Below are 56,086 nucleotides of genomic sequence, written 5' to 3' on the forward strand. Positions count from 1 at the left end.
CCCCACAGCCCCGCCCCGCCCGGCGGCGCCCCCACGGCCGGCGGCCCCGCCGCCGCCCAGGCAGCCCGCCTCCTTCCGCGACACCGCCGCCTTCCACCTCGCCAACAGCGAGAAACTCTGGAACGCCGACCGCGGCCGCACGGCCGGCAGCACCCCCGCAGCCCCGCCGACTCCCCGTCCCGCACAGGCAGTCGGCCCGGGGGCCGGACCGTACCCGGGTACCGCCGCCCCCCGCGCCCCCCGGCCGCGCCGCTCCCGACGGCACCGCCTCGCCACCGCCGCCTGCCTCGTCCTCGGCATCGGCCTCCTCGGCGGCGCGGCGGCCGGAAGCTGGCTCACCGGCGGCCCCGACGCACCCCCCACCGCCGCGGACAGCTTCGCCAAGGGCCGCGACGTCTGGCACCGGACGCCCGTCGACACCCTCTTCCCGCGCACCGTCGACGGCCTGGGCGTCGGCCCCGGCGGCTCCGACCGGCGCTGGACCCGGATCGCCGTCGCCCCCGACAGCACCTGCGCCAAGGCCCTCGACCCGGGCCTGGCCACGGCGCTCGCCCCGGCGGGCTGCACCCGCCTGCTGCGCGCCACGTACGTCGACGCCACCCGCTCCAGCGTCATCACCGTCGGCGCGGTGACCACCAAGACCGACGCGAAGGGCATGCTGGCGCTCAACTCCCGCTTCAGCACCAGGAACCTCAGCGCCCGCACCACGATGATGCCGCTGCCGTACGCCCCCAAGGGCACCCCGGCCGCCGGCTTCGGCCCCGCCCAGCGGGCCAGCTGGACCCTCCGGATCCTCACCGACATCCCGGTCGTCGTCTACGCGGTCTCCGGCTTCGCCGACGGCCGCGCCGTCACCGGACCGCAGCCCGCCGAGGCCGCGGTCCGCCCCGGCACCACCACCGCCCCTGCCGAGTCCGGCCTCGGCCACGACGCGAAGGCCCTCGCCGACCGCACCGAGACCGTCTTCCGCAAGGCGGCGGGGATCCCCGGCCAGAACACGGAGGAGCCGTGAGCCGTACGACCCTGCTCCGCGGCGCCGCCACCGCCCTCGCCGCCACCGCCTTGGCCGTCCTGCCGTCCCTCCCCGCACGGGCCGACACCATCCGCGCGCAGGAGTGGGCCCTGCAGGCGATGCACGCCCAGCAGGCCTGGCAGACGACCAAGGGCGCGGGGATCACCGTCGCCGTCCTGGACACCGGCGTGGACGCCACCCAGCCCGACCTCAAGGGCCAGGTGCTCCCGGAGAAGGACCTGGTCGGCTTCGGCGCCGGGCCCGGCGACCAGGCCTGGGCCGACCACGGCACCGGCATGGCCAGCGTCATCGCCGGTCACGGCCATGGTGCCGGCCGCCAGGACGGGGTCCTCGGCATCGCCCCCGAGGCCAGGATCCTCCCCGTCCGCGTGATCCTCGAGGACGGCGATCCCCAGCGCGAACGGGCCCGCACCGAGAAGGCCGGCGCCCTCGCCGACGGCATCCGCTGGGCCGCCGACCACGGCGCCGACGTCATCAACATGTCCCTCGGCGACGACAGCGAGACCGCCCACCCCGAGCCCCGCGAGGACGCCGCCATCCAGTACGCCCTCGGCAAGGGCATCCCCGTGGTCGCCTCCGCGGGCAACGGCGGCGAAAAGGGCGACCATGTCTCCTACCCCGCCGCCTATCCGGGCGTCATCGCGGTCACCGCCATCAACCAGCAGCACGAGCGGGGCGAGTTCTCCACCCGCCACTGGTACGCCACGGTCTGCGCACCCGGCGACGAGATCATCATGTCCAACCCGGACCGCTCCTACTACAACGGCAAGGGCACCAGCCCCGCCGCCGCCCTGGTCTCCGGCACCATCGCCCTGATCCGCGCCGAACACCCCCGCCTGAGCCCCGCCCAGATCAAGCAGCTCCTCGCCGCCACCGCCCAGGACACTCCCCAGGGCGGCCGCAACGACGACTTCGGCGCCGGCCTGGCGGACGCCGCGGCCGCCCTCGAACGCGCCGCCACCCTCGAGCCCGCCCCGCAGAAGCCGGCCCCCGCCGCCTACTCCCGCCGCTACTTCGGCCCGGGCCCCACCCCCGAACCGGACGCCGCGGAGCCCACCGACTGGCTCCCGTGGACGGCGGCCGCCGCCGGCGTCCTCCTGCTGGCCGCCGGCGCCGTCATCCGGCGAAGCCGCCCGTAGGCCCGGTGTCGCGGGGCAACAGCCCCGCGCAGCGGCAACAAAAACCCCAGCCGATACGCTCACCAGCGTGCAGAAAAACATCCCCGACCCAGGCTTCTCGAACGACGACGGCTCCGCAGATCCGGCCCTTGCCGCAGCGCTGGCGGCCTACGACAGCGACCGCACCACAGAGCCCCGGCTGTTGTCGGCCCTGGCCGGCGCACGCGTCCTGGTGCCGGTGGTAGCCGTGCTCGGCGAGGTCGAGACCGGCCCGGACGGGCTCCGGCGCGAGAAGACCAGCGATATGGCCGTCCCCACCCTCACGGCACCCGACGGCCGCCGCGCCCTCCCCGCCTTCACCTCCATGGACACCCTCCAGCGCTGGCGCGCCGATGCCCGCCCGGTGGCCGTGCCGATGCGGCAGGCCCTGCTGGCCGCCGCCCACGAGAAGGCCGACACCGTCGTGGTCGACCTCGCGGGACCGGTCACCTACCAGCTCACCGGCGCCGCCCTGCGGGCCCTGGCCGAGGGCCGCGACACCGCCGACCCGCTGGCCGACCCCGCCGTCACCGACGCCCTGCGCACCCTCCTGGCCGCCGAGCCGGCCGTCCTGGTCGCCCATCTCGTACCGTCCGACGAGACCGACGCGACCCTCGCCGTCGGCCTGGCCCCGGACGCCGCCCCCGCCGAGGCGGTCCAGCGCCTGGCCCGGTCGCTGGCCACCGACGAGGTCCTGCGCGAGCGCCTGGTCCACGGCCTTGACCTGGCACTTCTTCCCCCGGGGGCGGAGCGCGCGAAGGCCCCGCTCTACCGCCGCTGACCGCCCGCGGCACCGCACCGCGCACCCTCTCCAGCAGGCGCACCGGCCCCTCCGGCCTCACTATGAGAAGAGCTCAAGATCGCAGAGCTCAGATCCACGGGAGGAGAGCCCATGGAGACCACGGAGACCCGCACCGTCATAGCCGAATTCCTCGGCACGCTGCTCCTGGTGTTCTTCGCCGTCGGCGCGGCCGTGCTGGCGGGCGAATACATCGGCACCTTCGGCATCTCGCTGGCCTTTGCCTTCACCATGCTGGCGCTGGCCTACGCGTTCGGCCCGATCTCGGGTTGCCACATCAACCCCGCCGTGACGCTCGGCCTGCTGCTGGCCCGCCGGATCACCGTCCGTACGGCGGTCGAGTACTGGATCGCCCAGGTGCTCGGTGCCATCGTCGGCGCCGCCCTGCTCTTCCTGGTCGCCAAACAGGTGCCGGGGCTCAGGACGCACGACGCCTTCGGCACCAACGGCTGGGGCGACCGCTCGGCGGTGCACCTCAACCTGGGCGGCGCGTTCGTCGCCGAGATCGTGATGACGTTCCTGTTCGTCTTCGTGGTGCTCTCGGTCACGCACCGGGTGGCCGTGCTCGGATTCGGCGGTCTGGCGATCGGCTTGGCGCTGGGCACCGTCCACCTCATCGGCATCCCCCTGGACGGCACCTCGGTGAACCCGGCGCGCAGCATCGGCCCGGCCCTGTTCGCGGGCGGCGGCGCCATCACCCAGCTGTGGCTGTTCATCGTCGCCCCGCTGATCGGCGGCGCGCTGGCCGCTGTGGTGCACCAGGTCACCCACCCGCCGCACGAACCGCGGCTGATCGCGGACGAGGCGGAGCCCGGCGAGCCCAAGCCCGGCGAACGGGTCTGAGCCCACGGGAAACGGGTCCGGCCCCACCGGAACGGACGGCGAGCCGGAACGGACAACGAGCCCCGGCCGCAGCGGCCGGGGCTCGTCGGTGCGCGGTGAGTGCAGGCGCTAGCCGTACACCGGCCCGGTGAACTTCTCCCCGGGCCCCTGCCCCGGCTCGTCCGGCACGACCGAGGCCTCCCGGAAGGCCAGCTGCAGCGACTTGAGCCCGTCCCGCAGCGGCGCCGCGTGGTAGGAGCCGATCTCGGTGGCGCTGGCCGTGACCAGCCCCGCCAGCGCGTGGATGAGCTTGCGCGCCTCGTCCAGGTCCTTGTGGGCCTCGCCGCCCTCGGCGAGGCCGAGGTTGACCGCCGCCGAGCTCATCAGATGCACCGCGACCGTGGTGATCACCTCGACCGCCGGCACCTCTGCGATGTCACGGGTCATGTCCTCGAAGTCGGGACCCGGTGCGCCGGGCGCGCCGGCCGCGTCCGCGGGGTCGGGCTGCTGCGGGGTCTGGTCGCTCATGTCCTGGTGCTTCACTTCCTGCTGAGGGGTCCGCTCAAGACTAGGGCCCGCGTCCGCGGACGCCGCGCCCGGGAGTGCCCGTATGCGCGCGGGCCCGTACCGGCCGCACCGGAGGCGGGCACAGGAGTGGGGACTGCCCCTTGACTCGTGTATTCTGGGTTGACGACCGGCCGGACACCCAGGTGACCGGCCCACAAGTGGAGGCTCCGATCTCCCACCCGAACCGACCTCAGGTCGGCGGGTCAATGGTCCGGCTGCGCCCCGCGGAGATTTCGCGGCGGTGCTCCTGGTTCAGTTCCGGAGCCCCGCCTGTGTCCCGTCCGGGGCGTTTTGCATGTACCGGCGCGGTTGGTCACACCGAAACAGACGTTACGCGGCAGTCCGCCAGGCCGTCGCGTGGTGCTACCGAGGAGGATCCATCAGCGCCGAGCCCCGCATCAACGACCGGATTCGCGTCCCTGAGGTGCGACTCGTCGGTCCCAGTGGCGAGCAGGTCGGCATTGTGCCGCTTGCTAAGGCCCTGGAGCTTGCGCAGGAGTACGACCTCGACCTGGTCGAGGTGGCGGCGAACGCCCGTCCGCCGGTCTGCAAGCTCATGGACTACGGAAAGTTCAAGTACGAGTCGGCCATGAAGGCCCGTGAGGCGCGCAAGAACCAGGCGCACACGGTCATCAAGGAGATGAAGCTCCGGCCGAAGATCGACCCGCACGACTACGACACCAAGAAGGGTCACGTCGTCCGGTTCCTCAAGCAGGGTGACAAGGTCAAGATCACGATCATGTTCCGTGGTCGCGAGCAGTCCCGCCCCGAGCTGGGCTTCCGACTGCTGCAGCGGCTCGCGGAGGACGTCCAGGAGCTCGGCTTCATCGAGTCGAACCCCAAGCAGGACGGCCGGAACATGATCATGGTCCTCGGTCCGCACAAGAAGAAGACCGAGGCGATGGCCGAAGCCCGCGAGGCGCAGGCCGCCCGCAAGGCGGAGCGCCAGGGTGGAGTTCCCGCGGAGCAGTCCGTGGAGGAGCCCGCCGGGGAACCCGCCGAGGCGTGATTCGCGGGCGTGCGCCCCGGATGCATGCCGGGGCACCCGCCCCGGACACAACCGATTACATCTGACGCTCCCGCGGGCCGGTCCGTGCCGGTGGGGGCGCCACTGACGAGGAGAGTACGGCGCATGCCGAAGAACAAGACGCACAGCGGTGCCAGCAAGCGGTTCAAGGTCACTGGCTCCGGCAAGGTGCTGCGCGAGCGCGCAGGCAAGCGCCACCTGCTCGAGCACAAGTCGTCCCGCGTGACGCGTCGCCTCACCGGCAACGCCGAGATGGCCCCGGGCGACGCCGCGAAGATCAAGAAGCTTCTCGGCAAGTGAGTCCGGGCGCTCCGCCGACGGCCGGAGCGCGCAGGACCAGGACCGGGACCCAATCGAACCGGGCCGCGTGACGACAACCGCGGCCCCGCTACAAGGAGTTAACAAGTGGCACGCGTCAAGCGGGCAGTCAACGCCCACAAGAAGCGCCGGGCGATCCTCGAGCAGGCCAGCGGTTACCGCGGCCAGCGCTCGCGCCTGTACCGCAAGGCGAAGGAGCAGGTCACCCACTCTTTCGTCTACAACTACAACGACCGCAAGAAGCGCAAGGGCGACTTCCGTCAGCTGTGGATCCAGCGCATCAACGCCGCTGCCCGCGCCAACGGCATGACCTACAACCGCTTCATCCAGGGTCTCAAGGCCGCCAACATCGAGGTGGACCGCAAGATCCTGGCCGACCTCGCGGTCACGGACGCCAACGCGTTCGCCGCGCTCGTCGAGGCCGCCCAGAAGGCGCTGCCGAGCGACGTCAACGCCCCGAAGGCTGCCTGAACCCCAGCCTGACGACGTGATACGGACCCGCAGGCCCCGGCCTGCGGGTCCGTAGCTTTTCCGGACCGCGGTCCACCACGCACCGAAACAACAGAAGCGAGCCGCCGCCCATGGGCACCCCCGAGCTGATCTCCCCGCGTTCCCCGCGTGTCTCCGCCGCCCGGCGGCTGGCCCGCCGCGCCTTCCGCGGCAAGGAGCGCCGGTTCATCGCCGAGGGGCCGCAGGCCGTACGGGAAGCCATCGCGCACCGCACGGACGGGACGCCCACGCTCATCGAGCTGTTCGCCACCGTCGAGGCCGCCGAGCGGCACGCCGAGATCGTCGAGGCGGCCCGCGCGGCCGGCGTCCGGGTGCACTTCGCCGACGACCGGACCGTCGCCGAGATCTCCCAGACCGTCACCCCGCAGGGCCTGCTCGGCGTCTGCCGGTTCCTCGACTCGCCGTTCGAGGACATCCTCGCCGCCCGCCCGCAGCTGGTCGCGGTGCTCGCCCACGTCCGTGACCCCGGCAACGCCGGTACGGTGCTGCGCTGCGCGGACGCCGCGGGCGCCGACGCCGTGGTGCTGACCGACGCCTCCGTGGACCTGTACAACCCCAAGTCCGTCCGGGCCTCGGTCGGTTCGCTCTTCCATCTCCCGGTCGCGGTCGGGGTGCCCATCGAGCGGGTGGTGGACGGGCTCAAGGGTGCCGGGGTGCGGATCCTGGCCGCCGACGGCGCGGGCGACCGGGACCTGGACGGGGAGCTGGACGCCGGTTCCATGGGCGGCCCCACCGCGTGGGTCTTCGGCAACGAGGCCTGGGGCCTTCCGGAGGAGACCCGGGCTCTGGCGGACGCCGTCGTACGGGTCCCCATCCACGGCAGGGCCGAGAGCCTCAACCTCGCCACGGCCGCCGCGGTCTGCCTCTACGCCTCCGCCCGCGCCCAGCGCGCGGCGGGCGGATGCCGCGCCGCATCACCCGCCTGAGGGGTCTGGGGCGGATCTCCTGGCACAGCGGACCCGAGCTAGTAGTGTGGCGTGCTCGGGGGCCCGGAAGGGGGTAACGGGGATGAGTGTGAGGACTTCCGGCATCACCGTCACAGCTGACAGCGCACCGTCGCCCGCCGCCGACGGCCGGCCAGTGGGCGCCGGCCTCGATCCCGACGACCTGCCCGACGGCCTCGTGGTCGCCGACGCAACCGGCCGGGTGACCGCCTTCAACGCCGCGGCCGCCCGGATCACCGGCATCGCCCCCCGGGACGCCCTCGGCCGCCCCCTGGAAGACGCCCTGCCGCTGCAGGACCTCGAGGGCCGAGCCTGGTGGCAGCTCACCGCCCCGTACGGCGGGCTCGCCATCCGCCGCGGCCAGCCCGAGCGCAATCTGCTGCTCGGCGGCCGTGAGGTGCTGGTCTCCGCCCGTTACGTCCGCAGCCGCCCCACCGGCCCCGTGGAGCGGCTGGTGATCGCACTGCGCGGCACCGAGGCCCGGCGGCGTACGGAGCTCAGCCATGCCGAGCTGATCGCCACCGTCGCCCATGAACTGCGCTCGCCGCTGACCTCCGTCAAGGGCTTCACCGCCACCCTCCTCCAGAAGTGGGAACGCTTCACCGACGACCAGAAGCGGCTGATGCTGGAGACGGTGGACGCCGACGCCAACCGTGTCACCCGGCTGATCGCCGAGCTGCTGGACATCTCCCGGATCGACTCGGGGCGGCTGGAGGTGCGCCGCCAGCGGGTCGACATGATCGCCGCGGTGCGCCGGCACGTACAGGCGCAGACCACCGCCGGCCAGCGGCCCGACCGCTTTCTGATCCGGATGCTGGAGCCGCTGCCCGATCTGTGGGCGGACCCGGACAAGGTGGACCAGGTGCTGGGCAACCTGCTGGAAAATGCGGTGCGGCACGGCGAGGGAACGGTCACCATTGAGGTCGGTCCGGCAACGGACATGACCGGCACAGAGGCGACCAGCGCAGAGGGGACGACCGTCACCGTGAGCGACGAGGGCCCCGGCATCCCCGAGGAGTCGATGAGCCGCGTCTTCACCCGCTTCTGGCGGGGCAGCAAGCGCGGCGGCACGGGCCTGGGCCTCTATATCGTCAAGGGCATCGTCGAGGCGCACGGCGGGGCGATCACGGTCGGCCGGGCGCCGGCCGGCGGTGCGCAGTTCCGATTTAGCCTGCCCGTCGCGGCTCCGGCATTTATGGCCTGAGAGACCTCGCGGCGGGCGCCCCGAAGGGGCTCGGACCTGCCGCGTCGGCCGTCCCCCTTAGACTTGACCTTTGGCACCTTTGGCGCACCAGCATCGCGGGCGAGCCGAGGCGACGCGAGCCAAGCCAAGCCAGTCCACCGGAAGCACGGGAAGAGATGTCCGCACCCAATAAGTCGTACGACCCTGTCGAGGTCGAAGCCCTGAAACCGGAAGAGATCGCCGCCCGGCTGGACGAGGCGCTGGCCGCCGTCGCCGCCGCGGACTCTCTGGAGGCGCTGCGCGAGGTGAAGATCGCCCACACCGGCGACCGCTCGCCGCTCGCCCTCGCCAACCGCGAGATCGGCGCGCTGCCCCCGCACGCCAAGGCGGACGCCGGCAAGCGCGTGGGCCAGGCCCGCGGCCGGGTCAACCAGGCGCTCAAGGCCCGCCAGGAGGAGCTGGAGGCCGAGCGCGACGCCCGTGTCCTCGTCGAGGAGGCGGTGGATGTCACGCTGCCCTACGACCGCACCCCGGCCGGCGCCCGGCACCCGCTGACCACCTTCATGGAGCGGGTCGCCGACGTGTTCGTCGCGATGGGCTACGAGGTCGCCGAGGGCCCCGAGGTCGAGGCGGAGTGGTTCAACTTCGACGCCCTGAACTTCCTGCCGGACCACCCGGCGCGCCAGATGCAGGACACCTTCTTCGTCCAGGGCAACGGCAAGAAGGGCGATGAGTCCGGCGTCGTGCTGCGCACGCACACCTCGCCGGTGCAGGCCCGTACGCTCGTCGACCGCGAGCCGCCGGTCTACGTCGTCTGCCCGGGGCGGGTCTACCGCACCGACGAGCTGGACGCGACGCACTCCCCGGTCTTCCACCAGATCGAGCTGCTCGCCGTCGACGAGGGCCTGACCATGGCCGACCTCAAGGGCACCCTCGACCACATGGTCCGGGCGCTGTTCGGCCCGGACATGAAGACCCGGCTGCGGCCGAACTACTTCCCGTTCACCGAGCCGTCCGCCGAGATGGACATGGTCTGCTACGTCTGCCGTGGCGAGTCCGTGGGCAACCCCGACCGGCCCTGCCGCACCTGCTCCAGCGAAGGCTGGATCGAGCTCGGCGGCTGCGGCATGGTCAACCCCAAGGTGCTCATCGCCTGTGGCGTCGACCCCGAGAAGTACAGCGGGTTCGCGTTCGGGTTCGGCATCGACCGGATGCTGATGTTCCGGCACAACGTGGAAGACATGCGTGACATGTTCGAAGGCGACGTCCGGTTCACCCGGCCGTTCGGGATGGAGATCTGATGCGGGTCCCGCTTTCTTGGCTGCGGGAGTACGTCGACCTGCCGGCGACGGAGACCGGCCGTGACGTACAGGCCAAGCTGATTGCCGTCGGCCTCGAGGTCGAGACCGTCGAGCGCCTCGGCGAGGGCCTCAAGGGCCCGCTGGTCGTCGGCCAGGTGCTGACCATCGAGGAGCTGGAGGGCTTCAAGAAGCCGATCCGCTTCTGCACCGTCGACGTCGGCCCTGCGACATCAGCCGCTGACGCGGCGGGCAACGACACGGGCCGCCAGATCCAGGAAATCGTCTGCGGCGCGCGGAACTTCGCGGTCGGCGACAAGGTCGTGGTGGTCCTCCCCGGCGCCGTGCTGCCCGGTGACTTCAAGATCGCCGCGCGCAAGACGTACGGCCGCACGTCACACGGCATGATCTGCTCCGGCGACGAGCTGGGCATGGGCGACGACGGCTCGGGCGGCATCATCGTGCTGCCGCCGGAGACCGCGGTGGGCACCGACGCGATCCAGCTGCTGGAACTCGTCGACGAGGTGCTGGACATCGCCGTCACCCCGGACCGCGGATACTGCCTGTCGCTGCGCGGGGTGGCCCGCGAGGCCGCCACCGCCTACGGGCTGCCGCTGCGCGACCCGGCGCTGCTGGACGTGCCGCCGCCGAACGCCGGCGGCTACCCGGTGAAGGTCCAGGACCCCATCGGCTGCGACCGCTTCACCGCCCGTACGGTGACCGGCCTCAACCCCGAGGCGCGTTCCCCGATCTGGCTGCAGCGACGCCTCCAGAAGGCCGGTATGCGCCCGATCTCGCTGCCCGTCGACATCACCAACTACGTGATGCTCGAGATCGGCCAGCCGCTGCACGCCTACGACCGCGCCACGGTGGACGGTCCGATCGGCGTCCGCCGTGCCACGGCCGGCGAGAAGCTGACCACCCTGGACGGCGCCAAGCGGGTGCTGGACGCCGAGGACCTGGTCATCACCGACAACCGCGGCCCCATCGGCCTCGCGGGTGTCATGGGCGGCGCCAACACCGAGATCGCGGGTGCGGTCGCGGACCCGGAGACCGGTCAGCTGCGCGGCACCACCGACATCGTGGTGGAGGCCGCCCACTTCGACGCGATCGCCATCGCCCGTACCGCCCGCCGGCACAAGCTGTCCTCCGAGGCGGCCAAGCGCTTCGAGCGCGGCGTCGACCCGGAGGCCGCGTCCGCCGCGGCGCAGCGCACCGTCGATCTGCTGGTGGGCCTCGGCGGCGGCACCGCCGAGGACGGCGTCACCGAGATCGTCTCGCCCCGCGGACCGCGCACGATCAGCATCCCCGCCGACCACCCGGACAAGGTCGCCGGTCTCACCTACGGCCGGGAGACCGTCGTCCGCCGCCTCCAGCAGGTCGGCTGCGATGTCTACGGGCAGGACGAGCTGGTCGTCACCGTGCCGTCCTGGCGGCCGGACCTCAGCGACCCGAACGACCTGGCCGAAGAGGTCATCCGGCTGGAGGGCTACGAGAACCTGCCCTCCACGCTGCCGCTGCCGCCGGCCGGCCGTGGCCTGACGGAGCGTCAGCGGCTGCATCGCCGGGTCGGCCGCGCGCTGGCCGGTGCGGGCTATGTCGAGACGCTGAACTACCCCTTCACCGGCTCGCACGTCCTCGACCAGCTCGGCATCGAGCCGGACGACCCGCGCCGCGCGGCGGTCACCCTCCTCAACCCGCTCTCGGACGAGGAGCCCGACCTCCGTACGACGCTGATCCCGGGTCTGCTCAACGCCCTGCGGCGCAACCACGGCCGCGGCACGCACGATCTGGCACTCTTCGAGACCGGACCGGTCTTCCGGGCCACCGGCGACGAGAAGCCGGCCAGCCGTCTGGTCGTCGACCGCCGGCCCAGCGACGACGACATCGCCGCGCTGGACGCCTCCCTGCCGCAGCAGCCGCGGCGCGCCGCCGTGGTGCTCGCCGGGGGCCGTGAGCAGGCCGGCTGGTGGGGCGCGGGACGCCCCGCCATCTGGGCGGACGCCATCGAGGCGGGCCGTATCGTCGCCCGCGAGGCGGGGGTCGAGCTGATCGTCCGTCAGGACCAGCACGCCCCGTTCCACCCGGGCCGCTGCGCGGCGCTGCTCGCCCTGGCCGACGGCGAGGAGATCCTCGTCGGCAACGCCGGTGAGCTGCACCCGCGGGTCATCAAGACCCTGGCCCTGCCGGAGCGCACCTGCGCGATGGAGATCGACCTGGACCGCATCGAGCGGGCCGCCGCCGGACCGCGGCGCGCCCCGAAGGTCTCGGCCTTCCCGGTGGCGACCCAGGACGTGGCGCTGATCGTGGACGACAGCGTCCCGTCGGCGGATGTCGAGTCCGCGCTGCGCGACGGCGCCGGCGAACTCCTCGAATCGCTGCGGCTGTTCGATGTCTTCACCGGTGAGCAGCTGGGCGCGGGCAAGAAGTCCCTCGCCTACGCGCTGCGCTTCCGCGCCGAGGACCGCACGCTGACCGCCGAGGAGGCCTCCGCGGCCCGCGATGCGGCGGTCGCGGCGGCCGTGGAGCGCACGGGAGCGGCGCTGCGCGGCTAGCGAGTGACGGATGAGGGCGCGGACGGCGGTGAGCCGTCCGCGCCCTCACCCCTTTTCGCCGCCGGACGGGGGAGGTCCGGCGGCGTCCATTGTCCTGGGCAGTCACGGAATGGCCGATTCCCCGGTCAACCGGGATGCCGGTCCTTGACCGTGGGGCCGCGCTGAATTTCGATGCATGCGGCAGATGTCATTCCGCTGTTCCGGGGGGTCACAGTGTTCGGGGGAAAGTCCATGCGAAAGCTCGGGGGAAGGCCCGGGGTGAGCAAGACCGTGCGGGTGGTCGTCGCGGGGGCATCGGCGGCGCTCGCCCTCGGCATCACGGCGTCGGCACAGGCCGTACCGGCTGCCGACGCACCGGCCGGACCCGGTGGTCCCGTCGCGTCCGGCTGGGAGTTCTTCGACGACTACTGGACAGATGACGGCTGCCGGGCCGAGGGATCTCACGGAGTGGACCACCATGAGTGGACCGCCTTCCGTTGCCGCCCCGGTACGGGCGACCGGCATCTGTGGGTGCTGCGGCCGTAATTCCGCAGAGCCCTCCGCTCATCACTCCATCGGGTGATATCGCACGCATCGTCACCGAATCGGGCGGGCGACGTCGTGAGAATCGGTGCGGTCGAGCTAGGGGGACCGCCGGCATGTTCCGAGCCTGGGTGAGCGGTGGCGCACATGGGGGCACGGCGCGTGCCCGGAGGGCTTTTCTCCTTGTGCTGCCCGGTGTGTGGGTCCTGGGTGTGGTGGTCTGGGAGCTGTGCCGCCCGACCGGCGGCCAGCTGCTCCAGCTGCTCGCCGCGGCGCCCGCCATCGCCTGCGCAGGCACCGGCCGCCGGCAGTGTGTGCTGCTCGGCGGGCTGTGCGCCCTGCTGGCGCTGCTGCCGTTCGGCGTGGTGGAGCCGGCGGCCGGGCTCGGTGCCCGGGCCACGACCTGCGGGGCGGTTTTCGCGGTGATCTGCGCCAGCTATCTGACGGCCGGCCGGCGCCGGCGCCTGCTGCGGGATCTGGTGCGCAGCAGGGAGGTCGCCGCCGCGGCGCAGCGGGTGCTGCTGCGCCCGCTGCCGTCCCGTATCGACGGAATGGCGCTGGCCGCGGGGCATCTCTCCGCGAGCGAGGGGGCCGTCGTCGGCGGGGATCTCTACGAGGTGGTGGGGACCCGGTACGGCGTACGGGCGGTGATCGGGGACGTCCGCGGGCACGGCCTGGAGGCGATCGGCACCGTCGCGGCGATGCTCGGCAGCTTTCGCGAGGCGGCCTATGACGAGCCCGAACTGGGCGGTGTGCTGCGGCGGCTGGAGCGGACGCACCAGCGGCATCTGCGCGAGCGGGTGCGCGACGGGCAGCCGGCGGGCCCGGTGGCGGAGGAGTTCGTGACGCTCCTGCTGATGGAGATCGCCGAGGACGGCACCGTCACGGCGCTGAACTGCGGGCACCCCTGGCCGTACGCCATCGCCTCCCGGCAGGTCACCCCGCTCGCACCGGCCGAGCCGATGCCGCCCCTGGGGCTCTTCCCGCTGCCCGGCGAGCTTCCCGCGGTGGGGTGCGGGCGGCTGGGGCCCGGCGAGGGGCTGTTTCTGCACACCGACGGCGCGGCCGATACCCGGGACGCCGCGGGGGAGTTCTTTCCCCTGGTGCGGGAGCTGGGCCGGTCCGCCGGGACGGCCGGCCGTTCGCCGGCCGGGGTGGTCGAGGGCGTACGGCAGGCCCTGCTGCGGCATTCCGGCGGGCGGCTGACCGATGACGTGGCACTGCTCATGCTGTGCAACGACCGGCCGCGGGTCCCCGCCCCGGCTCCTGCCCCCACACGCCCCGAGCGGCGGGCGGGCGGTGCCGCGAGGTGCGGGTGAACGCCGGTGCCGCCCACGGGACGGGGTATCCGGGACCGCCCTCGACCGGCCCGAAGCGCGGGCGACGCCGCCGCGACCGCGGCGCCGTTCAAGGGTGAACTCTCCCTTGAACGGCGCCACTTGGCGGCGCCGCCGCACTCGCTAGTACGAGTAGAACCCCGACCCGGACTTCCGCCCCAACCGCCCCGCGTCCACCATCCGCGCGAGCAGCGGCGGAGCGGCGTACAGCGGCTCCTTGTACTCCTCGTACATCGAGGCGGCGACCGAGGCCACGGTGTCCAGGCCGATCAGGTCGGACAGCTTGAGCGGGCCCATCGGGTGGGCGCAGCCCAGCTCCATGCCGTTGTCGATGTCCTCGCGGCTGGCGATGCCCGACTCGAACATCCGGATCGCGGAGAGCAGATACGGGATCAGCAGCGCGTTGACGACGAAGCCGGAGCGGTCCTGGGCGCGGATCGCGTGCTTGCCCAGCACGTTCTCCACCAGCGCCTCGGAGCGCTTGATGGTCTCGTCGGCGGTGGTCAGCGCGGGGATCAGCTCCACCAGCTTCTGCACCGGGGCCGGGTTGAAGAAGTGGATGCCGATGACCTGGTCGGGGCGGGAGGTGGCGACCGCCAGCTTCACCAGGGGGATCGAGGAGGTGTTGGACGCCAGGATCGCGTCCGGACGCGTGACCACCTGGTCGAGGACCTGGAAGATCTCGGTCTTGACCTGCTCGTTCTCCACCACGGCCTCGATGACGAGGTCGCGGTCGGCGAACTCCCCGAGATCGGTGGTGAAATTCAGCCGGCCGAGCGTCGCATCGCGTTCCGCCACGGTCATCTTGCCGCGTTCGGCGGCCTTGGTGAGCGAGTTGGTCAAGCGGGTGCGGCCCAGCTCCAGGGCCTCGCCGGTGGTCTCGGCGACCATCACGTCCAGTCCGGCGCGGGCGCAGACCTCGGCGATGCCGGCGCCCATCTGGCCGCAGCCGACTACTCCGACGCGTGCGATGTCGGTGAAAGTGTCCGTCACCTCGTGCCTTTCGCTGATCTTCAGGACCCTGCGGTACGCCGTAAGGGTCCGACGCCCGCCTCGGCCCCGACGTTACTCCGCGCCGTGCTGTGTTACGGGCGCCGGGGCGGGCATCCTGAGCCCTCAGGAAGGGATGAACCGGATAATTCTCTGCTTTTCACTTGCGGAGTCATGAGAGGGATCATGAGACGGATCACACGACGGGGATTCACGGCGGGCATGCTGGGCGTGGCGTCGTCGCTGCTCGCCGAGGGGGCCGGGACGGCGGACGCGAGCGCGGCGGACGGTGCGCGACGCTCCGGGGTGCGGGGCATGTGGCTGGCCACCGTCGCCAACCTCGACTGGCCCATGAAGCCGGGACAGCCGCCCGCCGAGCAGCAGCGCCAACTGCTGAACCTCTTCGACGCGGCCGTCGAACGCCGCCTGAACACGGTGTTCTTCCAGGTGCGGCCGACCGCCGACGCGCTGTGGCCCTCGCCGCACGAACCCTGGTCGCAGTATCTGACCGGCACCCAGGGCAAGGACCCCGGCTGGGACCCGCTCGGCTTCGCGGTCACCGAGGCACACCGGCGCGATCTCGAACTGCACGCCTGGTTCAACCCGTACCGGGTCGCCCACCACACCGACCCCGGCCGGCTGGTGCCCGGCCATCCCGCGCGCCGGCACCCGGACTGGGTGCTGCCGTACGCCGGCAAGCTCTACTACAACCCCGGCCTGCCCGAGGTCCGCGCCTTCGTCCAGGAGGCGATGCTGGATGCGGTGCGCCGCTATCCCGTCGACGGAGTGCACTTCGACGACTACTTCTATCCGTATCCGGCCGAGGGCCGGCGGTTCGAGGACGACGCGGCCTTCGAGCAGCACGGTGCGGGCTTCGCGGACCTGGCCAGCTGGCGGCGGGACAATGTCGACCGGCTGGTGCGGGAGATGAAGCAGAAGGTCGCCGCCGTGGGGCGGCCGGTGCGGTTCGGCGTCAGCCCGTCGGCCATCTGGCGCAACAAGGACACCGACTCGTCGGGCTCCGACACCCGCGGGCTGCAGGCCTACGACACGCTGTACGCCGATACCCGCCGCTGGGTGCGCGAGGGGTGGGTCGACTACATCGTCCCGCAGGTGTACTGGAACATCGGTTTCCCGGCCGCCGACTACGCCAAGCTCGTGCCGTGGTGGTCGCAGGCCGTCGCCGGCACCGGCGTGGACCTCTACATCGGCGAGGCCCTCTACCGCGCGGGCGACCCGGCGCAGGACGCCCCCTGGCAGGACCCGGCCGAACTCTCCCGCCATCTCGCCTTCGCCCGCGACCATCCGCAGGTCGGCGGGCATGTCTACTTCTCGGCGAGGGATGTGGTCAGGGACCGCGCGGGTGCGCTGGCCCGGGTCGTACAGGACCACTACGGCGGCGCGGTGCGGCCGTAGTGGTCACGGTTGCCCGGCCGGTGACGTCCTGCCGGCCCGTGGTCTCCTACCTGCCGGTGATGTCGGTGGACTTGCCGTGCCGTACGACGGAGTCGGGGCCGGGCGCCATGATCGTCTCGTGCCCTGCGGCGTCCCGGACGCGGTAGGGCGGTTCGCCGTTCGTGCCCAGTACCTCGACGACCTCGACGGTGTGGTCTTCGTGCCCGACCGTTCGGCCGTGCACCACCAGCCGGTCGCCCTTGCTTGCGTGCATCAGAGGTCCTCCCGCTTCGGGGGGCCGTGCGCCCGGCGGGGCCGACAGCGGACTGGCCGGGCGGTGGAACGGCCGACGGATTACCTGATCGCGGGCCGGCTGACGGCCCGGACGGCGGTACATGCCATCGCCGCAAGTTTACGTCCGGACCGGGTCCTCGCACCCGGCAGGCGCCGGCCGGCTTCGGTGCGTCAGCCGCGGGTCCGCTGGGTGACCGCGATACACACCAGGACGGCGACCGCCGCGATGGGCGCGGCCGGCGGCAGCTGCTCGCCGAGCAGCAGGACGGACCACACCAGGGTGAGCAGCGGCTGGGCGAGCTGCAGCTGGCTGGCCCGGGAGACGCCGATCGCGGCCATTCCGCGATACCAGACGACCATGCCCAGGAACGAGGGGCCGAGCCCCAGCCACAGCAGCCCGCCGACCGCGTGCCCGGTAAGCCGCAGCGGCTCGGCGGACAGCGCGAAGGCCGCGCCCGTGGCCGTGACCGGCAGGGCCAGCACCAGCGCCCAGCCGATCACCTGCCAGCCGGGCAGATGACGGGCCAGCCGGCCGCCCTCGGCGTACCCGGCCGCGCACACCAGCAGCGCCGCGAACAGGAACAGATCGCCGGTGTCGGGCGCCCCGCCGCTCTGCTGCACCGCGAAGCCGATGACGATGACGGCGCCGGCCAGCGAGGCGGTCCAGAAGGTGCGCGAGGGCCGCGCCCCGGTCCGTACGGCGGAGTAGGCGGCGGTGGTCAGCGGCAGCAGGCCGACCACGACGGCCGCGTGCGAGGTGGTGGAGGTCTGCAGGGCCAGGGTCGTCAGGAGCGGGAAGCCGAGGACGACACCGCCCGCGACGACCGCGATGCCCGCCCAGTGGCGCCGCTCGGGGACGCGGACCCGCAGGGCGAGCAGCGCGCCGCCGCCGAGCGCGGCCGCGAGCACGCTGCGCAGCATCACCACCGTCCACGGGCGCATGCCCTCGAGGGCCCAGGCCGTGGCGGGGAACGTCAGGGAGAAGGAGGCGACGCCCAGCGCGGCGAGCAGGACGCCGCGGGTCGATGTGGTGGCGCGGGGCGCGGCGGGCCGCTCTCGGGTGGTGGTGCCGGTGGTGACCGTAACGGCAGCGGTGTCGGTGTCGACCGCTATCCCACCCGCTGCAATAGCGCTATCGTTGTCTCTCATGCATGAGCGTAGCAGTGTCGCTGAGCTGGCCGCGAACCTCCGTAGGGAAATGGACCGCTACTCTCCAGGAGAGAAGCTGCCGTCGAGTCGGGCCCTGATCGAGCGGCACCGGGTGAGCCCGGTGACCGTCTCCCGGGCCCTTGCCGAACTCGTCGCCGAGGGGCTCGTCGTCACCCGGCCCGGCGCCGGCGCCTTCCGGGCGGTACCGCGCACCGAGGCGCCGCGCCCCGCCGACACCTCCTGGCAGGAGATCGCCCTGAGCGCCGAAGCGGCCGGCGACCAGGTGCCGCGCAGCGTCGACGCCACCGGCGTCCTGGCCACACTCGCCACACCCGCCCCCGGCGTCATCGAACTCCACGGCGGCTATCTGCACCCGGATCTCCAGCCCCAGCGCGCCCTCGCCGGGGCGCTCGCCCGAGCCGGACGGCGGCCGGGCGCCTGGGCGCGGCCGCCGGTCGAAGGCATCACGGAGCTGCGGACCTGGTTCGCGCGGGAGATCGGCGGTCCCGGCGGCGCGCTCGCCACCAGCGATGTGCTGGTCACCGCCGGCGGCCAGAGCGCGCTGACCACCGCCCTGCGCGCGGTCGCCGCCCCCGGCGCCCCGGTGCTCGTCGAATCCCCGACCTACCCGGGCATGCTCGCCGCCGCCCGCGCCTCGGGACTGCGGCCGGTGCCCGTACCGACGGACACCGACGGCGTCCGCACCGATCTGCTCGCCGACGCCTTCCGGGCCAGCGGCGCCCGGCTGTTCGTGTGCCAGCCGCTGTTCCAGAACCCGACCGGTGCGGTGCTCGCCGCCGAGCGGCGGCGCGAGGTGCTGCGGGTGGCCCGCGCGGCCGGGGCGTTCGTGGTCGAGGACGACTTCGCCCGGCGGCTGATGCACGACGGCGCGCCCGCCCTGCCGCCGACCCTGATGGCCGAGGACCGGGACGGCACCGTCGTCCATGTCTGCTCCCTGACCAAGGCCACCTCGCCCAGCCTGCGGGTGGGCGCCCTGGCCGCCCGCGGCCCGGTCCTCGACCGGCTGCGCGCCATCCAGGTCGTCGACAGCTTCTTCGTCCCCGGACCGCTCCAGGAGGCCGCCGTCGAACTGGTCAACTCGCCGGCCTGGTCCCGGCATCTCCGCCTGATCTCCGGCGAGCTGGCGGCCCGCCGGGACGTCCTGCTCGCCGCGCTGCACCGGTATCTGCCCGCGCTCGCCGGCGACGGCCTGTTCGTACCGCCCGGCGGCTACCATTTCTGGCTGCGCTTCCCGGACGGTACGGACGAGGCCGCGCTGACCGGCGCTGCGCTGCGCGCGGGCGTCGCCATCGCCGGCGGCCGCCCCTACTTCGCCGCCGAACCGCCCGCCCCGTATGCGCGGCTGAGCTTTGTGTCCGCGGCCGGGACCGGGGAGCTCGCGGAAGGGGTGCGCAGGCTGCGCAGGGCGTGTGACGAGCTGGGGGTCCGGGTGGACTGAGGCCCGCGGCGGCCGGTGCGCGGCCGGGCCCCCGGCCGGTCCGGCCCGTTTGATGCGGCAGGCGGTTCGACGCCGCCCCCGCTCTTCTGCGAACCTCCCCGCATGACCGATCATCTGCTCGACGGGCCCGAAGGCTACGAGATCTCCACCGACCCCGCGCGCCTGGACGGCGACCTGGTCCACCACTGGCTGTCCACCGACGCGTACTGGGCCGTGGGCCGCACCCGCGAGCGGCACGACCGCGCCGTCGCCGGTTCGCTCAACTTCGGCCTGTACGAGTCCGGTTCGGGCCGCCAGGCCGCGTACGCCCGTGTGGTGACCGACCACGCCACCTTCGCCTGGCTCTGCGATGTCTATGTCGCCCGCGACGACCGCGGCAAGGGCCTGGGCACCGCCCTGGTGGAGGCCATAGCCGGGCATCTGACGCCCTGCGGCCTGACCCGGATCACGCTCGCCACCCAGGACGCGCACGGGGTGTACGAGAAGATCGGCTTCCGGAGCCTGGTGGCGCCGGAGCAGTGGATGACGCTCGGCCTGATGGACCCCGGCCCCATCGACTTCTGAGCAACCCTGCCGCCCGGCGCCGGGGCCTCTTACCATCGGCGAATGCACGTTCGTCTCAAGCTCCTCGCCGCCGCCCGCAGCTCCGCGCTGCTCGCGACCCGGTTCGGCGACGACCGCCCGCTGGACGCCGCCGGATGGCACGAGGCCGAGCGCGCCGCCCCCGTGCTGTGCCGGCTCGCCGCCGCCGAACTGCGCTACTGCTCGCCGTCGGCGCGCTGCCGGGAGACCGGTGAGCTCCTCGGCCTCACCCCGCTCGCCCAGCCGGCGCTGCGGGACTGCGACATGGGGCGCTGGCACGGCCGCACCCTGGGCGAGGTCACGGCCGCCGAGCCGGGGGCGGTGGACGCCTGGCTCGCCGACCCCCGGTCCGCGCCCCACGGCGGGGAGTCGCTGCTGGCCTTCATCACCCGCATCGGCAACTGGCTCGACACCCGGCCCATCGAACAGGGCGCCGGACTGGTGGCCGTCGCCGAGCCCGGTGTCGTACGCGCCGCCCTCGCCTACGCGCTCCAGGCGCCCCCGCACACATACTGGCGGATAGACGTCCAGCCGCTCTCGGTGACGACGCTGACCGGGTCGGCCGGCAACTGGAGCCTGGCACTGGAGGCGTGAGCCGGGCGGTGCCGGGCGGCGGGAAGCCCGGCACCGCAGGATCCGCCCGGATTCCTCCCGAATCCACCCGGAAAGCCCATCGAAATCTGCCACCGACGTGCGCGCGGCCGTCCGGGACGATTCGCTCGGGGTATGCGCACACATGCCGTCCCCCGCCGCCGCTCCGTCCGCCGTTGCGCCGCCCTGACCGCCGCCGTGGCGGCCTCGCTCGCTCTGGGCAGCGGCGGCGTCGCCACCGCCTCGGACGATACGAAAGCGGTGCTGGTCCAGCCCGATCCGGTGCCGCCCGGCGGTGAGTTCTCCGTCCTCGACGGCGGCAACTGCACCGGCGGGGCCGGTGAGGCCACGTTCGACGGTACGGACATCCCCCGGCTGAAGCTGTCCACGCTGCGCGGTCAGGTCGGCGGCCGGGCCACCGTGCCGCGATCGACCAAGCCGGGTGAGTACACCGTCACCGTCACCTGTGACGGTGACAAGGGGGGCGACCGGGGCGGTGATTTCCAGCTGCAGGGCGACCACCCGCCCGGCCATGGCGAGCACGGCGCGGACGGCCCCGCCCGCCGCACCTTCACCGGAAGTCTGAGGGTCTCCGCCGAGGCCGAGGTCGGCACCGAGACCAACAGCGACGTCGGCCCCGAAGGGGACATGGCCAAGGACCTGGGCGTCCCCAAGGGCGGCGCCCGCACCGGCCTCGGCGGCGGTTCCGGTGTCGGCACCGGTGTCACGGTGCTGGGCGGCGCGCTGCTGGCGGGCGCGATCGGCTGGGGCGTCGCCGCGTACGTCCGGCGTCCCCGGGGCGGCCGGGGCTGAGGCGAGGGCGCCTACGGCTTCAGACCGAGCGCGGCCAGCCCCGTCCCGTCCATCAGGAACGGCACCGACTCATGGACGTGGGTGATCCGCCAGACACCGCCGGTCTTCCGCAGCCCGACGGTCGCCCGGAACCACAGCTCCACCTCGAGGCCGTCCCGTGTGCCGTCCTTCTTCGTGCCGTGCATCCGGTTGATGCTGTGCGCAAAGGCGACCCCGTCGCCCACCGCGACCTCGACCTGGGTCGGCGTCACCTCGACGGGGCCCTCCCACGTCGCGTACCAGGCCTCGACGGCCTCCTGGCCGAGCGCCTCGGGGCCCGTGGACCGGAGCGGGGGAGCGAGGCCGAAGGTCACGATCTCCGGCGCGCAGGGCGCGAGAAACCGCCGGGCGTCCCGCTCCGCGGTCGCCGCCGCACGGTCCGCCAGCAGCTCCCGGATCCGTGCCTCGTCGGCCTTCCGTCCGGTGTCGGTGGTCCGGTCGGTCATGAGATCTCTCCTGTCGCCAGGCGCCGGGGCGCCGCGAATCGGTGTCCGATGGGTAGACGCCGGCCGAAGCGGAAACTCATCGCCGGGCGCGGCGCCCCACCGGGGAGCCGAGGCCGGGGCGCTCCTACGACGCCAGCTGCGCCGTATCCCCCCTGGTCAGCCACGCATTCGCGGCCTCCACCCGGCCGCCGACGCGGAGCTTGGCGTAGGCGTGCTCCAGGTGTTTGTCGACCGTGCGGGGGCTGATCGCCAGGCGGCGGGCGATCTGCTGGTTGGTCAGGCCGTGGGCGAGCAGCGCGAGGACGGCGGACTCGCGGCGGGTGACCTGGCCGGGGGCGGGCGTGGGGGCCGGCGGGGCGAGGCGGTTGAGGACGCGGGTGAGGCGGGTGCGCAGCAGCGCGGCGGCGAAGACGTCGTTGTCGGTGAAGTCGGGGCCGCTGCGGTTGATGGCCAGGCAGATGCTGCGGGGGAGGGCGTCCACGTAGCCGCCGGGGAAGGACATGGCGAGCTGCCGCTCGGCGCCGACGGGCCGGTAGACGTCGGTGTAGGCGGCCAGCGAGTGGAATGCGCGGTTGGTCTGGAGGGTCGAGCGGCGCATGGGGTCGCCGGGGCCGAAGGTGGTGTGGGCGACCAGCGGGTCGGCCGGTGCGTCGCGGGCGAAGGCGTCCCAGGCATCCCCGGAGAGCAGGTCCGCGGGGTGGGTGAGCGGGCGGTGCGCCGGGTCGGGGCGGGGTGTCCACACGATGCTGTCGCCCGGTACGGCGCGGAGCAGTACGGGGAGCAGCGCCGGAACGAGGGTCTCCTCGTCGACGGCGTCGATCAGGAGGTCCACGACGGCGAAGATGCGTCGCAGGCCGACCTCCGCGGCCGCGCTCATGTCTCCAGCGTGGCCAGCGCGGTGGGACGCGTCAAGAAGCCGAGGGGCCCCTCAAGGGGTGGCCGCCCGGCAGGGATTGCCGCCCGGCCGGCCGGGGGAAGACCGGCCGGGGGCGTCGGCCGCGTCAACGGCCGACGGCATGGACGCGGTGGACCGGGTTCTGTGCCACGGGCTTCCGGTGGCGCAGTCCGGCGTCGGCGGCGATGGTCCGCATCGCCTCCTCTCCCGCGTGGTTTCGCAGTGCCCGCGGACCCACGCCCTCGCCCGTGCGGAAGGCGTCCACGAGCGCGTTCTCGGTGGCGTAGAGGGCCTGCAGCATGGTGAAGAAGCCCGCCGCGTAGTGGGGCGAATCCGGGTTCGCCAGCACCTCGGCGTGCTCGTCGGGCAGCTCGTAGGCGTCGGCCCCGGGTGCGTAGGCCACATATCCGCCGGCCACCTGGGCGGCCAGCCATTCCCGTACGTACCGCTCGACCAGCCCCGTGCGGACGGCGAGCTGCGCGGAGGTGAGCGGCCCGGCACCGGCCATCGCGGTGTACAGGCCGAGCCGGTCACCGAGGGAGGTGCACAGACCGGCCGCCGCGGCCCCGCCGTCGGTGATCACCTGCTCCAGGAACTCCGTCACCCGGTCCTCGCCCATGGCAGCACCAGGGGTGACGCCGGCGGACGTGGCCATGCCTTCACCTCCTCGTACGCCCCCACTCCACCAGGGCCGCGGGCCCCCGCGCCATACGGGATTCCCCGTATACGGCGGAGGCCCCTGGCTGACATTCACGACATACCAGGCCGACACTGGAAGGGAGGGGGCGGAGGAAAAGGAAGGGAGGAGGCGCGTCATGCGGAAGATGGTCGACTGCCGGGATCACCCGAGCGAGATGCACTGCACCCTCGTCATCGCGGGCGAGGAGGAGGAAGTGGTCCGCGCCGCCACCGAGCACGCGGTGTCCGTGCACGGCCACGCGGACAGCCCCGAGCTGCGGGAGCAGATCCGGGCGTCGCTCAAGGACGAGGCTCCGCAGCACGCCTGAGCCGCGGGCGAGCGGACAGGCTGCCCTCTTGGGGCACGGCGGCGGGGTGACCGCGGCGGTCCGGGCGGCCTCAGAGGCCGCTCAGCTTGCCGTACGGGCTCATGATCCGGTGCTGCACCGAGCCGAAGTCGACGAGCACCGCGACCCCTTCCTCGATGCCGGTGACCCGGCCGAGGCCGTAGACGTCGTGTGTCACCCGGTCTCCCATGGCGAACTGCTTCGGAGGGGGCGCGACCGGGGCCTTGAAGGGGCTGGTCGGCAGATGGCGTTTGGTAACCGGGCGCTTTGTCATTGCCGTCAGTATGCGCCCGCCGGAGGGCCTCGGGTATCCGCTTCGCTTCCCCGGTCGCGGATCAGGGTCCACGGCATTGCATAAACCTGCCGCTATCCGTATAGTCATGCCATCGAGGAGGAGGGTCCATGACGGTACGAGCAGCAGTGGCCGGAGCGAGCGGGTACGCGGGGGGTGAGGTCCTGCGTCTGCTTCTGGCGCACCCCGAGGTCGAGATCGGCGCGGTGACCGGGCACTCCAACGCGGGCCAGCGCCTGGGTTCCCTGCAGCCGCATCTGCTGCCGCTGGCCGACCGGGAGGTCCGGCCGACCTCCGCCGAGGTGCTGGCCGGGCACGACGTCGTCTTTCTCGCGCTGCCGCACGGCCAGTCCGCGGCGGTCGCCGAACAGCTCGGGCCGGATGTGCTCGTCGTCGACTGCGGCGCCGACTTCCGGCTGAAGGACGCCGCCGACTGGGAGGCCTTCTACGGTTCGCCCCACGCGGGCACCTGGCCGTACGGCCTGCCCGAGCTGCCCGGATGCCGCACCGCGCTGCAGGGCTCCCGGCGCATCGCGGTCCCGGGCTGCTACCCCACCGCCGTGTCGCTCGCCCTGTTCCCGGCCTACCAGGCCGCGCTGGCCGAGCCCGAGGCCGTCATCGTCGCGGCGTCCGGCACCTCCGGCGCGGGCAAGGCGCCCAAGCCGCATCTGCTGGGCTCCGAGGTGATGGGCTCGATGAGCCCGTACGGCGTCGGGGGCGGCCACCGGCACACCCCCGAGATGATCCAGAACCTGAGCGCGGCGGCGGGCGAGCGGGTCGCTGTCTCCTTCACCCCGACCCTCGCGCCGATGCCCCGCGGCATCCTCGCCACCTGCTCGGCGAAGGCCAGGCCGGGCGTGGACGCCGCCGCCGTCCGCGCCGCGTACGAGAAGGCGCTGGCCGACGAGCCGTTCGTCCGGCTGCTGCCGGAGGGCCAGTGGCCCTCGACCGCCGCCGTTTACGGCTCCAACGCCGCCCACCTCCAGGTGACGCTGGACGCCGCGGCCGGCCGGATCATCGCGATCTGCGCCATCGACAACCTGGCCAAGGGCACCGCGGGCGGCGCCGTCCAGTCCATGAACATCGCCCTCGGTCTCGACGAGACCACCGGACTTTCGACGATCGGAGTCGCGCCGTGAGCGAGCGGAGCGAGGGAACCATTGAGGGGTGCGTGCGACGCGAATGCGTTCGCGCCGAGCGGAGCGAGGCCACAGCATGAGTGTGACGGCAGCCAAGGGATTCACGGCGGCGGGCATCGCCGCCGGAATCAAAGAGAACGGCAACCCGGACCTCGCCCTCGTGGTGAACAACGGGCCGCGCCTGGCCGCCGCCGGCGTCTTCACCTCCAACCGCGTCAAGGCCGCGCCGGTCGTCTGGTCCGAGCAGGTCCTCAAGGGCGGCCGGGTCTCCGCCGTCATCCTCAACTCCGGTGGCGCCAACGCCTGTACGGGCCCGCTGGGCTTCCAGGACACCCATGCGACCGCGGAGAAGGTCGCCGAGGTGCTCGACGGCCACAGCGCCGGTGAGGTGGCGGTCGCGTCCACGGGACTGATCGGCCTCCGGCTCCCGATGGACAAGCTGCTGCCCGGAGTCGAGCGGGCCGCCGCCGAACTGACCGAGCACGGCGGCGAGAAGGCCGCCATCGCCATCAAGACCACCGACAGCGTGCACAAGACCGCCGTCGCCCAGGGCGACGGCTGGACGGTCGGCGGAATGGCCAAGGGCGCCGGCATGCTCGCCCCCGGCCTGGCCACCATGCTCGTCGTGCTCACCACCGACGCCGATCTGCCGTCCGGGGACCTGGACTCGGCGCTGCGGGCCGCGACCCGCACCACCTTCGACCGGGTCGACTCCGACGGCTGTATGTCCACCAACGACACCGTCCTGCTGCTCGCCTCCGGCGCGTCGGGCGTCGTCCCCGGGCAGGCCGCCTTCGCCGAGGCCGTCCGCACGGTCTGCGACGACCTCGCCCGTCAGCTCATCGGCGACGCCGAGGGCGCGAGCAAGGACATCCGCATCGAGGTGGTCAACGCCGCGAGCGAGGACGACGCCGTCGAGGTCGGCCGCTCCATCGCCCGGAACAACCTCCTCAAGTGCGCCATCCACGGCGAGGACCCCAACTGGGGCCGGGTGCTCTCCGCGATCGGCACCACCTCCGCCGCCTTCGAGCCGGACCAGCTCAACGTCGCCATCAACGACGTCTGGGTCTGCAAGAACGGCTCGGTGGGGGAGGACCGCGACCTGGTGGACATGCGCTACCGGGAGGTACGGATCACCGCCGACCTGGCCGCGGGCGGCGAGTCCGCGGTCATCTGGACCAACGACCTCACCGCCGACTACGTCCACGAGAACAGCGCCTACTCCTCATGACCACTCGCAAGCACACCGCGCTCCCCAAGGCCCGGACCCTCATCGAGGCGCTGCCCTGGCTGACCCGGCATCACGGCAAGACCGTCGTCATCAAGTTCGGCGGCAACGCCATGGTCGACGAGGAGCTCAAGCGCGCCTTCGCCCAGGACGTCGTCTTCCTGCGCCACGCCGGGCTGCGCCCTGTCGTCGTCCACGGCGGCGGCCCGCAGATCAGCGCCCAGCTGGACCGGCTCGGCCTGGAGTCGGAGTTCAAGGGCGGCCTGCGGGTCACCACGCCCGAGGCGATGAACGTCGTACGGATGGTGCTGGCCGGCCAGGTGCAGCGCGAGCTCGTCGGGCTGCTCAACGAGCACGGCCCGCTCGCCGTGGGCATGACCGGCGAGGACGCCCATCTGATGACCGCGACCAAGCACTACGCCGACATCGACGGCGAGCGGGTGGACATCGGCCGGGTCGGCGAGATCACCGCCATCGACCCCGGAGCGGTCCAGGCGCTGCTGGACGACGGCCGGATCCCGGTCATCTCCTCCATCGCCCGCAGCAGCGACGCAGAGGATGCTGCCTCCGGGGCCTCGGGGGTCTTCAACGTCAACGCCGACACCGCAGCGGCCGCCCTGGCCGCGGCACTCGGTGCCGAGACGCTGATGGTCCTCACCGACGTCGAGGGCCTCTACGAGGACTGGCCGAACAGCGACGAGGTGATCTCCCGCCTCACCGCCACCCAGCTGGAGAAGCTGCTGCCCGACCTGGCCAGCGGCATGGTCCCCAAGATGCGGGGCTGTCTGCACGCCGTACGCAACGGCGTCCACACCGCCCGGGTCATCGACGGCCGGGTCCAGCACTCCATCCTGCTGGAGATCTTCACCGACGAAGGAATCGGCACCATGGTCGTGCCGGACACGAACACCATCGAGGGGGCGACATGAACGGCGAGGCCGCAGACAGCCGGGGCCCGGCGGACAACGCGGGGCTGACCCGGCGCTGGCAGGGCGCGATGATGGACAACTTCGGCACTCCGCGCATCCCGCTGGTACGCGGCGAGGGCGCGGTGGTCTGGGACGCCGACGGCAGGGAATACCTCGACTTCCTCGGCGGCATCGCGGTCAACGCCCTGGGCCACGCCCACCCCGCCGTCGTCCGCGCGGTCTCCGACCAGGTCGCCACCCTCGGCCATGTCTCCAACTTCTTCGTCGCCGAGCCCACCGTGGCCCTGGCCGAGCGGCTGCTCGCACTCGCCGGCCGCCCCGGCCGGGTCTACTTCTCCAACTCCGGCGCCGAGGCCAACGAAGCCGCCTTCAAGATCGGCCGGCTGACGGGGCGTACGCATATGGTCTCCACGGCCGGCGGCTTCCACGGCCGCACCATGGGCGCCCTCGCGCTCACCGGCCAGCCCGCCAAGCAGGCCCCGTTCGCGCCCCTGCCCGGCGACGTCGACTACGTCCCGTACGGGGACGTGGAGGCCCTCCGCGCCGCCGTCACCACCGACACCGCCTTCGTCATCCTCGAACCCGTCCAGGGCGAGAACGGCGTCGTCGTGCCGCCGCCCGGCTACCTCCGGGCCGCCCGCGAGATCACCGCCGCCACCGGCACCCTGCTCGTCCTCGACGAGATCCAGACCGGTATCGGCCGCACCGGCCACTGGCTGGAGTCCCAGGCCCAGGGCGTCGAGGCCGACATCGTCACCCTCGCCAAGGGCCTCGGCGGCGGCCTGCCCATCGGCGCCACCCTCGCCTTCGGGCCCGCCGCGGATCTCCTCACCCCCGGCTCGCACGGCTCCACCTTCAGCGGCAACCCCGTCGTCTGCGCCGGCGCCCTCGCGGTCCTGGACACCATCGAGAAGGACGGCATCCTCGATCACGTCAAGCGCGTCGGCGAGCGGCTGCGGAACGGAATCGAGGCGCTGGGGCACCCATTGGTCGGCCAGGTCCGCGGTGCGGGCCTCCTCCTGGGTATCGTCTTGACCGAGTCCCTCGCACCGCGGGTGCAGCAGGCGGCTCAGGACGCGGGCCTCCTGGTGAACGCGGTCGCGCCGGACGTGATCCGGCTCGCCCCGCCGCTGATCGTCTCCGACGAGCAGGCGGACACGTTCCTCCACAAGCTCCCCGCCGTCCTCAACACGGCCCGCGAAGCGGCCGACGGGGAACAACGATCCGGAGACTGACGACAACGATGACCGAGCCGCAGGGGACCGAGTCGCACAACGGCGGCCCGGCCGTACCGCAGACCCGCACCGCCCGCCACCGCCGGATCGTGGACATCCTCAACCGGCAGCCGGTCCGCTCCCAGAGCCAGCTCGCCAAGCTGCTCGCCGACGACGGCCTGTCCGTCACCCAGGCGACGCTCTCCCGCGATCTGGACGAACTGGGCGCGGTCAAGATCCGCAACACCGGCGGCGAGCTGATCTACGCGGTCCCCAGCGAGGGCGGCGACCGCAAGCCCAGGGCCCCGCTGGGCGAGTCCGCCAAGGAGGAGCGGATGCGCCGCCTCTCCGGCGAACTCCTCATCTCCGCCGAGGCCTCCGCCAACCTCGTCGTGCTGCGCACCCCGCCCGGCGCCGCCCAGTTCCTGGCCTCGGCCATCGACCAGGCGGAGCTGCACGACATCCTCGGCACCATCGCCGGGGACGACACCCTGATGCTCATCAGCCGCGATCCGGCGGGCGGGCAGGCGCTTGCGGATCATCTGCTGAGGCTGGCGCAGAAGGGGCTCTGAGCGTGCGGCGGCGCATCTGCTTGCCGATCGCCGCCGCACGGGGCTGGCCGGATCAGAACTCGACGTCGTCCAAAGGTACGGATCGATACCCCTTGACCGCCTGGGGAATCTCCAGCCGCCGCGACTTGGCCGATGCCACCAGAGAATTGAGCATGCTGGTCAGAGCACCGGTGAGGGCCGCTGCCGTGGCTTCCTCCGAGGCGTCCTCCGCCAGGTAGGCGGCCGCGGTGGAGATGCGCTTCAGCACCGCCTCACTGGCCTGGCCGAAACCGTAGGTGATGAACTGCGGCCGCGGCTTCCATGCCGGGTCCCGAAGCTCCTGATAGTCGGCCAGCCAGGCGTCGTCCGGCTCGTCGGTGGGGATGCCATCGGTCAGCAGGAAGACGACCGGCCGCACCACCTGCGAGCCGGCGTCGCGCAGCATCAGGAGATCGGACTCGATCCGTCCGCGCAGCAGATGGAACATGGGCCCGAAGTTGGTGAGTCCGCTGCACGTAACGCTCGGCAGGCTCTCCAGGTCCTCGATGTCCGTCATGGGCGTCACCACATGAGGCATCGTGCTGAACGAGAGCACGGACAGGTGAACGAACTCGGATACCTGAGGGCTGACGTAGAGCGTGTCGTAGATGCTGAGCAGGGTCTTGTTCAACAGCGCCTCGTACGGCTCCATGGAGCCCGACGTGTCGAGGACCAGGTACGCCGGAAGCGCCTTGCGCTTGTAGGCGGTTCCGGAGCTGGGGTTCTCGGTCAAGGTTTCTCCTTCTTCAGAGCCAGCCGAGCAGGAAGTGAGCGATGAGATAGGCCACTCCGAGGAGCGCGGCCAACTGGGTGGTCACACGGCCGAGGCGCCTGCCGCGAGAAGGGGAACGAGGCCGTGTGGCGGACACCGTCGGCCGGGCCGCCGGGGGAGTGGTGCGGGTGGCCCTCGGCGCCCGTGGCTCGGTGGGTTGCGGGGCGGGAGCGGGAGCGGTGCCGGGTGAGGACGTCGGCCGAGGCCGGCTCCCGGAGGCCGGTGGTGCCCCGGACGAGGGCCTCGGTCTGCCTCGCAGCGGAACCCACCCCGTGACGTTGGCCGCCCCCGGTGTGGACGGGGGCGGGTTCGCGGTGTGGCCGCCACCGCTGTCGGGCAACTCGTCCCCTCGGCCCCGGGAGGCCCGTCCCCGCACGCGAACCTCGCCGCTGACGTTCGTCCCGTCGGCTGCTTGCCGTCGCCCGGGCGCGTAGCACACCTCGAACGTGGTGAGCAGGTCGGCCAGCTCGGGGCGGTCGGTGGGGTCGGTGGCGTCCAGCACGCGCTCGAGCTCTTTGCCGAAGGCCGACTGCTGCACGCCGGGTTCCAGCCGACCGTACGCGGCGTGCGGATCGGCTCCCCGGTGGCCGGTCAGACAGCGGACGGTGAGCATCGCTACCTTGTAGCGGTCGCTGTAGGTCGTCAGTGCGCGGCTGCCGTCCTGGAACAGCGGGTCTTCCCCACCGGGTGACTCGATCCAGTCCCGGTGGTGAATACCGCAGGTGTCCATGTCGATGACGAAGACTTCGCCGGTGTCCTGGTCCCACAGCGCGTTGCTGTACGACCAGTCGGCGTAGACGACATCGTGGCGTTCGAAGAGCGCACCGATACGGAGCAGTTCCCACACCGCCCGGGTCCTGGTGGCTGCATCGGGCGCGCGCAGGCCGCGTTTGGTGATGCTCTCGTTCGCCGCTATCAGCCAGTCCAGGGGGAGGGGCTCGGGGGTGGACGCGTCTTGGCTGAACTTTTTCTGTACCGTCGCGAAGAACTTGCCCGGTGCCCTGGCCATCACCACGCCGACCGTCCGGCCGGCCCCGACGATCCGGGCCACCGGCCATGCTGTCTGCCGGTCGAGCAGCGCCACGTCCGCCCCTGGCATACCGCTCGGCAGCGAGATCAGCGCCTCCAGCCGGTCCTCCTCCGGGGCGGTGAGCGGCTGCCGGTAGAGCTTGGCGAGCCAGCCGGGGCGTCCGGCGATTTCGTACACCTTCTGGGATTCGCCCTTGGCTTCCGCCAGGGTGGCCCCCTCGGGCACCTCAGGCAGCGTGACGACGGTGCCCGAGGTCCAGCCGGTCCAAGTGTTCACCGCGCTCGTTCTCCCTTTCCGCACCAGACCGCAACCGCTGTCCGGTCGTCCTGCATCTGTGTCTGTCGGAAACCGACGTCCAGCAGGAACGAGCCCACCGGAGGCGGCTCAAGCCAGCGTCCGGCGAACCACGCGCCGGCCTCGGGGATCTGCTCCAGGGCATCCGCGACACCGTCTGTCAGCACCGCCAGGACATCGCCCGCGGCAAGCAGCTCGCGTCTGCAGTCGAACCGCTCCACTTCGAACGGCAGGAAATGTTCCACCGCCCCATCGACCGGCCCCGGTCCCGAGACGTTCTTGCGGTCCCCGATAAGGCGCTGCCAGGTCCCGCCGTGCAACCGCCAGGCACCGGCGTCGCCCATGGAGGCCAGCCAGACCTCGCGAGCTCCGAAGACGTCCGGCTGGACCGGCACGACGGCGGCCACCGCGACCGCCCGCATGGCGTCGGGGTCCCAGTGCCTCGACTCGGCCGTGCGGTACATGCGGGCCGCCGCGGCCAGAAAGACCTCGCGCGGGTCGATCTGCGCGGGTCGCGCCGCGGTGTCCAGGGCCTCCCGCAGCGCGGCGGCCATCGCGGTGACCGCGGCATGCGCTCCCACGTCGGCATGTCTGCTGTCGGACATGCCGTCGGCCACCACGACGATCAGGTACCGGCCGTGCTGGTCCTGGGCGAGCCGGTAGGCGTCCTGCCGGGCGGTTCCCTGTGACCGGTGCCCGGCTCCGACGACCGAGGCGGCACGGATGTGCAGCTCGCCGAGGAGTGCCTGGTCCGCGACGACACCGTGCGTGGCCGTGTCGCTCGGCAGCAGCCAGGGAGCGTCGGCGGCCCGCGAAGGTGTGCGAAGCACGGGAAAGCGGCCGTCGGGCTCCGGGGGCGGCACCGTCGTGACAGCCGGTCCGGGTGAGGAATCGCCCGGCTCCGTGGTCGTCCCGCCCCGAGGTTCCAGGTGCCGCACGGGCCGTACGGCTCCCGGGGGAGTGGCCCCGCCCACCGGCGCACGCCCGATGTCGGAGTGCTCCGTGGCTGTCGCGGATGTCCCCGACGGCCCTGGGCGCGAGGGAGCAGACTCCGGTGTTGTCGCCCCCGCGTTCGCCACGGAGTCGTGATCCCCATCGGCCCGGCCGTCGGGCTCGTCCGCCGGACTCTTCCTGCCCAGCAGGCTGTTGAGACGCAGCCAGGTGAGCCCCGTCACTCCCACCACGGCGGCGGCCGCCACCGGCAGGAACCTGCCGCCCGACACCATGCTTCCTCCCGTGAGCAGTAGAGCCGCGCTTGCCGTCGCGGTAGCGGTCAACCGGCGCGCCGCGCTCGCCCGGCGTGAATGCTGTGCCCGATCACTCACGCGTGGCCTCGTCCGTTCGGGTGGCGCCGCTTGCCCACCGGGGTCGCGCCGGTGACGTTCGCAGTGGACGGATCACCGGCCGGCTGCCGGCCGGGCGCCGATGCGGTGGCGCCGTCACCAGGGGCCGAGTCGTCGGCCTGGGAGGGGCCGTGGTCGGGACCTGGCGACCGGACCGCCGACTGGTCCGCTCCGCGCCCGGGCCGCGGCCGCGGCGGTGCGTCCGACTGCGGCGGAACGACGGCCCCTGGGATCGCGGCCGGTTGCGTGCCCTTCCCCGGGGCGACCCCGGAGCCGGCCGCGAACAGCGGTTCCGTCTGATGGATCGAGTAGTAGAACTCCTGCGCCTCGGCGGGCTGGATGAGCTTCGCCTCCGCGAGGTCCCTGACCATCCGCGACTTCTGCTCGACGGTGATGTCGTGCCGTGCCGTGATGTCCGCCATGATCTCGCGCAGGCGGCTGGGATCCTGTGCGATCAGATAGGTGATCAGGCCGCCCTCACTGCGCGCGGCGCTCAGGATGGCGCGCTCCCGCTCGGCGAGCAGCTCCGCCTCGCTCTGCTGCTCGGCCCGCTTCTTCTGCGATTCACCCGCGACGAGTTCGATGCCCCACTTCTGCTTCTTCAGCTCCCGTAGGTGTTCGGCGGCGTCCTGGTCGAGGTAGAGCCTGACGATGAGGCCGAGTACGGTCAGCCCCGTCGGCAGCGCATGCTCCCGGCCGCCGAACGTGGACCGCAGAAAGCTCTCCGCCGCTCCGCACTCCTCCAGGGGGAACTTGCCGGTGTGCGGCCACAGCAGATCGCGTACGCCCACGCACACGATCCCCTGGCCTGAGCCGACGGTGCCGACGTTCCCCTTCACCACCGCCGGCGGATCGGTCACCTTCCACCGTGCCTCCAAGGCGGCCTGGAAACTGAAACCGCCGGTACCACTGGGCAGCGCTTCGGTCCACTGGACGGCGTGCTCGCTGGTGTCCACGTCGTAGCGGTAGCGGAACTTCCGGGCTGCGAACGCCGACGGCCTGCCGGGCAGGTGCACAGGTTCCCCGTCCTCGGCGGAGAAGACCAGAGCCTGGTGGGGTAGGACGGCCGGGCCGCGGTTGCCCATGCTCACGGGGTGTGGACCCGTGATCAGGAAGGCGTTGACGTTGTTGTGGGTGTTCACCGTGAATTGCTCCTCATATCAAGGCAGGCCAGTACCTCTCGGGCGGTGAGAGGTGCTCCTCGCCCCGCGCCCGCCCGGGACCAGACCGCGGCCTGGTGGCGGATGATCCGTTCGGTTCGTGGGGTGGAGACACAGGCGGCGAGCAGGCGGGCCAGTGCCCGGCGTCCCCGGTTGTCCGGCTCGACCATCCGGGCCCACTTGGCCAGGATTTCCTGTGCCGATTCGAAGACGTCCGCGGAGTTGAGCACCGCCTCCCACAGCACGGCGATCTCCTGCTGTCTGACGGGGTCGCGGGCCGAGGCCCGCAGCAGCTCGGGCCACAGCGCATCGGAGCCCTCGCCTGTTTCACCGAGCCCCGGCCCCAGCAGGTCGTTCGCCGCGTACAGAAAGGAGAGCTGGCCCACGAAGCGTCGTTCGGGCCCGTAATTCCCCGACACGACCCACTGATCGACGAGGTCGAGCGCCTCGCGCTGGTACCGGCCCTCCTCCAGCGCCAGGTACTCGGTCACGCTGGTGCACACGGCGTCGACCACATCGAGTTCCTCAGCCGCGGCCAGGGCGTGCAGCAGTGCCCACGCCGGCTCGGCGCCCTCCTTCTCGAAGAGAATGCGCCAGGACCGTGCGGCGACGGCTCGCAGCCGGGACTCCGTGCCGGCCCCGCTCCAGGCGGTGACGAGGTTACGCACCGCCTCGGTATGGGCCGTGTCCTCGGCGGCGACGTACAGCGCGGTGGCGGCGGCATGCCACAGGCGGGGCTCACGGCCGGTGGCCCATGGCATCAACACCTGCGCCCTGATGGTCTCGAAGGTGCGCTGTGCTACCACCCCGGCGGCGACGGCGGCCCGGACGCCCACCGTCGGCAGCTGGTGCGCCGCGCACTGCCGCAGCCACACCGGAAGAACTTCCCGCAGGGTGTCGTACTCCGCCCACACCACGTCCAGCACCCGCAGGGCTGTATCAGGATCCCGGAAGCGCACTACCCGGCCGCGGGCTCCGCCGTGGCGGGTCGCCACCTCGGAGTCGATGAGGGTCGCGTGGATCGCCTTGAGCCGCTGACTGCCGCTGGAGGCGAAGGGCTTGTTGCGCGGCCGGTCCGGGTGTTCCGCGGTTTCGGGAGGCTGCAAGAGGTCGCGCAGACGCTCGGCGAGCGAGGCGACCGTCTCGTAGGCCTCCCCGCCGAAGACCGCGGTGCTCACCGCCAGGCATTGTGTGGCGAGATCCGGCAGCTCCTCCAGCCACGGGACGATGGACCGGGGGCCGCAGAGGTCCAGTTGTTCAAGCCGTTCGGCGACCTGCCGGGCGATGTCCTCGTCCGGTCCGGTGAGCTCCGCGAGCAAGCGGCCCGCCTCCGCGGCCCGGGCCAGTTCCGGGGTGTCGGCCATACCGTCGATCAGGGACGCGACATCGGGGCGGCCGAGAAGCCGGTGGGCTCGCGCGGCCTGCCCCGGACCCGACCGCCACAGCAGGTGAGCACGGACCACGTCGCACGGATCCGCCCGCTCGGACACTTCGGTGACCGTGCGCTCCAGCTCGGCGTCGGGCAACTGCACCTTCGACGACATCGTCAGCACAAGCCGTCCGTCGCGCTTGCGGAGCGCCGCATCGAGGCTGCGAAGGTCGAAGGGAGTGAGCGAGTCGGCGGCGGACTGCGCGAGATTCTCCATCACGAAGCCCGCACCGGGCGGCACTGTCTGCGCGTCGAAGTGCTTCAGGTCGGCCGTCGGATCGAGCCGGTACAGCCGGCGGCACCCGGATTCGAGGAGCACCGCCCGAGCGGTGGCGTACTTGCCGCAGCCCTCCGCGCCTCTCAGCAGTATCACCCGGGATGCGGTCGCCGTCTGTTGCACCAGCGCCGGATGGCCCGATGCCCGGACGTACGTCTCTTGTGTCTCGTCGATTTCCTCGGACGGCATCTCGGCCATGCGGACGGAATCCGCGCCCATGGTGAAGACGTATTGGCTGCCCCCGAAGACCTGTTGGGCCCGGACCTTCAGTCCTGCCAGCGCTTCGCGCTCCGTGCCGAGCCGCTCATCGGTGTCACCCGGGGGGCCCGACAGTGCGTCCCGCAGCTCTTTCATACCGAAGACATCCGCCGCGTCGCCCGCGGGCTGATCGCTGCCGCCCGGCGGCGGCTCCGGCCGACCGCCGTCCTCGTCGGGATTGTCGGAGTGGGCGGTCATCAGTTCCCCCTGGTGCTTCGCGGCTCGGGCTCGCTGCCGAAGTTCAGCGAACCGTGCACGATCTGGTCCCTGCCGAAGACCTGTTGGGCGTCGATGTCCGCCCCGGCGAAGGCCCCACTGTTGCCGGGGCGGTCGCTCACCGGCCCCGCGCCGGGCGCGCCCGCCGGGCCGTCAGCGCTCTCCGCCGCACTCGCGCTCTCGTCCGCCCTCCACCCCTCGATGCCCGGGGGAGTGTCGTATCCCGGAACCCGGATCCAGGCCCGCGCCCCCCTGATCTCCTTGGCGTCGAACCGAACCGCTCGGTACGCGCCGGAATCGGCCTCCGGATACCCGTGCCGGACGACTCCGCGGTACCACTCGTCGGAAACCGCCAGGGCCAGGCCCGACCGCTGTCCTGCGCTCAACGCGTCCCGCAGAGGCCGCAGGTCGACCATCCGGCATGCCGTGTTGAGGTCCTCTCCGACCCAGCCGCGCCCGTCCCAGGCGACTTCCCCGAAGTGCAGGGCGACCCGCAGCCGCAGGGCCCCGTCGGCGTTGCTGGTACGGGCGTGTGCCCGCAGCCCTGTCTGGAGCAGCTCGACGAAGCGTCCCGTCAGGTCGATCTTCGGTACGGAGCCCGGCAGCAGCCAGAACACCCCGTCGCCACGATCGGAAGGGCGCGGCTCGGCCCGGTGATCGATGCCCGCCTCGTCGAGTGCCTCCTCCAGCAACTCGTACAGCCGCTCCCGCAGCCATGCCTGCACCGGGTTCGGACGGCTGCCGAACTTCTCTGCGTCCACCACGAGGATCGCGTAGTGCTGTGCTTTGACTCTCATCGTTTCTCCGCCCTGTCCCCATTCGGTGCCCGGACCGAACCGCCCCCTCGGAACGGCCCGGGCGCCTCCCGTCATGGATAAGCCCGCAGGCCGTCTCCGAACAGCGCCAAATGACGCACAGCGCCGAATGCGTTGCCTCCGCGTCAGCTGCTGGCCCAGCGGGCAAGACTTCGCAGATCGAGGACGAGCGTGCGTCCTCGCGAGGTGGTCACCAGGCCGTGATCCTGCAGCCGGCGCAACGTCCGGACCACCGACTCCCGGGACGTGCCCGCCGCCCCCGCCAGCTCTTGCTGGTTCACCGACAGCGCACGGCCCCCCGGCCGCCCCGGGGCCTCACTGCCGTGCCGCAGCGCGAGATCGAGCAGCACACGGGCGACCCGCATACCGGCGGGAAGCGCGCCCTGATCTGCGCGCAGCCCGTCGGAGTCCCGAAGCCGGGCGGTAATGCTGCGGATGACGGACAACGCCAGGGGGCCGTGTTCCTCCAGCAGCGCCAGGAACCGGTCGGAGGTGACGGCGGTCCCCCGCACTGTTTGCATCGCGGTGACCGTTGCGGAGCGGGCGCGGCCGTCGAGGCACGCCATCTCGCCGATGAGTTCGCCCGGTCCGCGGATCGCCAGGAGGCTGGTGTAGCCGTTGTCGGCGTCTGCCGTGATCTTGACCAGTCCCTCTTCGATCAGCACCACGCTGTCGGGTGGATCGCCTTCGAGGAAGAGGACGACGCCCTGTTTCCAGATCCGTGTTCTCCCTCTGTCGCGGATCAGTCGCACCTCGTCCGACGAGAACGGCTGTAACGGCTTGGGCGGCACATCCGTGCCATGGATCCGGACAGCATCAAGCGGCACATACCCTCCTGCGACCTGTTGCACCGTCAACAAGTCTAGAACCAGCGGGAGTTGGAGTGTGGCAGTTGTGGCAGACCCGCTGCGGGACTTCCGGGAAACTGAGCCGGAGAGCCACCTCGGCCGCAAGGAGCGGATGATGAACGGACAGCCGGAATCCCGTAGCGACGCGGCGGACACCGCCTGGCGGATCCATGCAGCCCTCATGGACTGGACCGCCAAGGTGGACACCAAAGCGTCCTTCGCGCTGAGCCTCGAATCGGCGGTGGTGACCGCCCTCGCCGCGTTCTCGGATGATCTCGCCCCCTCGTCGTTCGCCGTTCGGCGGTGGGTGGTGGCCGCGTTGTACTGGGGCGGTGTGGGGCTGCTGATGGCGGCGATCGCGATGTCCGTCGCCGTGGTGATGCCCCGATTGGACAGTGGGCGCGCCAAGGCCGACTCACAGGATGGATTCGTGTACTTCGGTCATCTGCGGTACTGGGCTCCCGCGCAGCTCACCGAAGCACTGCGGGGCCGGGATCCGGTGCCGGTCCTGAGCCGGCAGGTGATCGCCATGTCACGGATCTCGTGGCACAAGCATCGTCTGGTCCAGATGTCGCTTGTTGCTGCCACGGTGGGGGCTGCGATGGCGTCCACCGCTCGCATCGCCGCGTGACGCAGTCCGGGGCACCCCGATTCGCCCACAATGACAGATTGTGGTGCTATGAATGCGTAAAGTAATGAAAGATGCGGTTGCGGCTGCAATGTGCACGCTTGTGTGAGACGCCGCCGCCCGGATCCTCCGCGCCGCGCTTTGTGTGGCGTCACCCTCAGCTGCGCCGGCCGCGCCCGGTCCGCAGAAAGGAGTACGGGAGAGTGAAGCCTCCGTGGAAGGGCGGGCTGCGCGCCGGGGCCGTCGGGGCGGCGGTCGTCTCCGGTGCCCTGGCCCTGACGGCCTGCGGTTCGAACGGCGACTCCGGCGCCTCGGGCAGTCCGTCCCCTGCCGCCGCGACCAGCACCGGCGCCGGCGGCATCGCCTGCGGCAAAGCGGCCACCCTGCAGGCGTCCGGCTCGACGGCGCAGCAGTACGCCATGAAGGACTGGATCAAGAACTACTCCAAGGCCTGCCCCGACACGAAGATCAACTACGACGGCAACGGCTCCGGCAAAGGGCAGGACGACTTCCTCGCGGGCAAGACGGCCTTCGCGGGCTCGGACACCCCGCTCACCGGCGACCAGATCGACCAGTCCAAGAAGGTCTGCACCGGCGGCGGCCGCGCCGTCCACCTGCCGATGGTCGGCGGACCGATCGCCGTCGGCTTCCACCTCTCCGGGGTCGACCGGCTGGTCCTGGACGCCCCCACCATCGCCAAGATCTTCGACGGACGGATCACCACGTGGAACGATCCGGCGATCACCCAGCTCAACAAGGGGGCCAAGCTGCCCTCGACGCCGATCCGGCAGTTCCACCGTTCCGACTCCTCCGGCACGACGGACAACTTCACCGCCTACCTCGCCGCCGCCGCCCCGGACGACTGGCCGTACGACCACGGCAAGGAGTGGACGGCCAAGGGCGGCAAGGCCGTCAAGGGCTCGGCCGACCTCGCCACCCAGGTGCAGAAGACCGAGGGCGCGATCGGCTACTTCGAGCTGCCGTACGCGGTCGCCCGCATGATCCGCACGGTCTCCGTCGACACCGGTGCGCCCACCCCGGTGGACGCCAACGTGATCTCGGCCTCCCAGGCGATCGCCGGCGCCAAGACCGTCGACACCGGCAGCGACGTCCTCGTCAAGCTGAACTACACGGCGAAGGCCCCCGGTGCCTACCCCATCGACGTGGTCACCTACGAGATCGTCTGCGACAAGGGCAACAAGTCCGCCACCTGGCCCGCCACCAAGGCGTTCCTGACGTACATGGCCAGCCAGAAGGGGCAGCAGAACCTCACCTTCCAGGGCTATGCGACGCTCCCGGCCGCGGTGGTGAACAAGGTCCGCGGCGAGATCGGCACACTGTCCTGACGTCCGGCCGGACGGCGGGCACCCGGGCTCGGGAGCTCAGGCCGGCGCGCCGTCCGGGTCGAGCAGATGGGGGAGCCCCTTGCGATAGCGCTCGCGGTCGGCCTCTTTGTGGGCCGCGAACTCCGGCGGCACATGGAGTTCCCCCAGCGTGCACCGGTCGGCGGTGGATCCGTCCGCGTCCAGCAGGGCGTTGACGGCCTGGCGGGCGGCGGCGTTGGCGCCTTCCATGGTCGAGACGTTGATGTTCGTCCGTACCCAGTCACCGGCCAGGAACAGATTGCCGATACCGGTCCGGGAGGCGGGCCGGTCGTCCCACGACCCGGGACTCTGCACGAACAGCGGGGTGTCGTTGGCGACGGCGGGGGTCCCCGGGCCGATGACGGCCGGATCGAGGAACCACGAGTGCAGCATCTCATCGCCCAGTACCGTTGCGCCGCCGCTGTTGACGTGGGCCTTGATCTGCGCCCAGGTCTCCTGCGCGATCTCTTCGGGCGTGCATTCCCGGGCCGCCTTCTTGGTGAACATGCCCGGGGCGGACCAGTCGGAAATGATGGTCGACAGACAGTCCTTGACCGTGTGGTCGTGATATTCGGTGAAGGGCCGCTGCCAGAACTGGGCCTGGCTGATGGATGTGACCGCCCAGGTGGAATCGACGTAGTTCACATGCCCGTGGGTGAGCGGGACTTCCTCTTTGAGATAGAACATGAGGCCGTTCATCCACTCGGTACGCAACCGGCGGCAGCCCGCCAGATGCGGGTCCGCGGCCAGCACCTGTGGAGACAGCAGGGCCGAAAAGCGCTCGACCGGCAGCGCCGAGAGGAAATAGTCGGCGGTGATGCTCCGGCGGCTTCCGGCGGCGTCACTCACCAGCGCCGAGGCGATGCGCCCCTTTTCCATGTGCAGCGACTCGACCGTACGGCCCACCTCGAACTCGACGCCGAGGCCGGTCAGACGGTCGACCCAGGGGTCGATCAGCTTCTCGCCGGTGGGCCCGTTCAGCACCCGGTCCAGGGTTCCGCCCGGCTCGTTGCCCCGGCCGAACCGGCTGCAGACCGTGGCCTCGAAGATCAGGCCGATGGAATGGGTGCTGGCATCCTTGGACTGCATGGCGGCCAGATTGCGGACCAGACCGTCGGCGAACCACCGCTGGAACGCCGGGGACATCGTGTCGGCCTTCAGGAAGTCGTTCCAGGAAACCCTGTCCCACTGGCCGAGCCGCCGCTCCTGGCAACTCGTCCCGTAGACCACGCATTTCCGCGCGCCGTGGAGTGCCTCGTCCGGGGGCACATGCGCCAGTTCCGTCGAGGCATGGGCTATGGCGGCTATCGCCAGGTCCGGGGTGAGGAATTCCGCCCAGGGCGGCAGGGCGGACGAGGGCTGGAAGGAGATCTCGGTGTCCGGGTGACCGTCGGCGCGCGACCCCAGATAGGAGGTCGCGGATATCAGGTTGTCCCAGGTCCCGTTGCGGTTCCCGGGAAAAGGGATACGCCGCATGGTGTCGGTCAGGTTCTTGTAGAAGCCGGGAAAGAAACGGAATCCGTGTTCGCCGGGCAGCCCGCTGCCCGGCGCGGGAAAGCTACGGGCCTTGCCGCCCGGCGCCCGCCGCTCGTAGACCGTCACGGCAAAACCGCGTTCGGCCAGTTCCAGCGCGGCCGACAGACCGGCCACACCCCCGCCCAGCACCGCGACCCGCTTCGCGCGGGGCCCTGTGCCGGAACGGCTTTTTCCCTCGGGCATCTGGCACGTCCTCTCCGCTCGGCGTGACGCACGCGGGGTAGGTCGCGCCCATCCTCGTCACGGCAGGCCGAGGCCAAACGTGCCTATTCCGCCGTCATGGCCCGTCCAGGCCATGGGGAGCCCGGCGGGCAGCCGAGGCGCGTACGGCACTGAAGTCCACCGCCCGGGCCACCTCCCGCTGGGTCTCTTCCGCGATCCGCCGGGTTTCCGCGGGGACGTCTCCGCGTTCCTCCACCAGTCGGTCGTAGATCGGTGCCTCGGATATGGCTGCGGAGCTCATGTCAGGTCGCCTTCAAGAGTGCTGCTCAACGGATTCCACCAGCGGCTGGAAATGCGGGACGAGTTTACGTTGCCTTGATCGTCGCCATGCGTCGCCTCCGCAACCGGTCCGGATCCGGTCCGTATGCGGCCCCGAAACGACCGGTATCCGACAGCCTTGGACGCGCTGCTCCCTGCTCGCCACGCACCGTAACCATGGCGTCCGCCCCCTGAACACACGGAAGGCCGCCCCCGCATCGCTGCGGAAACGGCCTCCGACCTGCTCAAAAGCTGGTCGGGACGACAGGATTTGAACCTGCGACCCCTTGACCCCCAGTCAAGTGCGCTACCAAGCTGCGCCACGTCCCGGTGCTCGTACCGGCCGGAAGTTTCCCGGCCGGGGCGTGCAGAAGAAAAATACCCTGTCCCCGGCCCGGATTCCAAAGCGGGGTCCCGTCCGGGCGGTGGCGGACGTCCGGGCGGGCCCCGCCCGCCCGTGTTTGGATGGGGTATGGGCGGAATCTCCCGTAATGCCGATGTCCGCGTGCGACGCGTGTACGACCCTCCGGAGCCGGCCGACGGCGCCCGGGTGCTGGTGGACCGGCTGTGGCCGCGCGGACTGTCGAAGGCCGATGCGCTGCTGACCGAGTGGTGCAAGGACGTGGCGCCCTCGACGGAGCTGCGGCGCTGGTACCGGCACGAGGGGGAGCGCTACGAGCGGTTCGCCGAGCGCTATCGCGAGGAGCTGACGGGGGAGGCGGTGCAGCCGGCGCTGGCGCGGCTGCGGGAGCTGGCGGCGGATGGGCCGCTGACCCTGCTCACCGCGACGAAGGAGGTGGGGCAAAGCCATGTCCAGGTGCTGCTCGAGGTCCTCCGCGAGGGTTCCTGACGCGCTGCGGTATCCCCTCCGGCGCCCGTGCGGCACCCCACTGGAAGCTCGCTGACCTGCGCATTCATCGATGCGTTGACGAAACATACGGTGGAGTGCATACTTATACCCATCAGCGTATGCACCGTAAGGAGAAACCCGTGACCGAGCGCGTCGTACTCGCCTACTCGGGCGGCCTGGACACCTCCGTCTGTATCGGCTGGATCGCCGAGGAGACGGGCGCCGAGGTCATCGCCGTTGCCGTGGACGTCGGCCAGGGCGGCGAGGACCTGGACGTCATCCGCAAGCGCGCCCTCGCCTGCGGCGCCGTGGAGGCCGAGGTCGCGGACGCCAAGGACGAGTTCGCCGATGAGTACTGCCTCCCGGCGATCAAGGCCAATGCGCTGTACATGGACCGCTACCCGCTGGTCTCCGCGCTCTCCCGGCCGACGATCGTCAAGCACCTGGTCGCCGCCGCCAAGAAGCACGGCGCCACCACCGTCGCCCACGGCTGCACCGGCAAGGGCAACGACCAGGTCCGTTTCGAGGCCGGTATCTCCTCCCTCGCCCCCGATCTGAAGTGCATCGCGCCGGTCCGTGACTACGCGATGACCCGGGACAAGGCCATCGCCTTCTGCGAGGCCAACAACCTCCCGATCGCGACGACCAAGAAGTCGCCGTACTCGATCGACCAGAATGTCTTCGGGCGGGCCGTGGAGACCGGCTTCCTCGAGGACATCTGGAACGCCCCGATCGAGGACGTTTACGAGTACACCCAGAACCCGGCCACCCCGCGGGAGGCCGACGAGGTCGTCATCACCTTCGAGCAGGGTGTCCCGGTCGCCATCGACGGCAAGAAGGTCACCGTCCTCCAGGCGATCCAGGAGCTGAACGAGCGGGCCGGCGCCCAGGGCATCGGCCGGATCGACATGGTCGAGGACCGGCTCGTCGGCATCAAGTCCCGCGAGGTGTACGAGGCGCCCGGCGCCATCGCGCTGATCACCGCGCACCAGGAGCTGGAGAACGTCACCGTCGAGCGCGAACTGGCCCGCTACAAGCGGCAGGTCGAGCAGCGCTGGGGCGAACTGGTCTACGACGGCCTGTGGTTCTCCCCGCTCAAGCGGGCCCTGGACGGCTTCATCGACGAGGCCAGCCAGGCCGTCTCCGGCGACATCCGGATGACGCTGCACGGCGGCCGGGCGGTGGTCACCGGGCGGAAGTCCGACCAGTCGCTGTACGACTTCAACCTGGCGACGTACGACACCGGCGACACCTTCGACCAGTCGCTCTCCAAGGGCTTCATCGAGCTCTTCGGTATGTCCAGCAAGATCGCGGCCAAGCGCGACCTGGCCTGAGCCCCGCTCGTTACCCACGTACGACCGGCCGCCTCCTCACCCTCGCGGTGAGGGGGCGGTGGCACATCACGACCCCTCCGAGGAGCAGCAGTGAGCAGCAACAGCGGTGACGTCCGGCTCTGGGGCGGCCGTTTCGCCGCCGGACCAGCGGAGGCCCTGGCCCAGCTGTCGGCGTCGGTCCACTTCGACTGGCGGCTGGCCCCGTACGACATCGCCGGCTCCCGCGCACACGCCCGGGTGCTGCACAAGGCCGGGCTGCTGACGGCGGACGAGCTCGAGCGCATGATCGCCGGGCTCGACCGGCTCGAATCCGATGTCGCCGACGGCTCGTTCACCGGAACCATCGCCGACGAGGACGTGCACACCGCCCTGGAGCGCGGGTTGCTGGAGCGGCTCGGCCCGGACCTCGGCGGCAAGCTGCGGGCCGGCCGGTCCCGTAACGACCAGGTGGCCACGCTGTTCCGGATGTATCTGCGCGACCACGCCCGGATCATCGGCGGCCTGATCGCCGGTCTCCAGGAGGCCCTGATCGGCCTCGCCGAGGCGCATCCGGACGTCGCGATGCCGGGCCGTACGCATCTTCAGCACGCCCAGCCGGTGCTGTTTGCGCACCATGTGCTGGCGCATGTCCAGTCGCTGTCCCGGGACGCCGAGCGGCTGCGGCAGTGGGACGCGCGGACGGCGGTGTCCCCGTACGGCTCCGGCGCGCTCGCGGGTTCGTCGCTCGGCCTGGACCCCGAGGCGGTGGCCGAGGAGCTCGGCTTCGAGCACGGTTCGGCGGGCAACTCGATCGACGGCACCGCCTCGCGTGACTTCGTCGCCGAATTCGCCTTCATCACCGCGATGATCGGGGTCAACCTGTCGCGGATCGCGGAGGAGATCATCATCTGGAACACGAAGGAGTTCTCCTTCGTGACCCTGCACGACGCCTTCTCCACCGGCTCGTCGATCATGCCGCAGAAGAAGAACCCGGACATCGCCGAACTGGCGCGGGGCAAGTCGGGGCGGCTGATCGGCAATCTGACGGGGCTGCTGGCGACGCTCAAGGCCCTGCCGCTCGCCTACAACCGCGACCTCCAGGAGGACAAGGAGCCGGTCTTCGACTCCTGCGACCAACTGGAGGTGCTGCTCCCGGCGTTCACCGGCATGATGGCCACGCTGACCGTCCACCGCGAGCGGATGGAGGGGCTGGCCCCGGCCGGATTCTCGCTGGCCACCGACATCGCCGAGTGGCTGGTCAGGCAGGGCGTGCCGTTCCGGGTGGCGCACGAGGTCGCGGGGGAGTGCGTCAAGGAGTGCGAGGCGCACGGCATCGAGCTGGACCAGCTCACCGACGACCAGTTCGCCAAGATCTCCCCGCATCTGACGCCGGAGGTGCGCACGGTCCTCAACGTTCCGGGCGCCCTGGCCTCCCGCAGCGGACGGGGCGGCACCGCACCGTCCGCGGTCGCGGCGCAGCTCGCCGAGGTGAAGTCCGACCTGGCGGTGCAGCAGGCCTGGGCGACGGCCAAGCAGAAGTAGCGCACACCGGACGCCGACGGCGGCCCCTGCCCGGTCATCGGGCGGGGGCCGCCGCCGTTGTGCCCCGGACCGGCCGGCTCAGATCCAGGGCGGCAGCTGCGGGGCGTCGGCGGACGGCGCCGGCGCCCGGCCGGTGAGCCAGCCGAGCGCCGCCGCCCGGGTGGCCGTCACGACGGGGCCGTCACCCGCTCCGAAGGACCGGCGCTCACCGGTGTCGGTGAGGTGCAGCCGGAAGGCCGGCGGCTCGGCCCGGTCGGTGTAGTAGCCCGCCACATCGTCCAGGACGATCCCTGCGGCCTCGCCCGGGACCCGGTCGAAGGTGTAGCCGACGGCCAGATCGACATGGTGCACCACCATCTCGCGCAGCCGGATGACCAGGATCCGCTCCGGGGTGCACCGTTCCCCGGTGATCGGGCGGACGGCCGCCCGCCAGGCGTGCGGCGGCAGGGTGCGCAGATCCTCGTGGAACGCGTCCGCGGTGCGCTCCACATCGTCGACCATGTCCTGCCAGGGACGCCCGGCGCCTGCCTCGATCTCCCTGGCGCGCGCGTCGTAGCTCGCGTACTGCGGGTTCTCGACGCCGGTCCGCGCCCAGTCCAGCAGCTTGCGCAGGCCGTCCGTACTGCGCGCGACATGGGTGAGCAGATGTCCACGGGTCCAGCCCGGCAGTGCGCACTTCTCGCGGGCGGCGGCGCCGGGGAGGGCGCGGCACGCGGTCAGCAGGTCTTCGGTGGCGGCGGTGATGTGTGCCTGGATCCGGTCGCGCTGGTGCCGGCGGTTCTGCTCCTGGCGCTGCTCGCCGGCCGGCTCCTCGGCCTGATCGGTCTCCTGGGTCATTCACCCTCCCGAGTGCGGTGGTGGTGCGCGCCCGCGGACATCGTAGGTCCGGTCCATTGCCGTGGGGAGCGGGCGCCCGCCGTCCCAAGGCCGCTGCAGTGAGACATTGACGTCTCATTCGGGTACTCTGTGTCTCATGGCCGTAGATCGTGAACAGGTACTCACCCAAGCCGCCGCGCTGCTCGCCCGCCGGGCGACGACGTCGATGGACGAGATCGCCCGCGCCGCCGGCATCAGCCGGGCCACCCTGCACCGGCACTTCGCGGGACGCGACGCGCTGATCCGCGCCCTCGAACAGCACGGCATCGAGCGGTTCACCCAGGCCATGGACGCGGCCCGGCTCGACGACGGCCCCGCCTGCGACGCACTGCGCCGGCTGATCACCGAGGCCGAACAGGTCGCGGGCGTACTGGCCTTCCTCTTCACCGAGAACCAGCTCTTCGAGGGCGCGGAGATCAACGCGGGCTGGGCCCGGCTGGACGCCCGTCTCCACGCCCTCTTCCGCCGCGGCCAGGAACAGGGCGAATTCCGCATCGACCTCAGCGCCGCCTGGCTCACCGAGGCGTTCTACGGCCTGATCGGCGCCGGTGCCTGGTCCGTCCACGAAGGGCGCGTCGCCCGCAACGACCTCAACCACTCGATCGCCGAGCTGCTGCTCGGCGGCATCCGACGGAGCATGGAGAAATGACCGAGACACTGGCGTCAGGACCGGCCGGTTCGGCCCATGTGGACGACCAGCCCCGCCCAGGTCGCTGGCTCGCCCTCGCCGTTCTCGTCCTCGCCGTCCTGCTGGTCGGCGTCGACGCCACGGTCCTGGGCCTCGCCACCCCCTTCCTCAGCGAGGACCTCGAGCCCTCCGGGACGCAGCTGCTGTGGATCGGTGACATCTACTCCTTCGTCATCGCCGGACTGCTGGTCTCCATGGGCAGCCTCGGCGACCGCATCGGCCGCAAGAAACTGCTGCTCATCGGCTCGCTCGCATTCGGCGCGCTGTCCGCGGTGTGCGCCTACTCCACCAGCGCGGAGATGATGATCGCCGCCCGTGCCCTGCTGGGCGTGGCCGGTGCGACGCTGATGCCGTCCACCCTGGCGCTGATCCGCAACCTCTTCCACGACCCCAAGGAACGCAGCCTCGCGGTCGGCATATGGGGCGCGATGGCCTCGGCCGGCACCGCCGTCGGCCCGGTCCTCGGCGGCTTTCTGCTGGGCCACTTCTGGTGGGGCTCGGTCTTCCTCATCAACCTGCCGGTGATGGCGCTCCTTGTGGTCGTCGGCATCAGGGTGATCCCGGAATCCCGTAACCCCGATCCCGGCCCCTGGGACATTCCCAGCGTCCTGCTGTCCCTGGTGGGCATCGTCGGCGTCGTCTACGCCATCAAGGAAGCGGCGGTACACGGCTACCGCTGGGACATCCTGACCGCCGGCCTGCTCGGCCTGCTCGCCCTCGTCGTCTTCGTACGCCGCCAGCTCACCCTCGCCTCCCCCCTGCTCAACATGAAGCTCTTCCACCACCGGGGCTTCTCCGGCGCCGTGCTGGCCGATCTGCTCACCATCCTCGGCCTGTCCGGACTGGTCTTCTTCCTCTCCCAGTTCCTCCAGATGGTGCAGATGCGCCCGCCGTTCAACGCCGGGCTCGTCGAACTCCCCGCCGCGGTCGGCGCGGTCGGCGCCGGCCTCGCCGCCGGCTATGTCGCCCGCCGGCTGTCCGTACGCCTCGTGGTGGCCGGCGGCCTCGCGGTCGTCGGGCTCTCGCTCGTCGGCTCCACGACCCTGCACGCCGACACCGGCACCGCCTCGATCGGCCTCATCCTCTTCGTCGTCGGCGTCGGCGCGGGATTCTCCTTCACCGTCACCGCCGATGTGATCCTCTCCAGCGTGCCCAAGGAGGAGGCCGGCGCCGCCTCCGCCGTCTCCGAGACGGCGTACGAACTCGGCTCCGCGCTCGGCATCGCGCTGCTCGGCTCCATCGTCACCGGCATCTACCGCGGCTTCACGGTCCCCGCCGGGGTGCCCGCCGAGGCCGCCGACGCCGCCCGCGAATCGCTCGGCGGCGCCATCGAGGTGGCCAAGGACCTCCCCGCCGCCCAGGGCACCGCCCTGCTGAAGGCCGCTCAGCAGACCTTCGTCAACGGCCTGGACATCGCCGTGGGGGTGAGCGCCGTGGTCCTGCTGGGCGCCGCCGTCGCCGCGTGGCTCCTCCTGCGGGGACAGGAACTGGGCAGCAGCCCGGTGCCGCCCGGGACGACGACGGACGCCCGCCCGAAGCCGGAGCCGGAGGCCATGGGGGGCGCGGGCGTCTGACGGGGGTGCTGACGGGGGCCCGGGGCGCGGAGTCCTCGATGCATCCGACTTCCCGCACGGCGGTGCCTCCGGTACCCACCGGACCGTTGACGGACTGAGGGGAATTCCGCGTCCGGCGGATCTCCCCCGGACCTTCTGACGCGGAATCACGTGCCGCCGACGAACAGTCCGGCAGAATTCGGCGTACGCATCCGGTGCTCCCGTCCTCGTTCGCCGGCCGCCACCCCGTGCGTCCTGCGAAGGCGCGTCGGATGTCAGACGTCCCAGGTCCCACGGCCCCGCCGCCGACGCCCCGCCTGGAGACATCCGGGTCATGACGGGCCGTCGACGGGCGTGTCCTGCGAAGGGCCGCGCCGCCCACCCGCCATGATCCACAAGACACGCCCCGGGGCGACTGTCCCCTGGCCGTTCACGCCCGGTACCCGTCCTGGTGGCCGGACGTCCCGCACGGCTTGTCTGACTCTCCTGTCGTCCCCCCACGCTCGGCCCGCTCAGGAGAGTGACGCAGTGCGCGACATCGGACGACGGTTCTTCTTCACCGCGGCGGGGGCCATGGCCACCGCGAGCGCCATCGGCAGCAATGCCTTCGCCACCGGCCACGCCCGCGACGCGGGCACCGCCGACGAATACGTCGATGTGCAATTGCTCAACATCACCGACCTGCACGGATTTCTCCAGGGTGCACCCGGCGGGCATTCCGTCATTACCGGAGCGGGCGGCAAGGCGTACACCGTGGGCGGCGTCGCCTATATGGCGGCCCATCTGGAGCGGCTGCGGGACGGGCGCCGTAACTCACTCTTCTTCGCCCCCGGCGACCTCTTCTCCGGCTGGGAATTCGACGCATCCACCTTCGCCGACGAGCCCACCATCGAGGCGCTCAACGCCATGCGCCTGGATTTCGCCTCCGCCGGAAACCATGAATTCGACAAATCGGCGACCTATCTCACCGCGCACATGGAAAAGGGCACCACCTACCCCGTGGTGGGCCGCGACGACTCCTTCGAGGACTCGACCGGCCGGCGATTCCGCGGCGCCGACTTCCTGTACTACAGCGCTAACATGGTGTGGAACGAGAGCGGCAAGACCGTCCTCCCGCCGTATAACATCGCGTACGTGGACGCCGGCCGCGGCCGCCGGCTCCCCATCGGCTTCATCCACCTCACCGCCCTCGGCACCGAAACCTTCCCCGGCTCCTACCAGCCGGGCCTGCGCACCCTCGACGAACTCGAAACCGCCAACCGCTGCGCCGCCGAACTGAAGTCACAAGGCGTCAACGCGATCGTCCTGAGCATGCACGACGGCGCGGTCGCCGGCAGCGACTTCTCCAGCGGCAGCAACCCCTCCGGCCCCGCCTACGAACTGGCGCTCCGCGTCTCCTCGGACATCGACGCCATCGTCACCGGCCACTGGCACTGCGCGTTCACCATGATGCTGCCGGACCCCAGCGGCAACCCCCGCCCCTTCGTCGAGGCGGGCTGCTACGGCCAGCTCATCAACGAGATCAGTCTGCGCCTCGACCCCGACACCGGCGAGGTGATCCGGCCGCTGACCACGGCCACCAACCACCCCAACACCCGCGATGTGACCCCGCACCCCACACTGCGGTCCATCGCCGACTACTGGGCGGGCTACGGCACCCGGCGCGCCGCCACCGCACTCGGCAGACAGACCGCCTCCTTCACCCGCAGGCGCAACGCTGCGGGCGAGAGCACGATGGGCGACCTCGTCGCCGACTGGGCGCTCTGGGCGGGCAAGCAGCCGCACGGCCCGATGGACGACCCGGGCCAGAACCCCAACACCCCCGCCGAACTCGCCGTCATCGCGGTTGCGCCGCGTGTCGGCCAGGCCATCATCGCCGGTGACCTGGTACGTGACGAGGCGTCGGACGGCGCCATCACCCTGGGCAGGGCCTGGAACGCGGTCGGCTTCGGCGACCCGATCATGACGGTGACCGTCACCGGCGCCCAGATCCACGACGCGCTGGAGGAACAGTGGGCCCCCGTCGCCGGCGGCCTCGGCTTCGCACCGCTGGCCGTCTCCGCCAATGTCCGCTACACCTTCGACGCCGCCGGCCCGGTCGGCCGCCGCGTCGACCCCGCCGAGGTCTTCATCGACGGAACCGCCCTCGACCCGGCCCGCAGCTACCGCCTCGCCGCGCCCTCGTACACCCTCATCAACCAGGACGGCTACCGCGCCTTCTCCGGATTCACCGCACCCGTACGGCACACCCGCGACTTCGAGAGCTTCGTGGAATTCGTCCGTACGCAGCAGCGGCTGACGCCCGCCCCGCTGAACCGGGTGGCGGTGAAGAACGCGGAGGCGCCGGGCGCCCGGATCGGTGCCGTCATGGAACGGCCGGTGATGCAGTCCGACGGCAGCAGGATCCCGCGGCCGGAGGCGGCGCTGCGGCTGGCGCTGACCGGCGGCCCCGAAGGGCAGCGCGCGCCGGGCGGCTACCGGGTGCCCTGCTGACGGCACCGGACAGCGCAACGGGCCCCGTCCGGATCGAAGAAGGACGGGGCCCGGCGCACGGGATACGGAGGAGGGAGGGGTCAGGCGGCCCTGGCCTTGGTGGCGTACATGTCGACGTATTCCTGGCCGGACAGCTCCATGACGTCGCTCATCACCTCGTCGGTGACGGCCCGCAGGACATAGCGGTCGCGGTCCATACCGTCGTAGCGGGAGAAGTCCAGCGCCTCACCGAAGCGGATGGTGACCGGGGCGATGCGTGGCACGCCCTTGCCGCCGGGCTGCACCTTGTCGGTGCCGATCATCGCGAACGGGACGACGGGGGCGCCGGTCATCAGCGTGAGCCGGGCGATGCCGGTGCGGCCGCGGTAGAGGCGGCCGTCGGGGGAGCGGGTGCCCTCGGGGTAGATGCCGAAGACCTTCCCCTCCTCCAGGACCCGGCGGCCGGTCATCAGCGCCGCCACACCGCCGTGCCCGCCGTCCCGGTCCACCGGGATCATGCCGGTGCTGGTGAAGAACCAGGCCATCAGCCGGCCCTTGAGCCCCTTGCCGGTGACGTACTCGTCCTTGCCGATGAAGTACACCGGGCGCTTGACCACCAGGCCCAGGAACAACGAGTCGATGAAGGTGACGTGATTGCCGGCCAGGATCACCGGTCCGGTCTCCGGAATGCGCTCCATGCCCTCGACCTTCGGGCGGTAAAGGACACGCATGACGAATCCGAGAATCGCCTTGAGCACAATGCGGGACAACGGGTCCTCCGGGTCGTGGCTGGGCAGTGTCGGGGCGGCAGGGAGCTCGGCAGCGAACTCTGCAGCCCAGGACGATACTCGCGGGTCACCTGCGCGCGCACATCGGGTTCACGAGGTCGATACGGAGAGTTGACCCGCGGTTGACGTGTGTTACCGCCGTGTTCCCTCCGATGTCGACGTGTGTCTCCCCTGTGCCGCCTGTCCGTGCTTACGATCGGCGGGTGATTTGGCAGGTGCGGGTCAGGGGGCGAGTCCCCCTCGGGTGCCGCAACGCGCCGCGCCGGGCGGGTAATCCGTGCCGGGCGGGGAGTCCGGGGAAATCCGGGGAATCCCCGAGGAATTGGCGGGGAGAACCCCGAGGGACCCCGGAGGCCGCCTCAGGGCAAACCCGGAGAGCAGCCCCTGAGGAACCCGAGGAGCAGGAAACCCACGGAACTGGACAGCCCGGTGCGGGCCCGATGAGCCCCATGGTCCCGCCGGTCCGGAGGGAACCGGCCGCCCCGGCCGCCCCGACAGCCCTGGACGTGAAGACCGCCCCGGGTCACCGGACCACCCGGACCCTGCAAACGCCCACGTCACCTACGTCACAGCCGAATTGCGCCGTACGCCTTCGCATCCTGGGAAGGCATCCGGCGGAACGGGCCGGACACCCCGGACCCGGACCCCATCACCCCTACCGTCCCGGAACCCCCGGACTTCACCCACCAAGGAGCACGAGCATGGACAAGCGGCAGCGGCCAGGACGCCGGACACTGCTGGGGGCCGCGGCCCTGGGCGCGGGAGCGGCGGTGTTCGGCGGCGCCGGTCAGGCGAGTGCCCGTGAGGCGAGCCGCGGCGGCGCGCCCCGGGAGCTGCCGGTGCCGCTGGTCGTCGGCCACCGCGGCGCCAGCGGATACCGCCCCGAGCACACCTTCGGCTCGTACGAGCTCGCGCTGGCGATGGGCGCGGACGTCATCGAGGCGGGCGACCTCGTACCGACCAAGGACGGCCATCTCATCTGCCGTCACGAGAACGACATCACCGCCACCACCGATGTCGCGGACCACCCGGAGTTCGCCGGCCGCAAGACGACGAAGACGGTCGACGGCAAGAAGATCACCGGCTGGTTCACCGAGGACTTCACGCTCGCCGAGATCAAGACCCTGCGCGCCAAGGAGCGCATACCGGACGTCCGCCGGCACAACACGCTCTACAACGGCGTCTGGCAGATCCCCACCTTCGAAGAGGTCCTGCAGTGGGCCCGGAAGAAGGAGCGCGAGCGCGGGCGCCCGGTCTGGCTGCACATCGAGACCAAGCACCCCACCTACTTCCGCAAGGCGGGCCTGGGCCTGGAGGAGCGGGTGGCCAAGCTGCTGCGCCGGTACGGCCGCGACAAGAAGAGCTCCCCGAACTTCCTGCAGTCCTTCGAGCCCAGCAGCATCCAGCGGCTCGGCCGGCTGGGCCTGGACTGCCCCAAAGTCGTGCTGCTGGACGAGCCGAGCGTGCGGCCCGCGGACTTCGTCGAGGCCGGCGACCCGCGCACCACGGCCGACCTGCTGAAGCCCGAGGGGCTCAAGTGGATCGCGGGCTTCGCCCAGGGCATCGGGCCCTGGCTGCCGCAGATCATCGCGCAGGACAAGGACGGCAAGCTCGGCAAGCCCACCACGCTCGTCTCCGACGCGCACGCCGCGGGCCTGGTCGTCCATCCGTACACCGTGCGCAACGAGAACAGTTTCCTGCCGCTGGACTTCCGCGTCGGCAAGAACCCGGGCGACTACGGCAACTCGCTCGCGTACTTCAAGGCGCTCTTCGCGACCGGCATCGACGGGCTGTTCTCCGACAACCCGGACACCGCGCTGCTCGCCGCCGCGGAGTTCCGCAAGCACTGAGCACCGCCGCACCGGACCGGCCCCGGCCTCCCCGGATCCTTGGCAATCTCATCTGAGTTGGGAATGTCACAGAGGAGCTTGGGGCCGGTCCGTCCCCCATGTCTCATATGTCTGCACACCATGCGCCCCGGCGGAGATTGCCGCTGCCACATTCCGGGGAATCCGGAAGCACGCAGCGAACCGAAAAGGGGAGGCATACGCGCATGGGCACGAGCGTGACCATCTCTGCGGCGACCGACCAGGATGCCGAACAGATCCTCAAACTGCAGTACCTCTGCTACCAGTCGGAGGCCGCGCTGTATGACGACTACGGCATCGAGCCGCTCACCCAGACCCTGGACGCCCTGCGTGCCGAACTGGCCGAGGGGTGCGTGGTGGTGGCCCGGCTCGGCGGGGAGGTGGTCGGTTCGGTGCGCGGCACGGTCGACGCGGACGGCACCGCGAAGATAGCCAAGCTCATCGTGCACCCGCGGATGCAGCGGCACGGGCTGGGCGGCCGGCTGCTGGACGCCGTCGAGCGGCGGCTCGCGGACGAGCGCTCCGCCAAGCGCTACCGCCTCTTCACCGGCCACCGCAGCGAGGTCAGTCTGCGGCTGTACCGCAGTCACGGTTATGTGCCCGTCGGCACCGTGCCCCGCCCCCGGGCGCTGACCGAGGTGACCCTGGAGAAGGAGCTGGTGCCGGCCGGGGTGTCCGTGGCCGGCGCCTAGGGGGCCACCGGCCCGAAGACCGGTGCGTGGGCCTGCTGTGGGGGCGGGCCCGCGCACCACCCTTCCGGTCGTTTCCGCCGCTGCGGTCAGGCCGTCGCCGTACGCGCCCGGCGCAGCCACATCAGGCCGGTGACGGGCAGGACGACCGGGATGAAGAGGTAGTCCATGCCGTAGTCCGACCACACGGTCTGGTCGGGGAAGGCGGACGGCTCGGCCAGCGTCCAGGTGCCGATGCCCAGCACCCCGATCAGCTCCAGCGCGCAGGAGACGGCCGCCGCCTTGCGGGCGCCCTCGCCGCCGCGTACCAGGGAGAACAGGATGAAGCCGTAGACGACCGCGGAGACCGCCGAGAGGCTGTACGCCAGCGGCGCCACCTCGAACTGGGCGATCACCTGGAAGAGGGAGCGGGACGCGGCGGCGACGGTGAAGACGCCGTAGACGGTCACCAGGAGGCGTCCGGGGCCGGTGCCCAGGGAGCGCTTCGCCGGGGCCGCGGCGGCCTCCGCCGCCCCGGGCGTCGTGGTCTCAGGCACTGCCGCCTCCCCAGATGTCGAACAGCCGCACTTCCAGCACCGCCAGCACGACGCCGCCCGCCGCGACGGTGGCCGAACCCCAGCGGGTGCGCTCCGACAGCGACATGAAGCCGGTCGCCGGGACGCAGGCGGCGGCCCCCAGCAGATACGCCACAAAGATCGCGGTGCCCTCGTCCGGCGACTGTCCGCGCGCCAACTGCACGCAGCCTATGACCAGTTGGGCGATGCCGAGCAGTGACACGACGGCCATGCCGATGAAGTGCCAGTCCTTGGTCGGCTGGTCGCGGTAGGTGGCCCAGCCGCACCAGGCGGCGAGGGCGAGAGCGGTCACGGCGACCGCGATGGTCAGCGCGTCGATCACCGGGACCTCCGCGCGGCGCGGGGGAGCGCCGAGGGGTTGTGGGGCATGGAGCGATGCTAATCGGCGCCGGGCAGGCGGCTGTCCTCGGCCCCGCCGTGGCACGTACCCTCGTCGAACATGAAGATCTCCGCGGATGCGCTCCTTTTCGACAATGACGGCACGCTGGTCTCCTCGATCGAGTCCGTGCGCCGGTGCTGGACCAGATGGGCGCAGGAGTACGGCGTCACCGAGGACGACTTCGCGCGCGTCGGGCTGCACGGGCGGACGGCCGCCGAGATCGTCGCGGATCTGGTGCCCGCCGACCGGGCGCCCGAGGCGCTGGCCCGGATCGAGCGGCTGGAGGTCGAGGACGTCCCGGGCGGGGTCGTCGCGCTGCCGGGCACGCTCGCGCTGCTGGAGAGCCTGCCCGCCGAGAAGTGGGCCGTGGTCACCTCCGCCACCCGGGAGCTGGCCGAGGCCCGGCTGGCCGAGGCCGGGATACGGCCCAAGAACCTGATAGCCGCGGATGACGTCAGCCGCGGCAAGCCCGACCCGGAGCCGTTTCTGCTCGCCGCCGAGCGGCTCGGCGTGGACCCCGCACGCTGTGTCGTCTTCGAGGACGCGCCCGTCGGCCTGACGGCCGGACGCGCCGCCGGGATGGCGACCGTGGCGTTGACCACAACGCACACCGCCCGGGAGCTGTCCGCGGACGCCGTCGTGGCCGATCTGTCGGCGGTATCCGCGCAGGCCACGGACGGGGCGGTGGAGATCACCGTCGCCGGGTAGGAACGGCCGGTGAGCAGTCCACGGACCGATCGGCCATGTCCGCTATCCGGACAGGCTTGATCGGTCCGTAGCGGTCTCTGGTTTACTTGCCGCCATGACCGCGACGAGCTCCCGCACCCCTGCGACCGAGGCGAAAATGACGCCCGGTGCTCGTTGTCTGTGTCGAATGTGTGACCGCTGAGGGCCCCCGCCT

General features: G+C 71.7%; 56 protein-coding genes and 1 tRNA gene. 35 read left to right on the forward strand and 22 right to left on the reverse strand.

Features of this window, described 5'->3' with window-relative positions; all coding sequences use genetic code 11:
• From ADL29_RS08285 to ADL29_RS08300, 4 genes are all read left to right on the forward strand, one after another.
• On the forward strand, positions 1-1,012 hold a 1,012-nt coding region (locus ADL29_RS08285), incomplete at its 5' end, for a hypothetical protein (protein ID WP_245689235.1).
• The gene (mycP, locus tag ADL29_RS08290) at positions 1,009-2,172 is read left to right on the forward strand and encodes a type VII secretion-associated serine protease mycosin (RefSeq protein ID WP_245689237.1); all 1,164 of its coding nucleotides are present in this window, start codon (positions 1,009-1,011) and stop codon (positions 2,170-2,172) included. The genes ADL29_RS08285 and mycP, both read left to right, overlap by 4 nt.
• A 67-nt stretch (positions 2,173-2,239) precedes the next feature.
• Positions 2,240-2,971, forward strand: a complete 732-nt coding sequence (locus tag ADL29_RS08295) for an SseB family protein (protein ID WP_053923064.1) — start codon at positions 2,240-2,242, stop codon at positions 2,969-2,971.
• Positions 2,972-3,082: 111 nt separating this feature from the next.
• A complete protein-coding gene (locus tag ADL29_RS08300) occupies positions 3,083-3,832 on the forward strand; it encodes an MIP family channel protein (RefSeq protein ID WP_053923065.1) in 750 nt (249 codons plus the stop codon).
• A gap of 108 nt (positions 3,833-3,940) precedes the next feature.
• Here ADL29_RS08300 and ADL29_RS08305 read toward each other — a convergent pair whose 3' ends face one another.
• Entirely contained in the window at positions 3,941-4,339 is a 399-nt protein-coding gene (locus ADL29_RS08305; protein WP_046931436.1) for a DUF1844 domain-containing protein, read from the reverse strand.
• A 334-nt stretch (positions 4,340-4,673) separates the two neighbouring features.
• On the opposite strand from ADL29_RS08305, the gene infC reads away from it, so the two are divergent.
• From infC to ADL29_RS08350, 9 genes are all read left to right on the forward strand, one after another.
• The gene (gene infC / locus ADL29_RS08310) at positions 4,674-5,387 is read left to right on the forward strand and encodes a translation initiation factor IF-3 (RefSeq protein ID WP_211274273.1); all 714 of its coding nucleotides are present in this window, start codon (positions 4,674-4,676) and stop codon (positions 5,385-5,387) included.
• 123 nt (positions 5,388-5,510) lie between these two features.
• On the forward strand, positions 5,511-5,705 hold the full coding sequence (gene rpmI / locus ADL29_RS08315; RefSeq protein WP_016576627.1) for a 50S ribosomal protein L35: 195 nt from the start codon (positions 5,511-5,513) through the stop codon (positions 5,703-5,705).
• Positions 5,706-5,810: 105 nt separating this feature from the next.
• Positions 5,811-6,194: a 50S ribosomal protein L20 gene (gene rplT, locus ADL29_RS08320; protein WP_046928929.1), complete on the forward strand. Its 384-nt coding sequence runs from the start codon at positions 5,811-5,813 to the stop codon at positions 6,192-6,194.
• A 110-nt stretch (positions 6,195-6,304) separates the two neighbouring features.
• Entirely contained in the window at positions 6,305-7,159 is an 855-nt protein-coding gene (locus ADL29_RS08325; protein WP_053923067.1) for a TrmH family RNA methyltransferase, read from the forward strand.
• Positions 7,160-7,241: 82 nt separating this feature from the next.
• Positions 7,242-8,381 carry a sensor histidine kinase gene (locus ADL29_RS08330; protein ID WP_053923068.1) on the forward strand — a complete coding sequence of 380 codons (1,140 nt, stop codon included), beginning with the start codon at positions 7,242-7,244 and terminating at the stop codon, positions 8,379-8,381.
• Between the two features lie 155 nt (positions 8,382-8,536).
• Complete coding sequence (gene pheS, locus ADL29_RS08335; protein WP_053923069.1) at positions 8,537-9,661, forward strand: phenylalanine--tRNA ligase subunit alpha; 1,125 nt, start codon at positions 8,537-8,539, stop codon at positions 9,659-9,661.
• Complete coding sequence (gene pheT / locus ADL29_RS08340) at positions 9,661-12,213, forward strand: phenylalanine--tRNA ligase subunit beta (RefSeq protein WP_053923070.1); 2,553 nt, start codon at positions 9,661-9,663, stop codon at positions 12,211-12,213. Before pheS ends, pheT begins: the two co-directional genes overlap by 1 nt.
• A 258-nt stretch (positions 12,214-12,471) precedes the next feature.
• Positions 12,472-12,738, forward strand: a complete 267-nt coding sequence (locus ADL29_RS08345) for a hypothetical protein (RefSeq protein WP_053923071.1) — start codon at positions 12,472-12,474, stop codon at positions 12,736-12,738.
• A 113-nt stretch (positions 12,739-12,851) separates the two neighbouring features.
• On the forward strand, positions 12,852-14,054 hold the full coding sequence (locus tag ADL29_RS08350) for a PP2C family protein-serine/threonine phosphatase (RefSeq protein WP_053923072.1): 1,203 nt from the start codon (positions 12,852-12,854) through the stop codon (positions 14,052-14,054).
• A 141-nt stretch (positions 14,055-14,195) separates the two neighbouring features.
• On the opposite strand, the gene ADL29_RS08355 is transcribed toward ADL29_RS08350, so the two are convergent.
• Positions 14,196-15,065 (reverse strand): 3-hydroxybutyryl-CoA dehydrogenase, encoded by an 870-nt coding sequence (locus ADL29_RS08355; protein WP_211274274.1) that lies wholly within the window; start codon positions 15,063-15,065, stop codon positions 14,196-14,198.
• 183 nt (positions 15,066-15,248) lie between these two features.
• Between ADL29_RS08355 and ADL29_RS08360 the strand changes: the two genes are divergently transcribed.
• Complete coding sequence (locus tag ADL29_RS08360; protein WP_053923073.1) at positions 15,249-16,478, forward strand: glycoside hydrolase family 10-like protein; 1,230 nt, start codon at positions 15,249-15,251, stop codon at positions 16,476-16,478.
• A gap of 46 nt (positions 16,479-16,524) precedes the next feature.
• Here the strand turns inward: ADL29_RS08360 and ADL29_RS08365 are convergent, their stop codons facing one another.
• Together ADL29_RS08365 and ADL29_RS08370 are read right to left on the reverse strand one after the other, a co-directional pair.
• A complete protein-coding gene (locus tag ADL29_RS08365; protein WP_053923074.1) occupies positions 16,525-16,731 on the reverse strand; it encodes a DUF1918 domain-containing protein in 207 nt (68 codons plus the stop codon).
• 191 nt (positions 16,732-16,922) lie between these two features.
• Positions 16,923-17,900 carry a DMT family transporter gene (locus tag ADL29_RS08370; RefSeq protein ID WP_053923075.1) on the reverse strand — a complete coding sequence of 326 codons (978 nt, stop codon included), beginning with the start codon at positions 17,898-17,900 and terminating at the stop codon, positions 16,923-16,925.
• Here ADL29_RS08370 and ADL29_RS08375 point away from each other — a divergent pair.
• The 4 genes from ADL29_RS08375 to ADL29_RS08390 all read left to right on the forward strand — a co-directional run bounded on the left by ADL29_RS08375 (position 17,899) and on the right by ADL29_RS08390 (position 21,345).
• Entirely contained in the window at positions 17,899-19,359 is a 1,461-nt protein-coding gene (locus ADL29_RS08375) for an aminotransferase-like domain-containing protein (protein ID WP_053923076.1), read from the forward strand. The genes ADL29_RS08370 and ADL29_RS08375 overlap by 2 nt on opposite strands.
• A gap of 102 nt (positions 19,360-19,461) precedes the next feature.
• The gene (locus ADL29_RS08380; RefSeq protein ID WP_053923077.1) at positions 19,462-19,923 is read left to right on the forward strand and encodes a GNAT family N-acetyltransferase; all 462 of its coding nucleotides are present in this window, start codon (positions 19,462-19,464) and stop codon (positions 19,921-19,923) included.
• A 42-nt stretch (positions 19,924-19,965) separates the two neighbouring features.
• On the forward strand, positions 19,966-20,535 hold the full coding sequence (locus ADL29_RS08385) for a histidine phosphatase family protein (protein ID WP_053923078.1): 570 nt from the start codon (positions 19,966-19,968) through the stop codon (positions 20,533-20,535).
• 132 nt (positions 20,536-20,667) lie between these two features.
• On the forward strand, positions 20,668-21,345 hold the full coding sequence (locus ADL29_RS08390) for a hypothetical protein (RefSeq protein WP_053923079.1): 678 nt from the start codon (positions 20,668-20,670) through the stop codon (positions 21,343-21,345).
• An 11-nt stretch (positions 21,346-21,356) separates the two neighbouring features.
• On the opposite strand, the gene ADL29_RS08395 is transcribed toward ADL29_RS08390, so the two are convergent.
• The 3 genes from ADL29_RS08395 to ADL29_RS08405 form a co-directional block, all read right to left on the reverse strand.
• A complete protein-coding gene (locus tag ADL29_RS08395; RefSeq protein ID WP_053923080.1) occupies positions 21,357-21,830 on the reverse strand; it encodes a YybH family protein in 474 nt (157 codons plus the stop codon).
• 124 nt (positions 21,831-21,954) lie between these two features.
• Positions 21,955-22,707 (reverse strand): helix-turn-helix transcriptional regulator, encoded by a 753-nt coding sequence (locus ADL29_RS08400; protein ID WP_053923081.1) that lies wholly within the window; start codon positions 22,705-22,707, stop codon positions 21,955-21,957.
• Positions 22,708-22,831: 124 nt separating this feature from the next.
• Complete coding sequence (locus ADL29_RS08405; protein ID WP_245689239.1) at positions 22,832-23,380, reverse strand: hypothetical protein; 549 nt, start codon at positions 23,378-23,380, stop codon at positions 22,832-22,834.
• Positions 23,381-23,540: 160 nt separating this feature from the next.
• On the opposite strand from ADL29_RS08405, the gene ADL29_RS08410 reads away from it, so the two are divergent.
• Positions 23,541-23,732 carry a DUF1059 domain-containing protein gene (locus ADL29_RS08410; RefSeq protein WP_053923082.1) on the forward strand — a complete coding sequence of 64 codons (192 nt, stop codon included), beginning with the start codon at positions 23,541-23,543 and terminating at the stop codon, positions 23,730-23,732.
• Positions 23,733-23,802: 70 nt separating this feature from the next.
• Here ADL29_RS08410 and ADL29_RS08415 read toward each other — a convergent pair whose 3' ends face one another.
• Positions 23,803-24,024, reverse strand: a complete 222-nt coding sequence (locus tag ADL29_RS08415; protein WP_053923083.1) for a hypothetical protein — start codon at positions 24,022-24,024, stop codon at positions 23,803-23,805.
• Positions 24,025-24,152: 128 nt separating this feature from the next.
• Here ADL29_RS08415 and argC point away from each other — a divergent pair, with 128 nt between their 5' ends.
• The 5 genes from argC to ADL29_RS08440 all read left to right on the forward strand — a co-directional run bounded on the left by argC (position 24,153) and on the right by ADL29_RS08440 (position 29,124).
• A complete protein-coding gene (gene argC / locus ADL29_RS08420) occupies positions 24,153-25,181 on the forward strand; it encodes an N-acetyl-gamma-glutamyl-phosphate reductase (protein ID WP_053923084.1) in 1,029 nt (342 codons plus the stop codon).
• 76 nt (positions 25,182-25,257) lie between these two features.
• Entirely contained in the window at positions 25,258-26,412 is a 1,155-nt protein-coding gene (gene argJ, locus ADL29_RS08425; RefSeq protein ID WP_053923085.1) for a bifunctional glutamate N-acetyltransferase/amino-acid acetyltransferase ArgJ, read from the forward strand.
• Positions 26,409-27,338: an acetylglutamate kinase gene (gene argB / locus ADL29_RS08430; RefSeq protein ID WP_053923086.1), complete on the forward strand. Its 930-nt coding sequence runs from the start codon at positions 26,409-26,411 to the stop codon at positions 27,336-27,338. The genes argJ and argB overlap by 4 nt, the downstream gene beginning before the upstream one ends.
• Positions 27,335-28,573, forward strand: a complete 1,239-nt coding sequence (locus tag ADL29_RS08435) for an acetylornithine transaminase (RefSeq protein ID WP_053923087.1) — start codon at positions 27,335-27,337, stop codon at positions 28,571-28,573. Before argB ends, ADL29_RS08435 begins: the two co-directional genes overlap by 4 nt.
• Before the next feature lie 8 nt (positions 28,574-28,581).
• Positions 28,582-29,124 (forward strand): arginine repressor, encoded by a 543-nt coding sequence (locus ADL29_RS08440; RefSeq protein WP_053923088.1) that lies wholly within the window; start codon positions 28,582-28,584, stop codon positions 29,122-29,124.
• A 52-nt stretch (positions 29,125-29,176) separates the two neighbouring features.
• Here ADL29_RS08440 and ADL29_RS08445 read toward each other — a convergent pair whose 3' ends face one another.
• From ADL29_RS08445 to ADL29_RS08475, 7 genes are all read right to left on the reverse strand, one after another.
• Complete coding sequence (locus ADL29_RS08445; RefSeq protein WP_053923089.1) at positions 29,177-29,875, reverse strand: vWA domain-containing protein; 699 nt, start codon at positions 29,873-29,875, stop codon at positions 29,177-29,179.
• Between the two features lie 13 nt (positions 29,876-29,888).
• Positions 29,889-31,220, reverse strand: a complete 1,332-nt coding sequence (locus ADL29_RS08450; RefSeq protein ID WP_053923090.1) for a YML083C domain-containing protein — start codon at positions 31,218-31,220, stop codon at positions 29,889-29,891.
• Positions 31,217-32,068, reverse strand: a complete 852-nt coding sequence (locus ADL29_RS08455; protein WP_157878430.1) for a protein phosphatase 2C domain-containing protein — start codon at positions 32,066-32,068, stop codon at positions 31,217-31,219. Before ADL29_RS08455 ends, ADL29_RS08450 begins: the two co-directional genes overlap by 4 nt.
• Positions 32,069-32,559: 491 nt before the next feature.
• Positions 32,560-33,723, reverse strand: a complete 1,164-nt coding sequence (locus ADL29_RS08460) for a hypothetical protein (protein ID WP_053923092.1) — start codon at positions 33,721-33,723, stop codon at positions 32,560-32,562.
• Entirely contained in the window at positions 33,720-35,903 is a 2,184-nt protein-coding gene (locus ADL29_RS08465; protein ID WP_053923093.1) for a hypothetical protein, read from the reverse strand. The genes ADL29_RS08460 and ADL29_RS08465 overlap by 4 nt, the downstream gene beginning before the upstream one ends.
• Complete coding sequence (locus ADL29_RS08470; protein WP_053923094.1) at positions 35,903-36,718, reverse strand: hypothetical protein; 816 nt, start codon at positions 36,716-36,718, stop codon at positions 35,903-35,905. Before ADL29_RS08470 ends, ADL29_RS08465 begins: the two co-directional genes overlap by 1 nt.
• Positions 36,719-36,861: 143 nt before the next feature.
• On the reverse strand, positions 36,862-37,563 hold the full coding sequence (locus ADL29_RS08475; RefSeq protein ID WP_245689241.1) for a Crp/Fnr family transcriptional regulator: 702 nt from the start codon (positions 37,561-37,563) through the stop codon (positions 36,862-36,864).
• Positions 37,564-37,621: 58 nt separating this feature from the next.
• On the opposite strand from ADL29_RS08475, the gene ADL29_RS08480 reads away from it, so the two are divergent.
• Entirely contained in the window at positions 37,622-38,215 is a 594-nt protein-coding gene (locus tag ADL29_RS08480; protein ID WP_245689243.1) for a Pycsar system effector family protein, read from the forward strand.
• A gap of 200 nt (positions 38,216-38,415) precedes the next feature.
• Positions 38,416-39,558 carry a phosphate ABC transporter substrate-binding protein PstS gene (gene pstS / locus ADL29_RS08485; RefSeq protein ID WP_053923096.1) on the forward strand — a complete coding sequence of 381 codons (1,143 nt, stop codon included), beginning with the start codon at positions 38,416-38,418 and terminating at the stop codon, positions 39,556-39,558.
• Positions 39,559-39,594: 36 nt separating this feature from the next.
• Here pstS and ADL29_RS08490 read toward each other — a convergent pair whose 3' ends face one another.
• The 3 genes from ADL29_RS08490 to ADL29_RS08500 form a co-directional block, all read right to left on the reverse strand.
• Positions 39,595-41,295 (reverse strand): hydroxysqualene dehydroxylase, encoded by a 1,701-nt coding sequence (locus ADL29_RS08490; protein WP_053923097.1) that lies wholly within the window; start codon positions 41,293-41,295, stop codon positions 39,595-39,597.
• A 94-nt stretch (positions 41,296-41,389) separates the two neighbouring features.
• The gene (locus ADL29_RS08495; RefSeq protein WP_046928951.1) at positions 41,390-41,575 is read right to left on the reverse strand and encodes a hypothetical protein; all 186 of its coding nucleotides are present in this window, start codon (positions 41,573-41,575) and stop codon (positions 41,390-41,392) included.
• A 270-nt stretch (positions 41,576-41,845) separates the two neighbouring features.
• A tRNA-Pro gene (locus ADL29_RS08500) sits at positions 41,846-41,922 on the reverse strand.
• Positions 41,923-42,097: 175 nt separating this feature from the next.
• On the opposite strand from ADL29_RS08500, the gene ADL29_RS08505 reads away from it, so the two are divergent.
• From ADL29_RS08505 to argH, 3 genes are all read left to right on the forward strand, one after another.
• Positions 42,098-42,442, forward strand: coding sequence for a DUF488 domain-containing protein (locus ADL29_RS08505; protein ID WP_157878432.1), 345 nt, complete (start codon positions 42,098-42,100; stop codon positions 42,440-42,442).
• A 140-nt stretch (positions 42,443-42,582) separates the two neighbouring features.
• Complete coding sequence (locus ADL29_RS08510) at positions 42,583-43,776, forward strand: argininosuccinate synthase (protein ID WP_053923099.1); 1,194 nt, start codon at positions 42,583-42,585, stop codon at positions 43,774-43,776.
• Between the two features lie 90 nt (positions 43,777-43,866).
• Positions 43,867-45,297 (forward strand): argininosuccinate lyase, encoded by a 1,431-nt coding sequence (gene argH, locus ADL29_RS08515; protein ID WP_053923100.1) that lies wholly within the window; start codon positions 43,867-43,869, stop codon positions 45,295-45,297.
• A gap of 78 nt (positions 45,298-45,375) precedes the next feature.
• Here argH and ADL29_RS08520 read toward each other — a convergent pair whose 3' ends face one another.
• On the reverse strand, positions 45,376-46,134 hold the full coding sequence (locus ADL29_RS08520; protein WP_053923101.1) for a maleylpyruvate isomerase family mycothiol-dependent enzyme: 759 nt from the start codon (positions 46,132-46,134) through the stop codon (positions 45,376-45,378).
• Between the two features lie 136 nt (positions 46,135-46,270).
• Here ADL29_RS08520 and ADL29_RS08525 point away from each other — a divergent pair, with 136 nt between their 5' ends.
• From ADL29_RS08525 to ADL29_RS08535, 3 genes are all read left to right on the forward strand, one after another.
• On the forward strand, positions 46,271-46,822 hold the full coding sequence (locus ADL29_RS08525) for a TetR/AcrR family transcriptional regulator (RefSeq protein ID WP_053923102.1): 552 nt from the start codon (positions 46,271-46,273) through the stop codon (positions 46,820-46,822).
• Positions 46,819-48,435 carry an MFS transporter gene (locus ADL29_RS08530; protein WP_053923103.1) on the forward strand — a complete coding sequence of 539 codons (1,617 nt, stop codon included), beginning with the start codon at positions 46,819-46,821 and terminating at the stop codon, positions 48,433-48,435. Before ADL29_RS08525 ends, ADL29_RS08530 begins: the two co-directional genes overlap by 4 nt.
• A gap of 507 nt (positions 48,436-48,942) precedes the next feature.
• On the forward strand, positions 48,943-50,907 hold the full coding sequence (locus ADL29_RS08535; protein WP_053923104.1) for a bifunctional metallophosphatase/5'-nucleotidase: 1,965 nt from the start codon (positions 48,943-48,945) through the stop codon (positions 50,905-50,907).
• A gap of 80 nt (positions 50,908-50,987) precedes the next feature.
• Here ADL29_RS08535 and ADL29_RS08540 read toward each other — a convergent pair whose 3' ends face one another.
• On the reverse strand, positions 50,988-51,656 hold the full coding sequence (locus ADL29_RS08540; RefSeq protein ID WP_053923105.1) for a lysophospholipid acyltransferase family protein: 669 nt from the start codon (positions 51,654-51,656) through the stop codon (positions 50,988-50,990).
• A 719-nt stretch (positions 51,657-52,375) separates the two neighbouring features.
• Between ADL29_RS08540 and ADL29_RS08545 the strand changes: the two genes are divergently transcribed.
• Both ADL29_RS08545 and ADL29_RS08550 read left to right on the forward strand, forming a co-directional pair.
• On the forward strand, positions 52,376-53,524 hold the full coding sequence (locus ADL29_RS08545) for a glycerophosphodiester phosphodiesterase (RefSeq protein ID WP_053923106.1): 1,149 nt from the start codon (positions 52,376-52,378) through the stop codon (positions 53,522-53,524).
• 203 nt (positions 53,525-53,727) lie between these two features.
• The gene (locus tag ADL29_RS08550) at positions 53,728-54,234 is read left to right on the forward strand and encodes a GNAT family N-acetyltransferase (RefSeq protein ID WP_053923107.1); all 507 of its coding nucleotides are present in this window, start codon (positions 53,728-53,730) and stop codon (positions 54,232-54,234) included.
• Between the two features lie 86 nt (positions 54,235-54,320).
• Here ADL29_RS08550 and ADL29_RS08555 read toward each other — a convergent pair whose 3' ends face one another.
• A complete protein-coding gene (locus ADL29_RS08555; RefSeq protein WP_046928961.1) occupies positions 54,321-54,767 on the reverse strand; it encodes a hypothetical protein in 447 nt (148 codons plus the stop codon).
• On the reverse strand, positions 54,760-55,128 hold the full coding sequence (locus ADL29_RS08560) for a hypothetical protein (RefSeq protein ID WP_046928962.1): 369 nt from the start codon (positions 55,126-55,128) through the stop codon (positions 54,760-54,762). Before ADL29_RS08560 ends, ADL29_RS08555 begins: the two co-directional genes overlap by 8 nt.
• A 117-nt stretch (positions 55,129-55,245) precedes the next feature.
• On the opposite strand from ADL29_RS08560, the gene ADL29_RS08565 reads away from it, so the two are divergent.
• Positions 55,246-55,893 (forward strand): HAD family hydrolase, encoded by a 648-nt coding sequence (locus ADL29_RS08565; protein ID WP_053923108.1) that lies wholly within the window; start codon positions 55,246-55,248, stop codon positions 55,891-55,893.
• The last annotated feature ends 193 nt before the right edge of the window (positions 55,894-56,086 follow it).

Origin of the sequence: Streptomyces chattanoogensis (genome assembly GCF_001294335.1) — a bacterium.
GTDB lineage: Bacteria > Actinomycetota > Actinomycetes > Streptomycetales > Streptomycetaceae > Streptomyces > Streptomyces chattanoogensis.

What these genes read in the sequence shown, in the direction of transcription:
- ADL29_RS08525 (WP_053923102.1), top strand. Translation starts at nt 46,271, where the DNA reads ATGGCCGTAGATCGTGAACAGGTACTCACCCAAGCCGCCGCGCTGCTC.
- ADL29_RS08380 (WP_053923077.1), top strand. Translation starts at nt 19,462, where the DNA reads ATGACCGATCATCTGCTCGACGGGCCCGAAGGCTACGAGATCTCCACC.
- ADL29_RS08385 (WP_053923078.1), top strand. Translation starts at nt 19,966, where the DNA reads ATGCACGTTCGTCTCAAGCTCCTCGCCGCCGCCCGCAGCTCCGCGCTG.
- ADL29_RS08300 (WP_053923065.1), top strand. Translation starts at nt 3,083, where the DNA reads ATGGAGACCACGGAGACCCGCACCGTCATAGCCGAATTCCTCGGCACG.
- argJ (WP_053923085.1), top strand. Translation starts at nt 25,258, where the DNA reads ATGAGTGTGACGGCAGCCAAGGGATTCACGGCGGCGGGCATCGCCGCC.
- infC (WP_211274273.1), top strand. Translation starts at nt 4,674, where the DNA reads ATGTACCGGCGCGGTTGGTCACACCGAAACAGACGTTACGCGGCAGTC.
- ADL29_RS08400 (WP_053923081.1), bottom strand. Translation starts at nt 22,707, where the DNA reads ATGAGCGCGGCCGCGGAGGTCGGCCTGCGACGCATCTTCGCCGTCGTG.
- ADL29_RS08330 (WP_053923068.1), top strand. Translation starts at nt 7,242, where the DNA reads ATGAGTGTGAGGACTTCCGGCATCACCGTCACAGCTGACAGCGCACCG.
- ADL29_RS08520 (WP_053923101.1), bottom strand. Translation starts at nt 46,134, where the DNA reads ATGACCCAGGAGACCGATCAGGCCGAGGAGCCGGCCGGCGAGCAGCGC.
- rpmI (WP_016576627.1), top strand. Translation starts at nt 5,511, where the DNA reads ATGCCGAAGAACAAGACGCACAGCGGTGCCAGCAAGCGGTTCAAGGTC.
- ADL29_RS08470 (WP_053923094.1), bottom strand. Translation starts at nt 36,718, where the DNA reads ATGAGAGTCAAAGCACAGCACTACGCGATCCTCGTGGTGGACGCAGAG.
- ADL29_RS08440 (WP_053923088.1), top strand. Translation starts at nt 28,582, where the DNA reads ATGACCGAGCCGCAGGGGACCGAGTCGCACAACGGCGGCCCGGCCGTA.
- ADL29_RS08305 (WP_046931436.1), bottom strand. Translation starts at nt 4,339, where the DNA reads ATGAGCGACCAGACCCCGCAGCAGCCCGACCCCGCGGACGCGGCCGGC.
- argB (WP_053923086.1), top strand. Translation starts at nt 26,409, where the DNA reads ATGACCACTCGCAAGCACACCGCGCTCCCCAAGGCCCGGACCCTCATC.
- ADL29_RS08370 (WP_053923075.1), bottom strand. Translation starts at nt 17,900, where the DNA reads ATGAGAGACAACGATAGCGCTATTGCAGCGGGTGGGATAGCGGTCGAC.
- ADL29_RS08390 (WP_053923079.1), top strand. Translation starts at nt 20,668, where the DNA reads ATGCGCACACATGCCGTCCCCCGCCGCCGCTCCGTCCGCCGTTGCGCC.
- pheT (WP_053923070.1), top strand. Translation starts at nt 9,661, where the DNA reads ATGCGGGTCCCGCTTTCTTGGCTGCGGGAGTACGTCGACCTGCCGGCG.
- ADL29_RS08465 (WP_053923093.1), bottom strand. Translation starts at nt 35,903, where the DNA reads ATGACCGCCCACTCCGACAATCCCGACGAGGACGGCGGTCGGCCGGAG.
- ADL29_RS08565 (WP_053923108.1), top strand. Translation starts at nt 55,246, where the DNA reads ATGAAGATCTCCGCGGATGCGCTCCTTTTCGACAATGACGGCACGCTG.
- argC (WP_053923084.1), top strand. Translation starts at nt 24,153, where the DNA reads ATGACGGTACGAGCAGCAGTGGCCGGAGCGAGCGGGTACGCGGGGGGT.
- ADL29_RS08365 (WP_053923074.1), bottom strand. Translation starts at nt 16,731, where the DNA reads ATGCACGCAAGCAAGGGCGACCGGCTGGTGGTGCACGGCCGAACGGTC.
- ADL29_RS08530 (WP_053923103.1), top strand. Translation starts at nt 46,819, where the DNA reads ATGACCGAGACACTGGCGTCAGGACCGGCCGGTTCGGCCCATGTGGAC.
- ADL29_RS08545 (WP_053923106.1), top strand. Translation starts at nt 52,376, where the DNA reads ATGGACAAGCGGCAGCGGCCAGGACGCCGGACACTGCTGGGGGCCGCG.
- ADL29_RS08435 (WP_053923087.1), top strand. Translation starts at nt 27,335, where the DNA reads ATGAACGGCGAGGCCGCAGACAGCCGGGGCCCGGCGGACAACGCGGGG.
- ADL29_RS08410 (WP_053923082.1), top strand. Translation starts at nt 23,541, where the DNA reads ATGCGGAAGATGGTCGACTGCCGGGATCACCCGAGCGAGATGCACTGC.
- ADL29_RS08375 (WP_053923076.1), top strand. Translation starts at nt 17,899, where the DNA reads ATGCATGAGCGTAGCAGTGTCGCTGAGCTGGCCGCGAACCTCCGTAGG.
- ADL29_RS08405 (WP_245689239.1), bottom strand. Translation starts at nt 23,380, where the DNA reads ATGGCCACGTCCGCCGGCGTCACCCCTGGTGCTGCCATGGGCGAGGAC.
- ADL29_RS08495 (WP_046928951.1), bottom strand. Translation starts at nt 41,575, where the DNA reads ATGAGCTCCGCAGCCATATCCGAGGCACCGATCTACGACCGACTGGTG.
- ADL29_RS08350 (WP_053923072.1), top strand. Translation starts at nt 12,852, where the DNA reads ATGTTCCGAGCCTGGGTGAGCGGTGGCGCACATGGGGGCACGGCGCGT.
- ADL29_RS08325 (WP_053923067.1), top strand. Translation starts at nt 6,305, where the DNA reads ATGGGCACCCCCGAGCTGATCTCCCCGCGTTCCCCGCGTGTCTCCGCC.
- ADL29_RS08415 (WP_053923083.1), bottom strand. Translation starts at nt 24,024, where the DNA reads ATGACAAAGCGCCCGGTTACCAAACGCCATCTGCCGACCAGCCCCTTC.
- ADL29_RS08550 (WP_053923107.1), top strand. Translation starts at nt 53,728, where the DNA reads ATGGGCACGAGCGTGACCATCTCTGCGGCGACCGACCAGGATGCCGAA.
- pheS (WP_053923069.1), top strand. Translation starts at nt 8,537, where the DNA reads ATGTCCGCACCCAATAAGTCGTACGACCCTGTCGAGGTCGAAGCCCTG.
- ADL29_RS08395 (WP_053923080.1), bottom strand. Translation starts at nt 21,830, where the DNA reads ATGACCGACCGGACCACCGACACCGGACGGAAGGCCGACGAGGCACGG.
- ADL29_RS08360 (WP_053923073.1), top strand. Translation starts at nt 15,249, where the DNA reads ATGAGACGGATCACACGACGGGGATTCACGGCGGGCATGCTGGGCGTG.
- ADL29_RS08490 (WP_053923097.1), bottom strand. Translation starts at nt 41,295, where the DNA reads ATGCCCGAGGGAAAAAGCCGTTCCGGCACAGGGCCCCGCGCGAAGCGG.